This is a genomic window from Pseudomonas sp. PDM25, from assembly GCF_019219045.1.
Lineage (GTDB): Bacteria > Pseudomonadota > Gammaproteobacteria > Pseudomonadales > Pseudomonadaceae > Aquipseudomonas.
Window position 1 is genome coordinate 1 of sequence record NZ_JAHUWL010000024.1, and the last position, 57,671, is coordinate 57,671.

Consider the following 57,671-nt stretch of genomic DNA (forward strand, 5'->3'; position numbering starts at 1 on the left):
CGGCAGACAGCTTGCCTATGTGATCAAACGCATACAGCTCCAGCTTTCGCAGCCAGCCGTTACGCCATTTTTCCGACCACGTCGCGCCGTGAGCATCACGGTATTCCGTTGCGAGTGTTTCAAACTTCAGTTGTTTGGCCTCTCTAGCTCGTTGAGCCTCGTTCTGGGCGTCACGTTCAGCATCGCGTGCTGCTAGTGGATCGATCCCATCGGTTAAGTACCGGCGTTTGGCGCTAGCCTCAATACGTGCATTTTTGAGGCTGACATCTGGATACGAGCCTAAGCCCATCTCTCTACGACGGCCTGCGAGTTGGAAGCGGAGTAACCAGGATTTGCGCCCCGTTGGTTTTACGACCAATCGCAGTCCATCACCATCTTCATAGGTGCCGGGTTCGGTCAGGTTTTCGACTTGTTTCGGATTCAGCTTACCCATTGGATTTCCCCTTTGATCCTGCTGTCCCCCCATTTATCCCCCCACATCATCGTCGGATGAAGTCAGGCAGCGTTGAACGCTATTGGACAGGTGAATGAGTTAAGGCCAGAAATAGCTAGGTTATCAGAACTTTTTGTGGATTTTATTGGATTGTTTAGGATAATAAAATGTATGGTCAGCCCATCTCCTGCAACCTCATGGGCTGTTTTCGGTAAAGCTGGCTTGCGCTAATGTATTCGGGCTCGTCGTGAGTGTTGCGTCAACAACGCTCGGCCCTCGATGAGTAGCCGCTCCCGACTGTCCTGAAAAAACCCTCAGCCTCTAAAGCTGATTTTATTGCCAGGTTCTCAGTCGGGCCGTTTGCCGTTTACTGTCATCAGTCAGTGACGTCGCAAAAGCCGGTGGTAAAGCTGTACGTTCAAACGTTCGGATGTGGGTCGTACTGGCCGCCTTTGGCCAGTACCGCCCACACGATTCGCGCCAGTTTGTTCGCCAGCGCGCACGCGACGACATTGGAGTGTCGACGCGTCAGAAGCTCCCGAACCCAAGGCCCAATGGCGTCTTCCCGCTTATCGATATGCTGCATGATGGATCGCGCGCCCTGCACCAGCAGTTGGCGGATGTGCTTGTCGCCGCGCTTGCTGATCCCCAGAAGCACTGTTTTTCCGCCCGTCGAATATTGCCTCGGCACCAGCCCTAGCGAAGCGGCAAAATCGCGTCCACTTCGATAGTTCGACGCATCGCCTACATCGGCCAATACCGCACTGGCGGTGATGGGGCCGATGCCAGGAATACTCTGCAAACGACTTCCGGCATCGTCTTCTTTCAACTGTTGCTTTAGATCGGACTCGATGTCCTTGATTTCATCATTCAGCAGTTGAATTTGATGATGGAGGCGCATCACCACGCCCTTCAGACGCAATGGAACCGGGTGTTGTGGGTCGTCCAGCAGCGCCGGCACGCGGTGCAATGCAGTTGCGCCAATGGGCAGGCTGATGCCGAATTCCAGTAAAAAGCCATGAATCTGGTTGGTCGCGACGGTGCGATGGCCAATCAAGGAATCTCGGACACGATGCAGGGCTGAAAGCGTTTGCTGCTCTGCGGTTTTGATCGAGCAGAAGCGCATCGCGGGGCGGCTCGCCGCCTCGCAAATCGCTTCGGCATCAATGAAGTCGTTTTTGTTGCCTTTGACGAACGGTTTGACGTACTGCGGGGCGATCAGCTTCACCTCGTGGCCCAATGCACCGATCTGTCGAGCCAGCCAGTGGGCGCCGCCGCACGACTCCATCACCACCGTGCAGGACGGTAACTGGGCCAATGTGCTGAGCAATTGGCCGCGGTTGGTTTTCTTGCGCAACACCTGATGACCTTTGGCGTCCTGGCCATGCAGGTGGAAACTGTGTTTGCCAATGTCGATACCGAGAAGCGTCATCGTATTCATGAGAGATCCTCCGCCGAAAACGAGAAAAGCCCTGCAAGCGTAAACCTGCAGGACTTCTCGGTCAGGCTGACCATCTCATTAAACCCGGCCATGCGCCGGCTTTTCTATTTTGGCTGCCGCAAAAAAACTCGTCGCAGCAATCTCCGTATAAGGGGGCTAAAATCGCTAAGACACACGAGCGTCACGCCTATTTTTCTGTTGCGAGAACCCTACAATGAGTAAAGACCTGACTGAAGAGGAGATGCGCCAAGCGCTCTTTGGCAGTAGCCAGAACAGTCATCCGTCACAGAGCGAAAAACCGGCGCCGGTTGTCACTCCAACGGCAAAGCCAGTTCAGAAAGCCAAAGCTTCCGCAAAGCCACACTCCCCCAAATTAAGGGTCACACTGCACGTGTCGAGAGAGTTTGAAGGCGAAATTGACGTGTTCGTCCATGACGCGAACACCCTCAGTACCTTCGTTGCTGAGCAAGAGGCCAAGAACGAGGCCAAAAAAAAGAAGTACAAGTATTTTGAAGTGGTGTCGACAAAACCCATCTAGTCGTCTTTCCGCTCACTCGCGCCCCCCTTTGTCAGAGGCACACCCTAGGCGCGTTCGGGCTCACTCTCGACTTTGAAGTTAATACGCCCATGGCACACATAACCAATGATCAAAATTGCACTCTACAAAGACGCAGTACCTGAGGCCTTAGCTGAGCAAATCATCCGTATGGCGGTTCTGTATACGTCAGAATTGGGAACAGATGCCTGCCCACCTGAGCATCCTCTTTATGTGATCTCCCAGATCTATCTGGGATTTGAAGTTCACGCGTACCTTAATGCGATTGGCCATCCAGGTGGTGGACATGGAGAGCTGCTCGTCGCCTTCGATGATGAGCAGCCAGGAGCACCTCTTGGTTTTGTTCTGTACATGCCAATCACAAACTCAGTGGATTCCTGTGGAGTAAATTACGGGGCTGTCCTCGAGGAATTCCGCGGCCGTGGAATTTTCACGGCTCTGATGCGAAAAATGCTTTCTCGATATCCGTTAGCTTCTCTTTCTTGCTTCGTGGAAAGTGTGCCTCTGTATGAGCGACTTGGATTCAGAGTTGAGGTCGCGCGTAGCACCCAGGTACAGATGACAACCGACCCAAACCCTGGCGACCAGACTATGACCGTCATAGACCTGTCGCGACTCCAGGGACATCCGGTAGTTATTCAAGCGCACGAAGATGCTGTTGCTAAGCATGGCCATGCAGCGATTGAGCGGGCAAATAATGAGGCAAGCGAACGCGTTGATTCACTTTTCAAAAAAGCCGAGACCTACGTTAGAGACCGTCTGCTGAACTCACTGACCGCCTAGGGTTCGCGCACCTGCTAGACGCTCCTCAAGCGCCCTGGCTAAGGGCGTACCACATTGCACGAGAATATCTACAACGGCTGCCAGATCCGCACTCTCTAGCGCCTCGGGCGAAACTGGAGGCAAAAGAAAGGCCTTATCAATCCAGTTACATATCCGCCGACCAATCGCATGTCCGATCCAAAACTCGGAATTGGCCCCCTGTTCACGCCACCATGCTCGAACTGATGTTGACAGGTAGGCCATTTGGCTAACCTGAGGCGACACCTCCAAAAATCCTAAAAACGCCTGAGTGACGAAGGTAGAACCGGGCGCTTGCTCCACCAGCTGAGTGAGCAATGGCAAAAGTAAATTCGCTTGCTCCACCTTGGCAGCCGGGACATAACAGATTGGCCCTTTACCTAGTCTGTGGTGCCCCATAAACATCGAGGCAACCACACCGGCAAGTTGCATGGCTATCCCCATTGATCGAGATGAAGCAACGTGATGCCAAGACCTCGTATCAATCAACCTTCGATAAAGGGATTCACGAATTGAGACTGCTGCAAGGTCCGTTACCAAGCCCTTATCCAACCATAAGTGATCCAACGTATGGAGTTGTGATTCGGCTGCATCAAAGAAGCGCTCCTCTGGAAGAGCTTCGAGATATCCATATACAAACTCTTCTACTCCAGCCCCCCCATCAATAACCCCTACGGCAAGCGCGGCAGAGAAAAAGGCATCATTCCACTCGTACACGAGCTCACTCGGTTCTTCGTCCGCGTCGATGTCGACACCATTCGCGTTGGCGGTCCATGGCCAACAATGGCGTACCAACTCTGCGAGCATATCTGGACGAGCTTCATGCCAAAGCTCATTTGCCAGAGAGATCCATGGAGCCGCCTCCGCGGCGTCCAACGCGAATGCAGGTGATAGTTGAATCGAACGAATGCGTTTATGACGTACCTTACCCACACTGATTGAGTGCTTCTCCTTGGGTGGATTTGGGTCAGGTAAAACAGACCAGCTTGGCTCGGGGCCTTCCCCTATCAGCCATCGATGCTCAGCCGTCACAGCACTTTTCAACCTATCTTGTTCAGCCCTTTTACGAGCCGCTGTCATTTCCTGCTCGCGTACACGATAGTCCTCGATACCATCAAAATCGTCGTCATGGTGTCGCACGGCATATACTGAAGACCCAAGACCTAAGCGAATGAACGACTGCGTTAGTTTGGGATCCAGGACCCGTGGCGCCACCGACTCAACAAGCATCAGTGATGCCATCCCCGTCTGTCGTCTAGCTGCCAACTGAAGCAGCCACTGCAAACTGTCACTGACTGGATTTTCTCGGTACACCCCGAGTAAACCCACAGCCGCGATACCAGAAGTGTTGTATTGCAACTGTGGCACGTGCGCTCTTTCTGCGGGTTCAACCATTGCGATGTTTATCAAGATGTTCACCGCCCAATCTCGATGAGCATCCCTCAGTTTTTTATCGCCATCCCTCATCACCAAGGCCGCAACGATGACGCGAGTTCTTTCATCCCACTCTTGGTCATCGCCGTCTAAAATTTCGTTCGGCGGCAGATACTCATATCTCGCCCATTTAACACAGCGCTCAAGAAGCACTTGCGAGCTTTTGGTTCCGAGTAGGGCCTTCATCATTTCGAAACGAATTGTCGCTTCGTCATAACTGATTTGCGCCTTCGATTGGATCTCCGCGGTAAGCCTGGCCTCGTGTTCTGGAGGTATGTACTGGTACTGCCTTTGGCCAGATCCATCCGCTTTACACGCACCCACCTGATAATTCGCCACATCAAGTCGATTAAGTGCACACATCGCAGCAAATCGTGCGTCCGTCATGCTTGCGTTGTCGGAGTCCGGAAGGCCAATTCGAGCTACATCTGTTTGCAAAGAATGACGCATAACTTCTCGAATCTCAGCTGGCCCGTGAACACCATAGTCTTCAAGCACTGAGTCGATTGTCGTACGGCGAGAAGGTCGACGGACCAAATCCTCAAGTCTAGCTCCGCCCTTAGGTTCCGGATGAACCCATGAATCTAAATGCATATCCCCCGCTACGATATCTTGCGCAAAGCGCTCACGATCCATTGCCAGTAATGACGCTGAAGCAGCAAATGGCCAGAGACTCGCTCTGGTTTTTGGCCAATGGGAAAGCATGACATCGACCGCCACCAGTATGACTGCGGTAGGAGAACCGTCAGGTCCCAAAATATCGTCGATGACCAGGTCCACCGATTCATCACGTTCAATCCGAATATGCGACCACGCTTCCAAGGCCATAAGGGCGGATGCGGCAACATAGGTCCCATCAGAACGCGACCACAGATAGGACTGGCACCAAGGAAATACACGCGATCCATTAAGCAGGGGGATCTCAATATGGTTTTCACCTGGATCCCGACCGAACGTTTTCCGATATATCGCGCGAGAAACGACACCGCGAATCAGTCTTAAACCGTGTTCTCTATTTGCTAGCAGCAAACTTAAAAACGGTGCCCGAGCAGGAGACGCTGGAAAATATTCGTTATCCCATCCAGAAAAAGCTCTCTCGCTGAAAGGATGTAGGTCATCAGCGTCCTTGTCCTTTTCGGTCAATATCTTCAGGAACAAATCGGCCAAAGCCTCTGGTGCAGCGATGGCGGCAGTTCCAATGAACGGGATCAAACGGCGGAAAACAACGTGCCGATATGGGTGATCGCTCAACTCACGAAAGTAGGATTCGACATCTTGAGGACAAAGCTTGCACCACATGAGAAAGCTACTCCGAAGATCGTTCTCCTGAGCAGTTGTCATTGATAGTGCGATGGTTCCTTTCGGAGAGGCATCACTGAAGGGATTCGCCCTCGAATGATGCTTTGCTTCGACCAAGACCAACCACTCGTAAAGCCGGTGTACGAGCAACGGCGACAAGTCGTCATATCCTGCTAGCGCAGTACACCAACGACTATAGAGGTCAGTAAATAGGGGAACGGCAGCTGGAGGCAGTCGATCCCCAAGCGCAAGCGACCAAACGATAAGATTTAGCCAGGCCGGCCCGCGAGGAAGAACAAAATCATCTGTTAATTTGCTGACGTCAGCACCGGCCTTAGCAAAAAGAGGCGCTGCAGATTGGGAGTCGATCGTGATAGCCGCCCGCACCAAATCTGAAAGCGCTTCAGCTTTATTTGCAGCCAGTGTAGGTGCGCATCGGTTCAAGACCTCATCAGACAATTCCGAGCGAACAAGCGATAACAAGACAGCACGCCTCCACGAACCGTGACAGCCTGGTGCGCTCACTCGCTCGAGCAAAACCCGCCAGGCGGTATCACCGGATTCGAACTCAGCATGTAGCCGAGCAGCGAACTCCACCCCCCGAACAAGGCGCACAGGAACGGGGAGATTCAGAGGCAGGTTAGAGAATCGATCTGGCTCATCATGTAACAGGCAACCGAGAGCCCAATCACGCAGAACGTCGTGCGTGGGCTCTACGCGAACCGCGCTAACGATGCGAAGGGAGCCACTTGCGACAAGGGTTTCGATTGCCTTAGAAGATGAGGCTCTGGAATCCAGAGGGCCCGAGGTAGCCAATGAATGCTCTGCCAAGTAATACAATAGACGACACCGATCTGTGCGATCTGCGGAGTCCGCAGAGTCTCCAGTGATCCACCATTGCCACGCCATCTTCGCTTCGCTGAAAGCAGTTGTGGATTCCGCCGTTCCCGCTCGAGCCAGCCGATCCAAACGATAGGGATTTCGTACTAATTTCTCAGCTGGGTGGCCATGGCGCAGCAGTGAGGCAAGCGCAGGATCAGCCATCCTTAGAATTTTGACCTCATCGTTGCTCAGCTCATTTACGGTCAATGGACCAGTTTCACCAAGCTCTTCAATCGCCTTCGCTGGCAGCCACTCGCGCGCATCTGAATCAAAATCTGACCGCGCAGTGACCACTACTTTAACGCCTGAAACTTGTGCTGCTGCACGTATCAAATCAACGACGGTCGCTTTTTGTCCTGAATCCTCAAAACGATCTATAGCGTCGATAAACAGCATCCCACCGCCGTCCCCAGCCAAATCGACCAGGAATTCACGTGCAGACACCTCACACCCAAGTGTTGTTGCCATGGCTGGCCAACCACCGCCAGGTACACGGTTCGGTGCGACAACAACAACACGGGACTCAACGCCGATACGCATAGCGAGATCTTTGAGTACGCCTGATTTGCCAACACCACCGGCGCCCCGTATTTCAAGATACCTACCGCGTTCAAGCGCTGACAGCGCTTCCATGACCGATCCAGTACGGTCGATCGCCACACCATGAACATCCGTTCTAATGGTATCTAATGCATTCTCAACGATCTCGTATAGACGCTCACGAGCGACATACAACTGACGAGATCCAGCAAGACGGTACCCTAGGGCGCTTCCAAGACGCGTTCGTAGGGACTGTGATTCCAAATCCCCGCCAGCGGCGTCAACCTCCAGTGCAATTTGCTTAAGGGAGTCCCAAAGGTCGCCAGCTCGATGAATATCTTGAGGTGAAAGCTGCAACGCACATCGTTCACGAGCCAACAATTCACAGATTGAACCCGCCTGCTCCAGGTCAAAGACCAACACCTGAAAGCGTGAAAGAAGAAACCAAACATCCTCATCTTCGTGCGATGCGCCAGCAGTCTCCATATGGCCACGAAACGCATTCACGAAATCCCTCATCGCCTGATGTGCTGCACCAGACTGATTTAATCGGATGAAGAAATCCTTTGAGCTCTGATAGTTGCGAGCCCACTTAAGGACCTCTTGGATATGTTGCTCAATTTTGGTTGAGGTGCGCGCAACCGCCACGGCAAGCTCATAGCGCGTGGATTTGAACTCGGGTTTGATCGCAGACCGACATGCCAGAGCCACCACATCTGCAAAGGTCTTGTCGCCTGCAGTGAAAACGAGGGTGCGTTTAGCCTGCAGCTCGAGAGTTGCTACGTTGCCTTGGCGGTCGCGCCCCGTGATGATGACGTCGTCCATCGGATGGCCTAGTGCGGCACGCTGGAAGGCAACACGGCTAACTACGACGCCCGGCAACCCGCGGGCCTCACCGCCCGAAAGCAGCGGTAGAAGATACTGCGCACCTACATGAGCCTCAAGAACAGCTCCTGAGGGTCCCGCCGCAGCTGGGCTTGCGACCGCACCCTTATCTGCAGCCCGACGTGGCTTACGTGAATTTCCACCTTTTGGTGAACTTGGTGTTTTGGCGGATTGCTTTGTCTGTTTTGACGAAGGACCAGAGGGGGGGCTTTCAGACATTGGTATGTTCGCCTGTCACGGTTCAGTCGCCTAGCGCCTGGTGACAGCTCCATATGGCACGCGACAGGGTAAAGATGGAGATTATCTCGCCTCGGGTGAAAGTGTATACCCGCAACGCTTAGCAGATCCTTCCCCTGTCTCGTTACCACTCCTAGCGACCGCCCAGTTGTATTAGGTGCTTGGTGCGAAGCGGGCCAACACTTTCGGTACCCCAGACCGGAACATCCGGACGAGTCCAATGGAATCGACTGCCAGGCCCTCGTTGCCCTCTTCAAAATCGATACCGATTTCTGAACCTTGAGCAACCCAACTTTTGAGTGGACCGCAGACGGATTGGACAATGAACACGGCCCCTTCCCTTTCACATGCTGCCTGTAGGTAGCAGTCAACGTGCCATCGGCCTCGAACACCGCAAACCATCGCCATATGTACGACGGTACCGTTCACCAGGATATAACCCTGCGATTCGTATCGCGGAAATGCGGCCGTATCAATGCAAAATGACCAGCACGTTCCGTTCATCTGGTCAGGAAATTGCCGCTGTCTGAGTGCACGAAAAATTGAGTTCGCCTTGTTGTCGAAAGGGATGACTTGCCTTCCCCACAACTCAGCAAGTCGACGCCTGAACATGTCTCTCTTAAGAGTCGTATCAGCGTATGAAGCCGCCCAGATCGCGAAGCCAAACACTGAGGCCAGAAGTCCAGCGAGGAATGAGAACCCTACCACCATCTCCAGTAGGTTGGTGCCAGTCCTTAAGCTCCGCAGCAAGGTGAAAGCGACACCAGATCCAACAAGCAGTAGCCCGCCGGGCAGTAGATGATTAGCTAGACGTACAAGGGCGATCTTCATTTACGCCTCCTTTGTTCCGGTAGTTTTGAATCCAACGAGCACCGGCCTGGTAGCCCACTGTTAGGTCCATGCTTCCGGCAGCGAGCCGAAGAAGCTCTGTCGTGGTTTCAGTAGCCTCGGGACCGTCGATAAACTGAGCAACCTTGGTCCATTTGGCAGCTTCTCTTAAATCATCAAGTGCCCTTGAGCTTGAAATAATGGTAACCACAAGGTCTGCAGCTGATTTTGGGACGCCACGCATTGCAGCCGCGGATAGAAAGGAACGAGCACGATCCAAATCCCTTGCCAGCATTCCGTTGCCAAAGAGATACATCCGTCCCACCCTGCTAGCCGCTATGGGATCACCCGAGCAAGCCAGTGCTTTAAGCTCCGCCAATGACACTCCTGCACCGTCTTCATCTCCTTGTGAAAGCGAAGAGGCGATGTGCGCCTCCAGCTCTATCGCAGAAGGTGGGGTTGATTCAGCAGCGGCTACATTGACCACCAGCGCCAGCAAGATAATCACAGACCTCATCGGCATCCCAACTCTATTTAGACTGCATAAATCTAAAGGATCAGGAAAAGGTTCTGTGGCGGATCCGCCCCCAAAAATTGGACAAACTAACCTGGATCAACCCGGCCCGTTTCGCCATCAATTGTTACAGGCGACTGAGGAGACTTCATGAAAGGTTCGAATGTGGTTGAGCTGGATACTGAACCACACATATTGGCGCCGGCCGGTTCGCTCAATCTTCTTATACGGCCCAACACTCCGACCAAGACACTGGGCAAAATCTGCAATAGCAGAGTACTGAGCGATGCAATGCAACAAATCATCGTCACGGCTTCAGTTGCCATATCCAGCCCAATGCATCCCCAGGCAAATATTTTTGCTTGGAGCAACCTGAATATCGGCGCTGCAGGCACCGACGCTGGTACCTCAACCTGAGAAATCAGCCCAAAAGCTGTGAGCACCAGCAGTACGCAGACTCCACCCCTAAGTGCCAATTTTAAGTCGGAAACCGACGGTACCGCGTGCAAGCCGATTACAAGCGCCAAAAGTCCCGTTACGCATCCAGCCCACTCCCCACTTACGAACGCGCCTACCGTGGCACTCCAGGCCGCATTGATACCCAATTCATATGGGGTCGATGCGTTCGTAAATGGCAAATCAATTTCAGAGGATGTCGTAGGTAACAGAAACGAAATTATCGAATAACCCATCACAACGGGAGCGATACCCTGTACCAGCAGCCCAACCATGTGGACCAAAGAATTTGGCTTGTAGGCGAACTGGACGTACCCCAGGAGCCCCGTATGAGGGTCAGGCGAATACAGTTTCACCTTCAGTACTCTCATCCCGAAGACAACACAGGCAATAAAATGGGATAGCTCATGCAAAGGGGTACCGATCAGCCCTGTCACCGCATGCAGATGAAATGACCTCTTTACCAGCACCTTCGTGGAAACTCGCTGAAGGCAAATCACCCCTGCAGGAATCAAGAGGAGCAGCAGGAACTGCACCCCAAGCCAGATCAAAATTTGCTGTTCAGCCAATCCGAGTCACCCATGATGTGAAATTTCCAAGATCCTAGGCTGAGTTTTGGAGGACCATCGCTCTTTCCGTCCCGCAAAGAGGGTCGGTCTACCGCATGTAGCGTTTTTCCTCTTGGTAGATTGGGGTCAATTACCCGAGGGATATCACGTAGCCATGGCATTCAGTTGGACAGACGAGCAAGAGGCAATTTTCGCCTGCAAAGAAATCCGTTTGCGTGTCCGTGCGTTCGCCGGCGCTTCGAAAACGACCTCTTTGGTTGAATACACCAAAAGGCACTCAAGGCGTCGTTTTCTGTACCTATCCTACAATCGAAGCATTGCTGATGAGGCAACAGGAAAATTCCCGAGGAATGTAGACTGTTTTTCAACGCACCAAGTGGCATACAAAGCAGTGGCGGCGAAATACAAACACAAACTTGGTGAGAACTTACGGCCATCCGACGTAAAACGTGTTTTGAATCTTGATGACTGGAACCTAGTCCGCGCTGCAATTGGAACAGTCACCAACTTCCTCAACAGTACTATCGAGGTTATTCATGAAGACCACCTGCCCCAACTGAATGGCCGCCCCGTCTCTCAGATGTCTCCATCTTTTGTCGACGCAGTATTTCAATGCTCACAAGAGCTATGGAATCGAATGTTAGATCCGGATGATTTAGATATACCGATGCTCCACGACGGATATTTAAAGCTCTATTTCCTCAGCAAGCCTGACTTGAGCCTCAAGTACGATGCTGTTCTTGCGGATGAAGCTCAAGATCTCAATGGCATTACTCTTGGATTAGCCAAATCTCAGTCATGCCAGGTAATTCTCGTTGGTGACACGCACCAACAATTGTACTCGTTCAGAGGTAGTGACAATGCCCTCTCGGATCCTGATCTAGACACAGCAGTCGATTTGTATCTGACGAAATCATTTCGCTTTGGCCCTGCCGTTGCAACGATCGCTAACATCCTTCTGAGCTACAAGGGCGAAACCAACAAGGTGGTTGGTGCAGGATATCCGACCAAGGTCAAAGCAGTCCTAGATAGCGATGCTGTGCGTCCAGCCCTTCTGCACCGAACAGTGATGGGCGTCATAATGTCAGCGCTTGAATTAACATCAAAAAACAAAAAGATTTTTTGGGTTGGGAAAATAGACTCCTACAAAATCTCAGACATCGAGGATCTTTATTGGTTAAGCGAAGGTAATACGAGCAAAATCAAGTCCAAGAGGTTATTGAAAGAGTTTAAGAACTGGGACGACTACGTATCGATTGCGGAGGCCAGCAAGGACCGCGATATGGCGCGAGCAATAAAAATTGTCACTTCTTACGATCATCTGGACGAGGCTTTAGCTCAAATTCGGAAGCTCACAGTAAAAGACGAACGATCTGCAGACGTAATACTTTCGACGGCACATAGATCCAAAGGTTTGGAGTTCGACTATGTCAGCCTGGAGGAGGACTTCCCCGACCCCCTTGACCCGGAGATGTCCGAAAGCTCACGCGATGATGAAATCAACTTGCTTTACGTTGCTGCCACTCGCGCGAAGATTTGTTTAGCCGTCAACTCCATAATCATAGGCATGATGCGGGATTATGAGAGACGACGGAAAATCAGTATTCAAATGGCCGGTAACTGACTCAGGTATCGTGGGATTTAAGATTGGCGGGGACAGATCCAAGTCGAGATCGCAGACTGTGCAAGTCACATCCCCTGCCAAGACTTCTAACGGTGCAGAGGACCTCAATTTGAGCGTCAAGCTTCGCTAGGCATAAACCGCGACCGTGTGCGACCAAGCGATAACCATGGATAGAGAGAAGCTCCTGTAAATCCTCCCAGCTGGTCGATTCAGCAATCAGCTCAATAACGCCGGCTTTTGCCTCATCAGTCAACTCTCCTTCGAGTGGAGGGATGACACTCAGATCCTCGCGCGGGTCGATACTCATCAGGTTCTGCGGGAGGATCCTGACTGGCGATCGACATGAAACTGCAGCGACTATTTCGTACAGACCATGGATCGCGAAAAGCGCACAGCACCCCAAAAGTCCATAACCAATCCATTCTGTAGCATTCGCTGCATCACCGGACATGCGCGCTGGGGCGTATCGCACCAGGATCTGAAATGACGCGGCTCCAAGAGCGATAGGGAAAAGTACGCCACCTACAACGCTTGGAGAAGATAAAATCGAAGAGGACGACAAACCAGGTCTCCTGTTACGGATTGAGGTACAGCCCCCTCCACAGGGGCTGTACCAAAGGATTACTTGGAGACAAGATTGGCGCCATTCGCCGGCTGTGAACCTGGTGCAGTGGGGGCGGCGGGGAGTTTGGCATCCACCGTGGGAGCAGCATCAGCACGGGAGCCATATCCAAGAATTTTCTGCGAGACGACATCGCCACCATCAATCGGCTGACCTTGTTCTTTCTGAGCCTGGGCCTGAGCTTCCGCTTTCTCCCCGACCATCATTTTCTTCATGATCGAAATGAACGCGCTGATTGGCTGCGCCCCTGATACGAATTCTTTCTCGCCGGTGAGATTGTCAATGATGACGGTGGCCGGCGTGCCTGTCGCGCCAATTTTCTCGCCCATACGCATGTGCTCGGCGATGCGGTCTTTGTAATTGTCGCTGCTCATGCACTGGGCAAATTTGACTTTGTCGCCGCCAAGCCATTTGACGATGTCGGACATGTCTTTCACACCACCACCATTGCCTGCAGATTTCTCGAAGATCTGGTCGAGGAAAACCCAGAACCCACGGTTACCTTTCTGTTCGGCGAAACATTCAGCTGCTTTAGCATCGTCAGTGGCAGCTGGGTTGTGAAAGCTCAAAGGTAGATGACGCCACTGCCAATTGACTGCACCATTGGAGCGATCAACGATCTCCTTGAGGTTTGGGTGAAGTTTCTTACAGAAAGGACACTCCATGTCGGAAAACTCGGCCAGAGTGAATCGTGCTTTCAACTCACCGTATACGCGCGCGTCATTCGGCACCTCGTCCGCGGCAGCTGAGAACTTCGCGAATTGCGATTTCGAGTACTCCTCGATCTCCGCCTTTTCACGCATGGAGGCCGCGGTTTCCATCTTGCTGGTCATGTATTGCTCCCCCCAGACGTTGAGTGCTGCGTAGCTGACAGCCTGGCTGAGAGCAACTGCGGTTAGAACAGTTGGAATAAACGTTTTGAGGCGAAGAGTCATGGCGATTCCTGAAGTGGTAGCACTGCAGGAAACATTAAGAGGATTGTCTAGCTGGAAGGGGCCAATCAGCCCCTCATTTTGGGCGCAATCACCGACTTGAGATAAGCCGCAAAGCAGGTGCTATTTGGAGGATAGGCGCATGGAATTGGATAGCCTGTCGTGCGTGGTTTGGCTCTGAAATTAACTGGCCATTCATTGCCAATAAACACGCGAGAACCGGCCCTCTTCCACCGTCAAGAGATGCTCCCTCGGCCTTATAGCGGGCGACTAACTCATGCAGTGACGCATTGTTCCACTTGTTGCCGGGGAGTTCCTGATATCGAGCGCTAAGCAGAGTAAGTCGATCATCAAACGTTGTGTAGTGATCCAGTTGTTCCAGCAGCTCATAGAAGGCGGTTCCATAGCTACTGAGGGTCGAAGCCAGAGCCCCCATCCTCACCCGATAGTAGGAAGCTTGGTCCTGGTAGGAGCGGTAAAGGAAGATGTCATTTCGGCTCAGCCCCCTCCCGCCGCCTTTAGCATCAAGGATCCCAAGGTTGCGTTCACATTCACGAAGACGGCTCTCCTCGCGACCAAAACGCGACAGTACGGATCGAGCTTCCTTTCGCTTCAAGAAAAACAAGCTGCGAAGTGATTTATAGGTTTTCAAGGGCTGCATCTCATTTTCCTTTGCGGTGGGTCCAACCTAACACCTGGATGACCTATGGCTCAGTCAATCAGTCCCAGCCATAGGTGCAGTCCGGCCATGCGCAATTGGTTGTCTTAGGCAATTCGCTGTGACTGATGGCGAGCAAGACGCTCCTGGCGCTCTTGTTCCTCTACCGATAAACGAGCTTCCGGTAGGAGTAGCATTCGGGCTAAGCCAATCTCAGCTCCTGAAATCTCACAGAACCCGAACAAGTCGTCCTGGGAAATTCGCCGTGCAGCTTCCTGAAGGGCTTTAATACGCTGGGTGTCGCGCTGAATCTCTACAGCTACACGTTGCCGAAGTTCTTCAAGCGTTGCAGTGTCGGTAGGATCGGAAAACGACTCGACACGCTCGAGCTCTGGCTTCTTCGCCTCAATTCGGGCTCGAATCGCCTCTACCAATTGCCCAACAAGTGACGCAAAGAAAATACGTTGGTCTTTGTTCATGTAACTCGACGCCGGCATCGCCAGCAATTCACTCTTAGTCACGTTTGCCTCCAGCAGTTATTTGAATCTCCATCATCCATGCAGAGTCAGAACTGCAAGTACCCTCCTCACCTGGCCTTTCGGCCTCCCTCTCACTCACTGATAGCGCTCGAAGAAAGTTTCTTTTGAGTCTGTTTCACACCATATGGGAAGAACTGCCCCCCACCTCACCTCAGTGGTCTATCCGTTTCTTTTCTGAGGTCGTAAACCCAAAGCCCTAAATGCATTTCTGAGGGCAAAAAAAAGCCGGCGACTAAGCCGGCTTTTCTGTTGGCCATTTACTGAAGGCTATGCACATCCCTCAGCGTTGATACGATCGCGGCTGTCTGAGGTGCCGTCACAGAGTAATTAGCCTCAATGGCGTCAGCGAACTGATCGAAACTGAAGTGGTGAACGGTTGGTGTGCCGTCCTTTAGCAAATGGCCGTAGCTACGCATGGCCAGGGTCACAAGCTGAGCCTGTTCATTTGTTGCGCGGTATGTGTCCACACCGAGTACTTGGCGGCATGCAATTAGAGGCTTCATGGTTACTCCATAATCAGGAGCGAGACCACACCCAAACGGGAGTAGCCCCGCTCGGGTCATTTAAGGTTTACGAGATTGCTCGGCAAAATCCGAGGTTCAGTTTTTATTGCGATCCAGGCCCTTACCTACTCGAGCAATGCCCCAGAGGATCGCCAGAGCGGCAAGTACGAGGAAGGCCACCAGCGACCAGAAAAACTGCGGATCGTATTGGTATGAGCCACCGAACATGGCGATGATGTAGAGCAAAATTTCCATAAGGACTCCAAGAGTTGGAGACCCATGCCCCAGAAGGGGAATGAGGTCCCCTGGTGGGTTGAAAGATTGCTTGAATTAGCAGAGCTCAGGTCAAGCTGTACCTGCCCCGAAGGGATCAGCCAAAGGCCGAGTGAGAGATGATGGTACACAAAGGCTGGGGCCAATCCAATACCGGCCCCACTCCAGAAATAGCTCTGCAATCAGTAGGCGGCAACTGGCCCGCTTTTCTGATCGGGAAGGTAAAAAGCAGTACCCTCTGGGAGACTTCTCGAAAGAGCCGAGGCTACTTCAGCGGCCGATACATTGCCGTTATCCAAGAACAGGACCTTGTCCATGACTGAGGTCGTTTCACTGTTGATTGGAATGGCAACAATACGAGCCGCGTATCCTCCCCGATCGGCCGGGGCATACCCATCAGAGGCAAGTACCCCGCGGCGCCCCAAGAAAACCTTGGCTGTCTTGACACCAGCTTCGGTCTCTATTGATCCCGTGCGGAACTGACCATTTTGGACATTGATGGTTTTCGTTACGTTGGTGACTGCAGACGCAAACATCGCATTCATTTTCTTCGAACAATTTGAAACGGCGTCCGTAACACTAGCCGTTTGATCTGCATGCTCGAAGCACACAAGAAATCCGAGGTTTACGCGAGGATCATACTTTGGAGAACCGGCTACCAAACTGAGGGCCATGCCAGCGGCCCCCATATTTCCGCCAATGGCATTCAAGCCAATTGCCTCGATGTCCTTACCAGTTCGACCAGCTGGTGTGGCGACCGATGAGATGTATTTTTTCGTTTGTTCGGCCGTCGCCGTGTGGAGCTGATTTGCTGTGTATGACCCAGCTGGTGCAACTTTAAGCGAGGGCATTCCCAACACACTGAACACCTTATCCACCGGAGTAGCATCTGTGCGGAACTGCAAAGGCGTGGCATTTGCGTGCTTGAGTGCTACCACATCAGAGTCACGAAACTCATATTCAACACCAGCCACAGGCGCGGAACCCACACCTTCAGACTGGGCCTTGCTTACACGGTCGTGCATAGCGCAACCCGCCGTTGATGCGATAACCACCGCAAGCGCCATTCCAAGGTAATTCATCAATCCCCTCTCCTCTAGGTTTCAATCCGAATGATGCTCAAATCATTCCATAGTGCGTTCTAACTGCAAGGTTACATCGGCATCCTTTTAGATGGTAATTGGCACCGTTTTGCATCTCGAATAGCGCCCTTAATGTGCATTGATGGAGGCATGCTCAATGGGAAGCACATTCAGTAACATGCAACGCCACAAAGGGAATGGAAATGAAGGTCATTCGAACCGATCGCTTGTCAAAATTGCTCAGCCCAGATCGCCTTGCTTTGTTGGTTTACGGGTTGTACGCCGCTGGCTTTATTGTGGGGATTACTGCCGTCGTAGGTGCTGTCATAGCCCACATGAACCTTCGATGCCAGGATGAGGTTTGGCGAACTCATTTCCGCCGCCAGGTGAAGGTTTGTTGGTGGAGCATTGGCTGGCTTTTGCTGGGAGGTATAACAATCAAATTTGGAGTTGGTTACCTAGTCTTGCTGGCCTGGTTCACGTGGGTCTGCTTCCAGATTGGCACTGGATTGAACAAGCTCAGGAAAAACCTTCCGGCATAAAAAAACCCCGATCACTCGGGGTTTTTTTTTGCGCAATAGAACACGTTTAAATGGTTTGCTCTGTTACGACTCCACGCGTAGCACTCCCACTGCGTTTTGCAGCTGGATGACCAAGCTCAATCCACATGCATTGGTACCCACTGCTGAACCGCTGACATACGGGAACGATTCGCGCTGGAGCGTTGTAAAGCTTTGCGTCCGGATCTTCCACTCGTGAATTGCCGGCGCAGCCGCAAAGTGCAAGAGACAAAAGCAATAAAAACGTTATTTTCATGAGGGGCTCCGAAAGTTAACGGGCTCCTCCCCTTGACGGGGTATGAGCCCGCAAGGGTGTCGAGATGCTGCACCGCAGCTGGTTCGGCCTGCTGGCCATTGAATAACGAGCACATGCTCGCCAAACAAATCAAAAAATTCAGTTCTGAGCCGAATGGCTCACCGCTAATCCCCGAGTCATAGCGCTCGCACGGATCATCAGGCACACCTGAATGATCCACCCTTGGGTATTCCCCTCTGCCTTCAACGTCATAGATCCGTCGGAGAAAACGGCTTTGAAGGAGCCTTCAGCATTGCGGATCTGGCGGTGGGAGATTGAACCCTCGACCATTTCCTGGAGCTCCGCTTTTAGACCTGCCACCGCAGCGGCCGTTTGGACGGTGCCATACACCCCGTAGCCAATAAAGAATCGAAGATCAACCCGGTTCGTATCCGCGCTGTCTGTCTGAATGGTCAGATCGGATCGTCGTACCTCGCATGCCAGGTACCGCGTATTACTCCCCTCACCGACGCTAAAGGATTTCGTACTTTGAGGCTGATGATGCTGATGAGCAGCCTTAAAAAACCGCCGAATTGGATTGAGCAATTCCATTGCCGAATCAGCAAAGTCTGGCCAACTAGTCTCATTAACGTGATTACTACTGAACATTCATTCTCATCCAGGAGGTGGCAAGACCAGTTAGCTCCACTAGGGAAAGATGCTCAGTTTCGCCGCGGTTTTGACTGAGCCATGTTAAAAACTCTGGAATCTGGGTGCCCCCCGATTTAGAAGAGTGCTGGGGCAACATAGGAGCTATGGAAGTCGACCTCAAAAAAGGTTCAACCGCAGCCCTTACAAGCTTGGTGTATAGGTCACTTTTCGGTGCGAGCTCAGGCTGCAATGAAAGGACGTTTCGAATCAATTGGGTTACCTGGTCAAGGTCGGCAGCACCATTAGCCTCATTTGATTCGCCGGCTAGACTTAAATCGATGTTGTGGCTGGTTAGGGCCTCCAGGCTATGTAAAGCAGCGACAATCAGCTCTGCATAGGCAGCTCCGACTACCGTGTTGCGGCATCGCATTATAGGTTCAGTACCTGCAAATAACGCTGGTGCGCCACCACTCAGTTCTCCAACAACCAAGTTCAGGGTAGGCACCATTTTCATCATTTCGCGAAGCGAATTATGACTCTGAATCATGGTGGATCTCCTCGTTCGTACGTCCATTGAACAGGAGAATTCCAAGATGCAAGAAGACATGACATGCCGAGTCACGACGCTTAGTACAGGAGGAGCTAATCTGACATTTGATGAACGTGCACTGGGGAGTGTTTGCTCCCTTTGCTGGTCAACCGCACAACGCTCTCATGGCTGATTGTCCGTCGCCGGCGCACAACCCCTATCCACCACTGGAGACCTCCCATGTCCCTAATCAATGAATACCGCAGCACGGAAAAACACATTAAGGAGTTGCAACATCGCTTGAACGAACTTTCCAGCGATGAGCGTCTGCAAGCGGAGCTCGAATTCGAAAGAAAACTTAGGGACCTGATGGAACAGCACAATAAAAGTCTACGTGACATCATCCTGTTGCTTGACCCACAGGCTTTGAAGCGCTCTGGCGCTAAGCCTGTCGCACAGCGGCGACAGCGTGTCGTGAAGGTCTACAAAAACCCACACACAGGCGAAATGGTACAAACCAAAGGCGGCAATCACAAAACTCTCAAAAGCTGGAAGGAAAAGCACGGCGCTGGCGAAGTCGAAAAGTGGCTTCAAGTCTAGAGCACGGACCTGCATTGAGGCCCACTGCGGGCCTTAATTTTGCCCAAGTGTCAGACTTCACGGGTAGAAAGGGTCACATGTTGCTAATCAGCATTTGGGATGGCATTATTCAGCCTCTTCTTCTGGTGCCTGTTCACCAGTACGGCGTAAGCCTAGCTGCTTGCAGCAATTCTTAATGCTTCACCCTTCCAGAATTTAGTCCAATCTCCAGTTCACCTGCGAGATCAGACGCCACTTGATTTTAGACGTCCAGAAGGCTGCCACTGTCCATAAAGCTGGGGTTCACACTTTTGTGTGAATCCTGTTCAGAAGATTCTTCTTCTGGACGGCGAGGTCAGCAGTCGGTGCCTCGGATGATCCTATCCAAAAAACAACTGCAGTCGCAGATGGTACGAGAGTCGGTTACATGGAAAGCGAAAGCCTACCAAAGGACCGATTCGCCTCCACCCTGCACTGCAGGGTTTTCCAGGAAACTGGCATATCAGGCTAAGACAAATCCTCACTTCGGTGACGGAGAGAAAACCCGACCTCTTGAGGTCGGGTTTTTTTTTGGGTGAAATCCCTTCCGTCCCCACGCCGTGTAAAAGGTTGCCATGCGAATCGCATTTGACACATCCTTCAACCACACAACCGACGTGAAAAAACATCGTGGCAGAAAATCAAAAGACTGGTTCATCTACATGCAGGGCAGAATTTTCTCCTGAAACAAAAATAGCTTTAGCAGCTGATGCTGGGCATACCTGTAGCTACGAACTTTGCCTAGAACCCACAACAATGGCCGTTACCAAGAAAAAAAAAGATGGCACGCCTACTGACCAGCTTAGGCCTGGGGGAATCGGAGTCGCAGCTCACATATATGGTGCCACTCAAACTGGATGCCCTAGACCTTCGAACAAAACACCAGACGAACTAAGCGACATCACAAACGGGATTTGGGTATGCCATTCCCATGGGACGTTAATAGACCAACATGAAAAGGCCTACACTGCTGAGTATTTGATGCTATGCAAAAAAGTACGCACCTTCGCTCATACATTTAGCATGACATCCGCTGACATACGTAGCGTCTTAAAGCTAGTACCTCGACGAACTTACGAAAAAATTGTTTGGAAGTATTCCTCAGATCTAATTAGCTCGACTAAAGAGATCGAGCGCGATGTTATGGCCGAAGCAGGAAGACAACTATCTCTAGACACTCTCACCTCGTATTCCCAGATCCCGTCGCCACCACCAAAATTTAAGCAGACATCACTGAGTATCTTTGCCAGTGAGGACGCTAAAACACCGTCAACTGTGAATGTTGAGACGAGCAAGAAAGCATCTAATTCTACCATAGCAGAGTTAATCAAAAGCTGGACTCGCGACGAAGAGCTCATTACTGATAAAAACATCTCTATAATAATCGAAGATCTTTATGCCGTTATCTCAGCGAAAAATTCTGACACCGGAATTATTGCCGCTGAGCGCGTATCAGTCTCAGGAAGAATGTTTATTACGGTAATTCAAGCTAGCGACCTGACAGGCATGCCACATTACCATGCGTTCGCATGGATGAGAGGCTCCTCTCCAGTTGCATTTAATTGGAATTTAGTATTTGGCGTTAAAGGCGAAAGCACTTCAACAATCAAACGAAACAAAGATTACGCGAAGCTAATTACGTATTCCGACTCGTCAATACGCGATGCAAGACAGGCTGAGGCACTTCTTGCAAAACTTGTTGAGGGGTGGAAGCCAATTGGATTTTTTGGACTTCACAACTTAAACTTCAGACGCGAGACCTTTCAAAATTCTTACTTTGAAATCAATCAAATTCCAAACCTTGACATTCTAAAGAAAATGCATAGGAACGCTGTAAGAACTCTGTATCCATTGACTATACTTGATAAGTTTGGCCACTTATTTGACGTGTCCGATGCATTTTACGACGAGAATTTAACCGATGACATGATCGACACTGCTTTTGAAGAACTAAATATCGCTTCGGAAGGTGACACACTACCATCAAAATTCTGTTCGAAGCCATGCGTCGAAACTGACACCTGGACTTTATGCTTGATTTTCAGAACTTATATAAATGGTTTTTTCTTGGGATTTAAAAGAATACCAAAAAATTCGAGATTTGATTTCTACTGAAGAGATTATGCGCACGAATGAAGCACCACATTAAAAAACCGGCGGACCAAAATCCGCCGTCGTATTAATTATTCTTGACTCTTTACACAAATTAAATCTTTTGAAGCCACAGTAATCAAGCTGCAATAGAACAGCCAACCACAGATGCTCATCAGTAATAGGACGACCCCCAGCCAATTTGACGTGGCATCAAGCATACGGGCTGAGGCCTGCAGACAGACACCACCAAGAACCAGTAAACGCATAGGACCCAAGCAAAATTTTTCGCTTTTAGTCAGCGATGACTGAATTTTGGAGGCCTCATACCACGTTATACGGCGCGAAACCACCGCAGCAATGAGGAAAGGCTCCAAGCGGCCGCCCATGACCACGAAGAGGGGCATCAGCCCTAACTGCTGCTCAACCGCAGTTGTATACAAAATGACAAGCAGCGTGCGCTTCTCCGGATCGAGCAGCTCCATCGGAAAAGCGATTCTGGGCAAGACACCACTCTTCCAAGCTATCGCATCTGCACCAATCATCGCCACGAGCGCGATGAGGTTTAAAACTCCCCCAATAACGAGGGCCAAGGGCGTTGCAATTTTGAAAAATCTTCGCCATGGAGATCTTGGGCCAACGCTGCTTCGGACAACGGCACCTCCTGGTAGGATTCCGGACTTCCAAGCACATAGCGCTATAAGGACAAATACAAGCGGACTAGCCAAACTAAACAGATGGAATGCTGCCTTGCCAACCACCAGTAGCAAAGTGATCGCCATTACTGCAGCAAAAAACGTCAGTGAAAAAAAATAGGGCAGCACCCGAACCGCAACCGGAATTGCTTCGGCGATCCAGCCTGGCCATCTGCCAAAAGTAACTGCTGGTCCAGCCAATTGAGATTGATCAATGATTGCCAAAAATCGGTTTCCTTCACGAAGCCCAGCGACTGCCGGTGCGTTACTCAGCCCCCAGGTCTTGATCCTAGGCATGGCATAACTATCGGAGGCTACAACGGACTCTTTAATTTGCAAGGTGATTTCGACAGCTCTAGCGGACCTTGCATTATTAGATATTGAGGCACCTTAAGGATTCTGATCGTCAGGAATTCAATCATGCAATCGAACAATACGCCTCAACCCTACACCGTACTCGAGCTCACACCACAGACTCTCTTTGACATCTACGGCACCTACTGCCATGCATTCGAGCAGACCGTTCTGACCGCGATGCGACGCCTCCTTCAGGATCAGTACACAGGCGGTGCTTACGAGCTTCGCAAGTATCTAAACGGAGCTGTCGCGCTGGTTCTCCCTGCGCTCGATCAGGTCAGCGCATCCTACGGCATGGCGGAAGAAACAATCACCCTCGAGGGCGCATCGATCGCCGCAAACCTGATTGCCTTAGGTCAGCTAATGGTTGTAGCTGATGAACGCGAGGATGAATCCAACAAACTGATCCAGTACAACCAATTCTATGGCCTAAAGGACGCTTTGAAGGGGCAGGTCAACTTCATCATCGACACCACCCAACCTGATGGCTACCGCAGCCTAACGGAAGGAGAACAAGCCACACTTAAACTTGCTGCCCAGCGCCATCCTGACGAAGAGGCAATCCGTAATTTGATCGACTAACTGGGAACTCGATTGCCCTTCCTTGGTACCAATCAGGGACCCCAGGTAGGTTGCTCGGCGTAGCCTCAAGCAGGTCAAATCGCTTGAGGTCACTATCGTGCTGACAAGGCAAACAATAGCAACCGGCCTGGGGATCGGATCGCTTTTACTCATCGGCTTCAGTGCAGCGGTCAGCAACGGTTTTCTGGCTGCCGCAATTCCTACGGAACTGATCGGTCTATCGGGGCAAAAGAAAGGATGCGCTGCAAATCTGGAATCAATGTCCCAGATGTCGCTCGCAGAGATTCATCCACCTGACAGAACTCTGATCCACGACGCGAACGCCGGCGCGTACTGCAATGAAGTATTACCCAGACATAACACGCTATAAAAAAAGCCCGCCCCTGATAAAGGGACGGGCTTTTTTTCTGTGCACGGGTCGGCTCCTTTAGGAGGCAATCACCAATAATTGAGATTCACCCAGGTGCTCCTTCGAGTGTTGCAGCCTGGTAAGCCGAGTTTCCTCGGACATGAACAGCCACTGAGTACCGACGGCATCAGCCAACGCACCAATCGCGTCAACCAATCCCCAGTAGCTTAATGAAACCGAAGTACCTGCAAAAATAGACGCAAACTCTCGCAACTTAACCATGAAGGCCACCGGATTTTTTGAATCCAGAAATCGAGTTAGAACTGCGTTAGTTCCTGCTTGCAACATCGTGCCGTGCAGATCGACAAACTGGCGACCGGCCTCAACACAGGCGGTCAACAGGTGGTCGACTTCTTCTTGATGCTCACGAACGAATTGCGAGGATTGTTCGGTTTGGTCGGGTAGTTTTCTCATGGGTTCACTCCAAAAAAATGGAGGACCCATCCCCAAAGGGGAAGAGATCCCCCAAGGGTTAAAAAAGGTGCTGCAAGGTGCAGCTTTAAAGCCCAGCGAACAGACGCCAGGACAGAAACACAATTAAATCATTACTTTTCCTCAGGTGGAATAGCCTTGTCCACCGTGGCGTCCGCTGTAGCGCTACACAGAGGTTTTCCATCGTCGTCTGACACTCGCACCAGGCGAGGCGCCTTTTCCCCTTCCATGACGCTCCAGAGACACCCAAGGCGATCCTGCAAGATAGCCCCACGGCCGATTGGCATAGAAATACTCTCTAACCGCTCCAACATCTGCTGCGATTTGATATCGACTTCGCTCGCATTGCTCGCCAATGGCAACCCATACACGGCAAGCAAAAGAAACTTTTGCACTGCGCTACGCAATGCTGCACCAGTGCCAATCATTCTGGGTCTCCCCTTTCATTTTCAGTTGAACAAGCATCGTTTTGGTTGGTGTGACCCACGCCAGCGCGTCTTCCCTAAGGCGTAACTTTGTCGCGCTAGGCTTCCAAAATATTTCGTCGATGCCCAACACAACTTTTGTCGCAACCGATGCAACGAAATCCTGTGGGAAGTGAGTTGGGCTCTGCGAGGCCGCGACGAGCATGAGACCGAACTTTCGCGCCTCTTTTGCGATCGTGTTGATGATGTTGTCTTCGCTTTCATCCGCGAACACATGCGCCTCGTCCAGAATGATTACGTCTCGAATCCGATCCTGTGGCCCGCGTTCGACGGCCGCCAGGAAGATCTCCTCCAAACGAAACAGAACAAATAATTTTCTTTCAGTCATCGAGAGCGCCTGAAGGTGATAGCGCCAGACAGGATTTGATTCGTGGAATGGAGGTTGTACGGATTTGAAAATACCGATGGCATCCAGATTCTGAAGCCGATCGACCACTGACTTCAGTACATCTGTACTGTCGTACTTCATTAGCGATGTCAGCTCTCTGCCGGTGGTGATCGCCTCAACGTAAGTCGTGAATGAATCAATAGCCTTCGCCTTGGCCTTATCCAGGTCGACCTTCGCTGCTTCATCTTCGAAATTGGCTTCACCTTTACGTAACGCTTGAATGGCCTTTTTCCGATAGGCCGCTGCTGATCGGTTCGCAACCTCCAGGTAGCTAACTGCTTCAGCACTTGTTCCCAAAAACGACTGCTGGTGAATATTCTGAGCCATCCGGAGCACGTCTTTGATGCATGGATGTGTCCGCGCCATGAGCTTAGGTGGCCATCTCGTGATAGCGCCTTGGTACTGATCTTGCGCAACGTACCACGAATACAATGGCCCACCGCTCCAGCGAGCCCCGAGGGCCTTTGCCTCATCCTTCTCAGCTTTCGGGACATCAATGAACAACCTATCTTCGTGGCCGTCGGTCATGATGACCGCGGTCTCCTCCTCGACCACCCAGGTCGAAGGATCATCCTGTTTGAATCCGTACTGGGCATATACGTCGAGCAGAAGATTACGAAGACAAGCCTCCTGCTTCGTTCCCATAGCCCTCATGCTTCGCTCTATTGTCGAAATGAAAGCTTGAACGCGCTTGCGAATACCACCGAAGTGAGGATCGGGATTCACTCGTAATGGATTTAACCCCCAGTTCGAACGCTCACTGAAGCGAACCTCTGAGGCGCCTGGTATTTCAAGGTCCCCGTGAATATCAAACACGTGAATACGCGGAACGGATGAGCCAGACGTTTGGAGCATGTGCGAGATCATTTTCCGGAGTAGAAAAGTCTTACCTGCACCACTCATTCCGACCAGTAGCGTATGGCCGTTAACCAGTTTATCCGAGTCCCAAATGACCTGGACTTGATTATGCTTTTTTAGCTCAAGGGCATTGAGGCCGAACCGTATCTGCATCTGATGAGTGCCTTATAAATCCCGCGACCTGGTCAAGCAGGCCTGTATGAGGCAACTCTATTCAGCTCTCGCCATCGTTTGGGGTGTGTCTGCCCCTTGGAACGGGCCCAAATACAATCCTACGCCGCGGAGACCAACTTCAGCCCTTGTTTCTGCCTCGCAATCCGGATCAGCGACTGCTTCAAGGGTTCACCGCTCGAGGACGACAACGAAATTGACTCACGCAGGTCGTTTGAAGATCGCTCCATGGTTGGGGATGGTGTTCTCAGCACCTCTGTCGCGGAGGCTTGAATCAAGTCGCGAAATGCGGCAGTGGTCAACTCATACTGTGGATCAAGCAACACCTGATCGCTCCATTCGACATCAAGACAGAGTTTGATTGCTAAGGCTTGCTGCCAGTCGTCCATGAGTGACATTACTGCGAACGGATGCACCAGCAAGCTTTCGCCGGCGGTAATCCATAAGGCATCGTTACCTAAGCGACTCAAGGCCGCGATGAGACATTCCTCTACCTCGTGTTGCGAGATAGAAATGATTTCCATCGTTATAGAAGTCGCGATTAGTTCGATGTAGGGGCTAACGTTCAGTAGTGGCATTCGTCTCTCCTTTGCACCTCTCAACACTACAACCCATGCCTTAAATGCAACGTTTTGCCGCCACGTTCACCGCGAACTAGCCACCTGAGTCTGCAGCAGCTTTGGCTGCATCGAGAAGAGCTGGTGCGAGTGCCCCAACGTCACGTCGATCAAGCACAACCTCAACGAGCGACTTTCCATCGGATACCTTGAGTGATATCCCGCCATCAATATGAGCTACAGCAACAATACCCTGAGTTTTGCTGACGCTATGCGAAACGATCTGAACCTCGTGAAATGTGTCCTGGGCAGCGCTAACGTTTCGATTTGCGGTGGGGAGCAAAAGAAAGGAACGGGTTTCTGTTGGCAAAGAATCGAATGCAACCTCATAAACACCGAACCGCTCGCGAATTTTCCAACCCAGGTTCTCACCGTGCATGATGATGAATGTGACGTCGTTGCCCATGCCTGGTAGCCCTGTCAAATCTCGCATGGGTAACCAGAGCCCTTCTGAAAGATCGAGTTGGTACTCCATTTTTCGATCAGTCCATCGACGCCCAACTTTGCGACGCGAAGGGATGGCCACACCTTTGTCATCGTATCTTTCCGGCCAGATTGTTTGGGGAGCGATACCTAAGCATGTAGCCACCAACGCTTGAAGCGAAGGTGACCGAGCACTTCCCAGGTTATCCAGAGCTGATCGCGGAACACCAATGTGTGAAGCGAGAGTACCCAAAACAAACCCACGATTTCGAAGCTCAGATTTAACCCAAGCGAGCCTGGAAGGCTCCTCTGCAGGGATCGACGAAATATCGACCGCCATTAAAGATTTTTCTTCCACCATGGTGATGAAGAGCGGCTTCGGCTCCTCTGTCTCGGGCAGCGCAAACAAGCCGGGCATAAGTTCTTCAACTTGCGCCTGCATTTCTTGAGACCAAGACACATCGTATCGCTCAGGGAAAAGAATCTTCTCTGAGACGCCGAGGGCTTTGCCGATTTCCGCTTGAGCTGCGGGATAATGCTTTTTGCCGGCTGAGGCGATCCCCGTAACACCACTTTGCTTGGAAAGCGAGGTCAGCGAATACCCCTGTTTTTTCAGCGCCACCTTAATTGCATGCCACCTGAACGCGAGGGGAATCTCAGGATATTTTTCGGTCGTCATACCAAACACCTTTGGAGTTTGGATTGACGCTCTCATGGTTTCTCGAACATGCAAGGCAGCCACCAACAGACAAGTTACCGTCTCTTTAAGCCTCCTGCTTTAACGGGGAATTCCTAGCCCGGAAAAGATACAGGACGTTCAGAGTCGATGAAAGCAAGTCTAGGACGCTGATTTACCCTCGACTCGTTCTCTTTTTCCGCGCCAAATGCTCATCACCAAAACACCGACAAGGCAAAGAGAAATGAATCCTGCGACCCCTGCGTACATCAATCGTTGATTAAGAAATGCCTGGCCAGCGTCAAAACCAGACACACAAATCAGTATCGCGATAATGCCCATGCTCGGAGAGTACCGACCACGCGTGTTTCGCAAATTCCTGAATCGGGCGCCGGCGCCGTTCAGTTGCGAGCGAGCCGCTCCAACCTGATCTCTTAAGTTCTCCAGGCTTCTGTCGTCCATGCCCGTTACGGACAGCGGAATTAGATACAAGGCATCTGCGATATGGCTTATTTGGCGCTGACGGCCAACCGGCTGCGACCGAATAAAGGCAAGGCCCTCATGAAGGACCTGCAAAGCCTCTTCCCGCAGAAATGCGCGCTCATCATCCACTGAAATCGAATTCAATATGATGCCAGCGCTGAATACTTCAGGGTCTTTTAGGTCGTGGCGTCGAAGTACTTCGACCAATTTCTCTTGGTCGACGCTGCAGTACCGAACAAGGTACCCACCAGATCGGCCAGGCGCCACAAAGCCTCCAAGTACCTCATGACTCGACTGATGGCTGGGATGAGCAGTACCACTTGGATAAATGGCTTTGAGACCTAGAACGCTAAGATCATTGAACAGTGATTCTATGTGCACAGTTTTCGCTCCATGGTTTCCCGCTAGCATCTCAACTCCGAGGCTCACGATGCTGGTGATCTGGCACTGAATATGGAGCAGATCTGGTCAGACTTGCAGTTTTGATTTCCCGATGAAAATCGTGACAAATCAGAGCTTGAGCCAGACCATGAACACACCAGACCACCCGTGGCAGATTGCGTACCACTCAGGAATGACTAGCTTTTCAGACTTTCGAGCAATAGCTCAACTAGGTATGCCAGTAGGCGTGGTAGCGACCCTTTTGACGCTGGCCCAACTACACCTCGCCATTCCAAGACATCTAGACCAGGGGGGAATGGCGTTTGTCGACAGCGGCGCCTTCACAGCCTTCCAGAAGAAGCAGGAATTGGACTGGGGCAAAGTCATTCGCGCCTACGAGACGATTGCGACCAACACCATTCAACCTGCCAATCTGAGCGTCGTAGCGCCAGACGTAATTGGTGACCAGGTGGAGACGAGAAGGCTCTGGGTGCTTTACGCAGACTCAATACGGAAATGGGTTGGTATGGGCGTTCGAGTCATTATTCCGCTTCAGGTTGGCGAAATGAGCGGCGGTGAGCTTTTTGAAGAAGCTTGCGCGATCCTGGGTACGCGAAAACTCGCCTGCGGCATTCCATCCAATGCCGCGGCAATGAGCCATGCAGATTGCGCGACGATACGAAATAGTGATTTTCACATCCTCGGTCGAGTGCGAATGACTGATGAGTTACGACTAAAAGTTTCCGCCATTCTGGCTTCGAATCCGGGAGCCAACCTCACCTCTGATGCGAACTGGCTTAGGGCTAGAACTGCAAAAATCTGCAGGATCCGAGCACATTTACCTGCTTTCAGTGGTGACTTCGAAAGCCGAAGAATGCGTGCAGTTCAAGCTCTCCTAGCGACTGAAGGGTACCCGCAAACAAGGCCTGCCTTACCCCTTAATCAGGCGACCTGCTAATTCCCATCATGGGACCCACACCCATCATCTATTTATATTTCAAAGAGTTGGACTGGCTCCCCTACCAGTCCTTTATATTCCAATGCTCGTGCAATTCCAGCTGGAGTTGGGTATCGCATCCAAATAACAGATTCGCCTGCATGAAGCCTGTGTGTCATACCGGTTGCCTTATAGACCCCGTCCAGGCCTAAAAGACGCTGCTCCGCATCGGTAATTGACATGAGCGGCTTAGACGGCTCGATCCTTACTGAAAGATGCTCGCTCCCCTCTTCAGCGTCCTCCAGTCGCCCAAGCGTTGGAGCCACTTCGAAAAAACCAGAGACGCCTTGAATTGCGCACTGGCTCAATGAGACACAAACACCCACCAATACCGTTAAAAAATTTCTCATAAGCTCCCTGCTAGATCCGCTGAAACGTGAATGTAAAGACCAATCACAGCGCTCCTACACACTCCTTGTGGGTGGGTCTTTTTTGGCTGGCGGATTTATTGCGTTCACGAGCGGCCTGTCTACGCATCTCGACGATAGCCAAGTAACCCGCAGCCGCGCACATAGCTAACCCGGCCCCCAGCAAAACAAATACGATTGATACGCTCACAAATGACCCGCGAGTCGTTTGCAATGACCCGATGCTCAGTGCTGAGCTAAAGCCCAACGTCGTTGCGGCAGCGAGCCAAGACAGATAACAAATCAAAAGGACCAGCTTGATAAAGCTCGGAGACCATCGATAAATTGCGATGCTGGAAATAACAACCAGAACAATCGCTACCGCATCGAGCATAAGAGGCCAATGACCAGCTGGTAGAGAGGCAAATAACAATCCGGCATTCAGCGATGCCCCGGTGATGAGTGTGATGAGCCGCATAGCTTCCTCGAGTCTCGTAGAGAAACTCAATGATCGGCTTGCACAAGCAGGAAGGGAGTTTAATTGGACCCAGAAGTGAGCCCGGACAGGCATGAAACGAACTGACTATGGAGTAAGGTCGTTAATCAATATACAGCCTCCTCCCTTTGCTGGCACCGGTGTGGGCTCCGGTATCGATAACTGGACTATCAGCTTTCGGCTTAGGCGACTCAGCAAGGGGCTGCAGTGGTGCAGGTTGGCGAATCGTCCTGTCAGGGGGATTTATCAAGCGCTGCTGCTCTTCTCGCAACCTCGTCACGGTTGCCTCCTGCATGGTTGACCCATCGATAAGGCGTCTGCGCGATGCGCGCACCTCGAAGACTCCAACGAGAACAACGCCAAGACAAACAAATATCAAACCCGCCACCCCGATATTTAAGATAATCGAGGCACTTGCTACACCGGCTTTGTCTTCTTCAGTGGGGCGCGCCACCGCAATGCTTTTGATACCGGACCGGCGAACCGTATGCCCATCAAAGCGTGCGCCAAAGAGTATTTCTAAAGTTCCACCCTTTTCTCGCATTTCCAGGATTCGTGCATCCTTTCCTGCAAGCAATTGAATAGCTTTTTCAGCTGGATAGGCTTCACCGGTAACCATTCCACCCAAGAACGAGTTGAGACCTTCGGTATCAGGCACCCGACACCAACTGGTACCCCGGTACCGACCAGGGCAAATTTCAATTTGTGTCTTGCCATCCACAATTACCTTTCGCCACTGATCGCGGCTAAGCAAAATTGATTCTTTAATCCCTAGTGACCCATTGAATCCACTGCTACTCGCTCCGTCATTGATAAGTGCGCCATCATTTTCGTCGCCGGAAGGTAGAGCGAACACATGCCCTCCCACACCAAGGACAAGTAGCAGTACAAGAGAAAATCGGCTTGTGAACTTCATGACGCCCCCTCGCCCTTTTGGATCGATTGAGTGAAACGCCCCATCCTGTAAATTTTCTCTTTTTCGAACTTTATTGCCTCCTCCCGGCAATCGAAGGGGCCGAATGTCGTGTTATCAATGCGCACATTCCATTGACACGACCATCGTCTGGTCCAGCCGGCAACCATAGAGGTGTCAGAGAAAAATCTTCTCAGCACCGTAAATACCATCTGTAGGAGCAACGCTCTCGGAACAACGTGTGACACACGCTCCTTGCGGAACGTGTCGACCTGCAGGCCGACAAGGCATACCTCGTCAGCAAATCCGACAATAACGCCGTCACGGATTACGATCCTGCGCTTATGGGGGAGAGATTTATTCAAGAGGTGATCTCTGTTGAAAGAACCTAGCAGCCGATCTGGAGGGTGCCGCAGCCAGGCAGCGGAGTGACCCCGAACTGCCAGACCGCCGCCAAGTGGACGTCAGTAAGTCACTGTCTGGGTTTGCGACTCTGACGTCACAAAGTCGTACTCCGGCTTTTTCTCTACCTCATTCACCTCACTGCCCTCCGGCCGAATACGCTTTTCAAGATCTTCACACGCACGACCTTGAAACCCCTGAAAATCAGCACTCACATTTCCGCCTTTGACGTTCACGACAACACGCTTCACCACACCACCTCCTCGGCCACAACCTCAAGAGATCCATCGGTCTGAGCCACGATTGACACCTTGTAATTTTCCGCTTCCAGTTGCTTGGCGTAGTGATAGGCCAAGTAACGGTCCACAATTTGCGAACTCACGGAGTTGGTCCAGGCACCGGACGAACCGTAGTTCTCGACAAACTGATTGAAAACACCATTTTCAAGATTGAACCCCAGGCGATGCTGGGAGTTTGCTGGATCAACCAGTACCAATTGGTATCGTTCGGAAGTGAGCCCTACGCCAATTCGGTAGAGTTGCTCGTTTTGGTAGAGGTTACCCAGGCCTGATAAGGCCTTCATAAGAACATCGATGTCGGTGTAGGACACAGCGACTTTAGCTCTGACAATATGACTCACTGCAATCTCCTAATATCAATCGACGGTCAGTTGGCGTCCGTTGTGTAGCGGCTCGCTTTGATCCTGGGTGTTGGCTCTGTAGAAGCCCTGATCGCCCAATTTACGAATCGCGTCGATATCTGCCTTTCTCGTCTCGCTGGCAGGACTGATGTCTCCCAAAGCATCAAGGAGGTTTCCTTGGTTTAGCTGAGCATCCATCGACAACGCGAGGTATTGAGCATCGACCACCGCCTGCTCAATTTCAGCACCGGTGTAGCCAGTGCTTGCAGTCAACAATTCGTCCATCTTGAAGTTGGAAACGGTGACACCTGCTTTCTTCAAATGAATCTGGAAGATTGCTACGCGTTCATCCTTGCTGGGTAGATCGATAAAAAAGCTGCGATCCCAGCGTCCAGCACGCATTAGCTCAGGCGGTAAGGCACTGATCCTGTTGGCGGAAGCGACAATGAAGACTTTGCTCTTTCGCTCTTGAAGCCAATAAAGGAAAGCACCTAGCAAACGACGCGATACCTCGTTGTCTCCTTCGCCTTGTGCAAACGCTTTGTCGATTTCATCCATGAGAACGGTAACGGGCGCAATCTGGTCGATTGTCTGAAGCGCACGCATGAATTTGGCCTCAGTCTCGCCCTGGTACTTCGAGTAGAAGCGGTTCATGTCTAGACGAACAAGAGTTGTTCCGAACACACCTGCAGCTGCCTTGGCCATCAGCGTTTTACCACCACCAGGAACACCCGCCAGTAGCACCCCCTTTAATGGCAAGTCCTTATCCCAACCTGCCTTACGGATGTTGAGGAATGACTTCAGTGGCTCGAGCCCACCAACAGTTTGAATGTCGATCGGTTCCAAAACATCCAGACCCACATCACGCAGAATATGGCCCTTCTCACGCCGAACCTCTGAAAGATAGTCAAGCGCTTTGTGTTTGCGATAAGCCGAAAGGATGAACACGTTACGCATTTGAGTGTGGCTCAAGCCCATGGCGTGGTTCGCAATAACAACCCGCTCACGCTCATCAAAAATAGTAGGCACTTGGGCAGATTTACCAATCGATCGCTCAACGTCTCGCTCGGCGCTCATCAGAACTTCAATAATTTCGGCCTGATCCATGGCTGGTAGATCGATGTGATAAACGAACTCTTCGGCCAAGGAGTCGCGGCCGGCAATAACGTAGGTAATGCCGTGTTGCTCAAGAGCGGCAAGTGAAGCTTTCAAACTGGGTAGGGTTTCTGCATTTAGACGCTGACGGTCAAAAAAATACTGGTCAAAAATAACGGCACCACGGCTGTCTTTGGGTGCTTCGCCAGCGACCTTGGCGATATAACCTGGGTCCGGGACCTGTTTAAAAGGCATTGCTAAGAAATGCTTTTTCAGGTCAGTTGCTGCTGCAGAGATGACTTGAGCGGCCCTGGCCAACTCAAAGGTTTCGATTGCAACGACCGGAAATGCCAGCTTCAGTGGCGTATTTATACGGTCGTTTAAAGCTTCATTCTTGGACATGGCAATCCCTTACGATTTCGGCAAATTCATGGAATTAGTGTTTCACGAAGGAGCGCGCTGACCCTGCCCTATTGGGACCACGAACTGGGGCAAATAGGCTCAGCAAGCACCGCATTCGAGTGGAGACATGGCCGGTATCTGGAGCCGGCCAGGAGGAGCTCCCACGATCTATCTTCCGGAGTTTTGCGGAGATGCAAGGTCTTGATCAGAAAAATGATCCGTCAATCAAGATGTAGTTTTCGGCTGCCAGTTTCCCCACTTTCTGAACCAGGCACCGATGCCGGCTGTTCCACAGTCGTGGGGGCAAGGACAGAACGGTGATCTTCTGTACCTGCTTTTGGAGCCTGCAGCACAGGCGGCGTTACGAGTGGGGCTCTCGGTGCCACTTCGTTGATCGGTCTAGACGAAGTTCCAGTGTTCATCGCTCTCACGATTTGAAGAATTACCATGAGGATCATTAACCCGAAGGTGTAAGGCATTATCTTGAACACCAGATCCATCATGTCATCGAGGTTATCAGCAGCGCTGTTAAAGTTGCCGGCCGCATGAGAGCACTGAGGCAGGATGAGCAAGCTAAGGCAGCTAAGCGTCAGCAGCGTTTGAAGGGATACATTGCGCATTTGATTCATTGATCTTCTCCTGGTGGGGATGATGCAATTCTCCCCAGACCAGGAGCAATTCAGCTCCGGATCCGCCCCCCAAAACGGGGCCAATCTCTGGTAAAGCGCCACAAAAAAGCCGCCCCAAGGACGGCTTCAATAACCAGTAGTTTAACTAAGTGGATGCTGCTACTTCAGCTGCTACTAGACCTCGCCTGTATTCCTTCAGAATGGGTTTGAGCAACGCCGCAGCTTCGATCGCGTCGTTCGCAACACGCTCATTTCGAGCCACCCAATACCCAAACACAGATGCCTTGCCCAGCGGATTTGTTGGTGTTTCTCGTCCTCGAATGAGCGCCTCGAGATCCCAGCCAAGTGTGTAAGTGCCATAGGTGTGCTTATCAACGTCGACCCAAAAGCTTGCAGAGTCGATTTTGAACATCATCGTCAGCACCTGAAGTGTGAGCGCCGCGAGCGGGTCACTTTCGGATTCTGAGGCCATTCGCTTCATCACCGGGCCCAATTTACGCAACTGCGCGATACGAACCCTTTTGCCCCAAGATATGAGATTTGGCGAACGGGAAACCAGTTTGGGGAGATCGACCTTATAGAAACCGGGCTCAGATTGTTCAAACCACACTCGAATCACACCAGCGCATTCTGGGCAGAGCGAGTTCGCAGCGTATCGATTTTCCTCGGCCTGCCCTTTGCGACCCGTATAGTGAAAAACGTGCATACCCACATGCCCACAGATTCGCTGAGCAGGGGAATGGTGATGGTTCTTTGCCATTGAATCGTCCTCGACAATTAATGACCTCATCATCCGCACGATCTTGAAAGTGCAAGCCCTGAAAGAATCTTTTTACCCCTGAGCCCACCCTGTCAGTAGGACCAGTCGGATAACTCTCTGTTATGCGGGCGCGTAAATCGCGCCTCCCTCTACCTACTGCCGCTGCCCTGCGTAGGCTGGGCTTGGGTGTACCTGGGCGTTTTCCGTTCTATTTTGGAGAGGCGCTTAGACGCCATTGTCAGGCCTTAACTTGAAGGGGATCTGGTCGAACGAAATCTCTACTACCAGACCTGACGCACGGAGACTTTGTACTTGCTCATGAGGTAGATCAGCCCGGCACTTGTATGCGCTTTGCCAACCCGAGGTCCAGCCGTAGCCTTCGAGCGAATCTGGGTCTGCTTTGCAGGCTGACACTAGCTGTCCGTCGCGGTATGCAGCCCAGCCGTCGCTGTGATTTTGTTCAAACGCCCGTACCGTTGGCCCAGCCTCTTTCTGGAGCTTGCGGATAGCACCCGCGTACGTTTCGTATATTTCCCGGATGCCAACCGGGTCATACCAGCCGTAGGTAGAGGTGGCATCACAACGAACACGATTTAGTTCCAGCCAGTCCCATTGCTCGATCTGGACTCCCCGTGCATCGCTCCAGCCGACAAAGGTGCGTTTGAAGCCCCGTTCCTTTAGCTGTTCCTGAATAGTGGAGGACAGGTCGACGGAGGGATGTTTGATGCCGCAGCACTCTGTTGAGAATGAGAAGGGTGCGTACATCGGATCGAGCGGCCTAAGCCGTTTTTGGAACGCTTGATACTCGCGGTGAGTTTCGACCAATACTGGCGCTTTTCGAATCAGGTTGAGCATGGAATTAATGCCGAGCCCCTCGTAAACATTAATGATCGCCTCCCGTACCGACGGAGCTAGGCGAATGGTTTCTTCTGCGATTAGGGCATTGAGACCGTCAGCATAGACTTGGTTGTCGAGCCAAGACTCAGCCAGCCATTGCTCTTTGTGTGCTTGAGCTTCAGCATAAGAAACATACTTCACAGTAACCTTACGCACAGAGCCAAGCAGCTCGAAAGCACCAGGATCTTCCTTACGCCACTGGTTTTCACCCTCTACAGTTGGTCGATCCCAACGCATCGTACGCACGCCATCCTGAACGATGCAGACCATGTAGCTGTCCGGTGTTCTCAGCTTTTTGGCAATTTTCAAGGCATCCGCAACATCAGAGGCAGGTACAGTTTTGTCCTCGCCCTCATTGGTGCGAACGGTTACTTCAATTTTATGCACATCTGGTGTCATCCCGTAGGCTCCTCATCACTTAGATCGCTGTCCTTCGGTGCTGCGTAGTGGGCTACCTTGCAGGCCATTGCGCTTTAAATAGTCCAGGGCTTCGACGGGAGGTCGCTATCCGGCGCAGCTTTGCCGAGTCGGTGGGCTAGTTGCCGGACTAGATCGGATAAGTCGTCCACCACGCGGTTCAGTTCATCCTGGTCGCTCACAGTTACCTTTCCTACTCGCCTTCAAGGTCGCTCAGGGGGACACCCTCGGAACGCAATTTGGCTTCCGTCAAATCGTTGCGGCGTTCCATCTGCTCGACAATTTGAGAACCTACATAAGCTATTGCGATGGCAACTACGATCAGACCGCCCATGATCTGGAAGCCCGCACCAATTGTCGTAATGTCTGTCATGTTTCGTGCTCGATCCCGATGTCCAAAAGTGGCCAGTTTCTACGTCTTCGGCCCAGCGGTTTGACGGCTGGGCTTTGGTGTACCTGGGCGACTTTTCCCGGAACTATTCAGCTTGCGGCCGGAGTAAGTAAACAGCGTGGCACTCGCGGCAATCCACACCGAAAGCTGTGATTGGTGAAATCTTGAAAAAACCATCGACATTTACCAAAGGCCAGCCATCTGCCTTGTGTTCGTTTCTCTCGCCACACCATGGGCATGGGGTCGTAATGCTTGTAGTGCGCGGTGAAACTACAGGGGCAATCTCTGCTGGAAGTGAGGACGTTTCCTCAACTTCAAAACGATGCTGACAAGTACGGCATTCATACAGATGAACATTGTCAGGCAACTTCTCTGCGCCCTGGGGCTGCTCTGACACAGCGAAACCGAATGCGCCGCTTCGGCATGCTGGATTAGTGCAGAACGCCTGAAGGTGCGCGCCGTAGTTATCTCTATTACCCGTGATGCGATCCAGTTTCATGTGTTGTTTCCTGCTCGATCCCGAGGGCTGAAAGTGCCCTGTTCCTACTGACAAGGCCCGCACGGAGGCGGGCTTGTGGGTACGGCGACCTTTCCTACGATTCGTCGCGACGGTTGCGACCATCATTCAACACAACGATGACCATGCCTGGAATTGCGAACATCCCCCCCCACAACAACGCTGTCGAAAGCTCGGCCTTAGTTAGATGATGGCCAGGATAAAGACGCTGGGCTTGATCCCAACTCGACGGAGGTATTTTCCCCCATTGCCGCATTACGCAAGCCCAGAATGGACACCGCTTCGGGGACGAATAGCTAGGCGAGGGCCAACTCATAAGCTCGCCGGATCGTTGCTTGGTCTACTGACAGATAGGGCTTGCTGTGGTCCAGCTTCGATGGCCCAGGATGGTCTGCACCGTCTCTACGTCGCTGGTTGCAGCAAGCACCCTAGCAGCCAGCGAGCGACTCCCGCTATGCGAGCTGCCGAGCTTGATGCCTGCCTGTCGGTAGAGCCTGCTGATCGTCTGCTGGAGCGCATCACAAGCTCGATACACCTCGGGGACGCTCTCAAGCTCGCGCCGCTTGAACGCTAGCTCGAAGGCCTGTCCCTTGTGGGTCATCACCAGCCTCGAATCGAGACGCAGGCCTCGATACTCTGCCTCGGAACTGATTCCCCAACCGACATGAAGTGACGTACAGACAGCTGTAACCTCTCAAGCCCGCTAATACAGTCGTTTTTGTTGCAACAATTTCCATGATCTCGGATTTATTTCAAATCCGAGACCCGCCCCTATTTCTACTGCCTTGTCGGTGTCCAGAGCCCCAATAGCTTGAGAAGCGCTCGCACGGCGCCGTCAGCCTTCTGGTCACTTGAACTAGGAGAGGTAACATCACGGTATGTGGAACAAAGCGACGAATCCCGCCGAAGCAACCTGAGCACTGTCTGATTAGCATCAGGTGTTTCTTGCTTGAGGTCGTATCCATGCCGCTCGGAAATGTACCTCGCCAATGCAGCGCTGCGAGAACGACCTGCCTGACAGTTCACGACGATATCGAGCCCGGTCGAGGCTAATCGATCCACCAATGACCTTACTGAGTCAGCCTGAGGCGGCAAAAGGTAGTCCTGAAATGAAACAGGAAACTTTGCGCCAAACATGAGCATCCGCGTCTCGTCGTACTCTCCATCAATGAAATACTCGAAAGCTACGCTAGCCCACCGCGATTGGACGATTTGGGCCTGATCGTCCTCACCGTCTGAAATCGAAACCAGATGCGTCGGCGCCATTGGACAATGCGTTTCTACATCTCTTCGCCCCATGAATCGAACTGTAGGCATTTTGGCTCTCCCCCTAGGTTGGTACGAGAATCATGTGGGCTAGCACCATTTGGATGTTCGCAATCCGGCCCACTTTTCGGGCGAGTTGACGAGACTTGCATATTCAGGTCTTCGTGCAGGATTCGTTTGCATCCATTACGAAAGGTTCGAGAACATGAGTTTGCAAATCTCCTCCCCACTTCCGGCCAAAGCAGCGGCCGACATCAACAAAGAGCAGTGGCATCAGGCATACCAAAGTGCGCGTATTGAGATACGCCGCAACCCCGAACCTGACGCCACAAACCGCGGTATCAAATGGACGGCCTTGCTCATCATCAGTAATGGGCGGGCTCAATCCATTGATCCGCTGACCGCTCCCATTTCGCAACGACTTGCGGCATCACGAGTGGCTAACCAGTGTGCCGTCTCAAGCCTCAGCAGGGTATCCAATGGACGTTGCGCCGGCGGCGACCAGGCGGACAATGTTGAAACCATCCTCCAGGGTTAGGGGATATCAATTCGCGTCATGTTCTGCCAGATGAAAGGCACTTCCTGAACGGCACAGAACTCACTCCACTTATCAATGAGTATCAACTCCATGCCCGTACGACACGCGATAGTTCACCTGATCGAAAAGAAACCAGACGGCTCCCCGGCAATCCTGCACTCATCAAGCACTGAGTTGACCGAATCAAGTGCTCTTGACCATTTGATGTCTGACCTGAACGAAAACTACAACTCCAAACAGGGGAAGGCTTGGGGATTTTTCCATCCAGAGTCTGGAGCACATCCGCTGAGTGGCTGGCTCAAAGAATACCTCGGTGAGGGCAGGACCTTCACTGAGCTCAGCCTGATCGCTGTGGAGCATTTGCAGCAGCTGATGGAAGAAAGCAACCTCACGTCCGGTGGATATGTTGTATTCGCACACTATCAACAGGGGATGACTGAGTATCTGACGATCGCGCTTGTTCACCACAGTGAAGGCGTTGCGGTCAGTGAAAGCCTCGAAGTCATCCCGTCTCGGCACCTCGATCTTAGCCAGCTACACCTGGCAGCGCGGATCAACCTTTCTGAATGGCAGAACAACAAGAACTCGAAACAGTACATTTCGTTCATAAAAGGGAAGAACGGAAAGAAACTGTCTGACTACTTCCGCGATTTTATTGGGTGCCAGGAGGGCGTCGACGGGCCAGGTGAAACCCGGACTCTTCTCAAAGCTTTCAGCGACTTCGTAGAGAGCGAGGACCTGCCGGAGGAAACCTCTAGATCGATGACAAATACCCTGGTCGACTACGCGGCGAGCCAGTCTAAAATGGGAGAACCCATTGGCTTGGAAGAATTGTCCGAGTTGATTGATTTAGATCGTCCAAAGGCTTTTTACGATCACATACGAAACAAGGACTACGGCCTGTCGCCAGAAATTCCTGCCGACAAAAAAACGCTCAACCAATTCCGGCGTTTCACAGGTCGCGCCGAGGGTCTGTCCATCAGCTTTGAAGCTCATTTGCTGGGTAACAAAGTGGTTTATGACGAGGCCAGCGGTAAGCTGACGATTACTGGGCTGCCTACCCAACTCAAGGACCAAATCAAACGCCAGTCGATGTAATCCGAGACACTCCCCCATATGCGGTCTTTACGACCGCATTTCGAAATGCCCGCCTATCAGTGGCCTTATCAACCCTAAAAGATTTTCATGCGCTCACAGCTGCGTCAGTTCCCTGCCCCAAGGCTCATTTACGCTTCCTTGCGTGAAAGCAGCCACAGAAATCGGAGCCCATTTCAAGGGGCGAATTGCCCCCACGATCCCTGTGGCACTTGGTAATTTCGGATTTAATCAAATTACTCTGTATTGCACCGGGGCAATAAATGGATAGATATCACGAGCTTGTCAGGACATTATTCGGATCCCGATCCTATCGATCATTGTTGAATGCAGCTCAACTGATGGCTCTGGGGTGGATCACGCTCCTTACCTTATCTTCGCCCATCGCATTAGCTGATAGCGGCGGCAACATGACCTACACCTATCGTCAGTCGCTCCCATGCCCTGCGGGCCAGGTAGGTCAGAATAACTGGATCTGTAAACAAGGTGGTCCTTACCCTGGGGAGGCCTGTAACAGCAAATATGGCCTTCGATCGCCCACCGACCCTGTCTGGGGAAAGTACTGGTCCATCGAATCCAGCACCTGTGTGGCAGCGGCATATCCAGTATCCACACAAACAGAAACACAATGGTTGACGTGCCCAGCGACTACTCCCGCCGGCAGTATTAACCAAACTCGAACCTACGAAGTATGGTCCGATGGTAGCCTGCGTAACTACTCGGGATGGACAGTCAACAACGCCTGCTACGCCGTCTATCAATCGACCCAGACCGAAACTCAGTGGCTCACCTGCCCAGCGAATACACCTAGCGGCAGCATCAACCAAACTCGGACTTACCAGGTTTGGTCGGATGGCAGTCTCCGTAATTATTCGGGCTTCACGGTAAATAATAGTTGCTACAACGCAACACCTACAGTCAGCAACGTCGCGTTCAGTACTGATGAAGACGTCACGGGTAACTTTTCGCTAAGCGTCTCTGATGATGGACCCGGCGGATACACCTTCCAGATCGTTTCAGCGCCAGCGAATGGCACTGCAACCATCAGTGGAAACACGCTCAAATTCGTACCGAACCCCGATTGGAACGGTACCACCACGCTCACCTACCGTGTCATGGACGGTGCAGGCGCGTGGTCAGGGATCGCAACAGTGACTATCACCGTCCGCCCGGTCAACGATGCACCTGTAGCATATGCAAAGACTATGGTCACTGACGAAGACACAACTGGGACCGTGACGCTCTCGGCAACAGACATTGACTCCCCTGTTCCAACGGTCTTTCAGATCGTCACAACATCTCCCTATGGGACTGCGTCCATTTCTGGTTCTTCACTTAGTTTTGCTCCTAATCTGAACTGGAATGGGATCACCACAGTGACATATCGCGCCCAAGACACTGCTGGTGCATGGTCAGCTCCGGTCACAATAACGATCACCGTGAACCCCGTTAACGACGTGCCCACGCTGACAGGCACTACGTTGACCATTAAAACCAAGGAGTCGACCCCTATAACCGTTCGAACGGCAGTTTCTCACTGAGGACGAGCGTTACAAATTTCGCTGATAGAAGAACCTTTTAAATGACCTCCTGCCCACACGGCGTTGCCTCCTGTGGGCAGGTACCATTCCAGACCTTGCATATCGACAATTCATGAAACGATCTTCCCAAACTTGCATTGGGAATGAGACATGTCTGAGAACTCCTCCTCCCCGGCCACTGCAATGGCCGCGGTTGAACCCACCATTGAACGCATCGAACGATTCCAGTCGCTACAAGCCGGCCAATACTGGCGAGCGAAAGAGGCCATCCATGAAATGGCTATCGAGGAGCGAGATGTTCACCTTCTTCAATCGATTCGCTGGGTCGATAACTCTCCCCACACAATCATCATTCGGGCTCACCCATCCAAATACGACACCCAGGTTCGAGTTGAAATACCCAACGCTGAAGGAAACATCACCAGTCGCTACATCACCTGCAAAGAGCATCCATTCCTGCTCGCAGACTTCCTCGCAAAATTCGAATTCGAGCCCGACCACCAGCAAGTCAGAGCTGATGAGATCAAGCGCATTCAGGGTCGAGTGACAGAGCTCCAAAACGACCTAATGGAAGCTCAAGCTGATCCACAGATCCTTAATGATATCGTCGAAGAGCGCATGGCAGCAGATCGCGACAAAGAGACCTCGAGCGAGTCCGCCAGCGAACAGACCATGCTGATTTCGGCCAGCGAGGAGCGGTCGCTGGCCGGTGTAGCTACCGGTAGCGTCGCTGCCGCGATCGGCAGTGGAATTACTCCTGAAAAAATCCAAGCGTTAAAATCGGTGGCCGCTCGTGAGCACAAGGTAGCGACCATTAAATCAGATTGGATTCAGGCCAAGACCACCGCGATTGCAGCCACCGTTAAGGCGATGACGCCCTACTTTCAAGAAACTGCGGCCGCGGCTCTTGCTCAAACAGAAGATGTGCGCACCTACGTGGCCAGCCTAATAGAAGGGATCGAGTCATTGGATCTCTACACAGGAAAAGATGTTTCTGTGCAGACGATTAGTACTGGTAGGTCCGCTGACAGTCATATCCCCCTCAGCATCGTGCAGCGCAAGTTGATGATGGACGAGGAGCTGGCCATCTATGTCGATCTGGACGAATGGTTTGACTTCAGCAACGAAGATCTCTTCTTTAAGGCGCTGACCGAACACGAAGAGCTGGTGAAGCAGGTTTTTCCCACCGAACGCTGCATTCTGGTCATGGCCACCAGTCGGCGAGCCATCGATTATGGCAACGCGGCGACGAACCTTAGTCGCAACCTGGAAAACCGGAAGGTGTTCCTCCTGGTGCGGGATGGCGAGAACCTCCATAGGGTCTGGTCACCCATTGAGTCCCATCTGGGCGCCAGCCGGCTCTTCCCATCCAAGGACGACCAGAACAACATTTTCAAGGGTGTTGACGGGTCCGATATCAAATTCCAAGACGTGGCATACACATCGCACCTCAAGGCTCATGAAAACTTCGCCCTGCACTACAAACGTTTCCTGCTAATGATCTGTGGCCTGGATCATCGTCTAGGGCTGTTTGGTAAGTTCTATGACGGAGAGCAGTCTCTAGAGTTCATGACACAGCCCTTTCAAGACCGGTGGCTCAAGTTCATCCACGACGACGATGGCGCGGGTATGCTTCCAACGCAGAAACGTAAGCCCTTGCATACATGGATCAGCGAGAAAAACGCTTATCTCAAGTCAGGCTCCCGCGTGTTATGCAACTGGAAGACAGTGATGAATCCCCATACTGCACCGGGCGCATGCAGGAAAGAGGATCACCGCCATAGTGGTTTCTCTTTCAGGTTCCAGCCAACCGAGCGGATAGGCCTACGCGTTGCCGCTCGAGGGGGAGACTCTCTGCACGTGTTTGTAAACGTGCAGGGATATGGTCGAAGAAAGGAGCGTGAATTCAGCACCAAGGTCACGCTCAGCGCATTCCGACCTGGCTACTGGAGTCATGCAGAGCTGCCCTTCCTCGTACTGGATGCCGTTACACCCGAGGAGCTTCATTGGTACATCCATGATCGAGATACCCGCGAAGATCATGTCGAATATGTCCGATTCTTCAAGCATGCACTGAAGCACCTAGAAGTCGAGAGAGTACGGGAGGCAGCTACCCGACACAAAATGCGCATGGCGTTGCTGGAAGGAGGATTGGCGACCGCAGTTGAGGCTTCAATCATCGTTGACCAAGCTGTGGTGGCATGGAGATCCGTGAATCGAGGTAAGGAACTGCCAACCTTCGAGGGAGCCAAAATGGGCCCTGTTTGGAAAACCCTACTCGATCAGATGTACCTTCTCGCCGGCGCCGGAAAGGAAATGGCCAGCACTGTTCGAAGTCACTACGAGGCACTCGAATATGAGGTTCTACGAATTACTGTCACTGGCACCAGCAAATGCCATGTTTACCTGAGTCCGAAACCGGAGGAGCAGGACAATCGCTTGGAGCGGCACGCGTGGGTCCATCGTATCGTGTTGGAGCAGGATCACGAAAAACTCATTGAGAGGGATCGCAGCTGGGAAGCTTTACGCTCCCAGGACGCCTCGGAGACCGAGCTCTACCAGTCTGACAGCGTTAAAAATTGGCTGGCAAAATCTGTATTCGAATCATTTGAGGCGAAGCAACGACTGATGACCGTCTGCGAGGATTACTCAAGCGTTCTGGCGATGCTGCAAGGTAAACAAGCAATCAGTGCTGATCAGCACTGGGACCTCTTCGAGCAATGGATTGATGTCAGGGAGAAACTCTCGACTAGCCAGGTCGTAGATCCAAGCATTTCGGTCCCCTTTGGCCTGAAGTATCAGCGTGACCAAAATGTGAGCTTCTTCTGTGTGACCACGTCGGCTGCTTACGCCCTCCTTCACCGCCTCGCCCCCAACGAGCACGTGAAAGATAGGATGAAAGCCAAATTCCTCAGCACGTACAAACACGCTCATCAGGCGCTGTCATGCTATCGCGATGCCATAAACGAGGATGCATCGTGGTACCTCGGCTACCGGGATGTAACGCCAAAGCGAAACGAATCAATCTTGACTGGCCGTCTATACAAAGGAGACTTTTCACCTTCAATATCCGTTAACAATTTGCTCACCTATCACTTCAGTTCCTGGGCCGAAGGCGATGGCAAAGAGTCAAAATACTGGATTGCGGGCAACGCAGTATTTCCTGGTGCTCGTGAGTCTCTTGATGATTGTCTTGGATTGTCACTTCCAGAAAATTTTGATCCGGTGAACCTTGTCGAGGTCACGGCAGAGGATAACGGCAAGCCAGTGAAGAACGGCCATTGGTTCGACGTTGCCCCGGTCAAAATCTCAGTGCAAATGCGTGATGCCAGCCCGATTAAGGCATCACAATTTTCGTATCTGCGTATGCAGTTCGCCTCACCAGCGGAAGCCCACGAACACATTCGCGCTAGAGCCCGCACTCTTGGCCGAAAGGCCATTCCTGAGGCCGAGGTCAAAGACGTTCTACTGTCACCAGATGGGGTCGAACGGTGGTTCACAGTCGAAGCGAAAAACTAGACCTACTTTTGGGGTGTTGTCGAAACGCTCTAGAAGTACGATCCGGTCAGTCAAACCACTGTGATATAGGAGACCGCTGCATGAACGTTGAGAACGCCGATACAAACGAACAAACGAACAAACGAACAAACGATGAGGGAGCGCTCAGTGACATTACTAGGCAAAATTGTCCAGGAGATCGCCAGTTCAGAAATTCAAGATGAGAGGCATGCCAAGCTGCAGCAGGCGAAAGGTATGGCCAGGGCATATCGTGAACTTCAAGTCGTGCCCGCAAAGCTGACCTTTTCGTTCGAAGGCCACGTCGAAAGGGTTTACCGCCGCCTGGATGCACCGCAGCACGTGCCAGCATCTGAGCTCGAATGGTAACAGTGCTCGGGGGCCGACAGCCCCTTGCGCTTTTGGTATCACCGGTATCGTGATCGGTGATTACCAAACGCAAGAGCTTCCAATGGAAAACCTGAACGAACTGAAAATACTCGATTTCCGCACTGCCCGAACCGGGACCTTGGTTCGGCGCAGTGCGCACTTTCTTCAAGACCGTTGCGGGCGAGCAAAGACCCAACTCGGGGTTATAACTGGATTCACAGTCTTCGAGGATAAAAAGAAAGCTCCCATCGTCTGGCCCGTTGTCTTCTGGGAGGGGAATGCATCTGAAAGCACCACGCATCCCGCGCTCATCTCACCGTTCCGCGCTCACACTCTGCCCACTATCAGCATGTTCGAATAATCTGCTACCTCATTGCCTATACGCTGAACACTCCCCCTCCTGTAGGTCGCGCACCTCAACTTCGTGCAGTACGACAGGCAAATCTATGCCCTCCAGTGGGCCCAATGTGGTGCCTAGGATTCTTTTTGGAAAGCATCATTGGACCATCTACTAAACATTGAGGTCTGCGATGTCTACCAAAGAAACGGAACACCAGGTGCTTGGCGAATTGGTTGCCGACCTGATCAAAGAGCGAAGAGCAACCCGCCGTATGCGCTACATCAAATACGGACTTTTTGCCGTCATCGCTGTTGCCCTGGATATCGCAGTGTTCTCCTCAGCCACCGGACAATTCGGCGGCGATGATTCAAAAGACAAAGAAATCACTGCCGCAGTTAACGTTTACGGTGAAATTTCTGAAGGAGGGCAAGCAAGCGCCGAGGTGATCAAGAAAGGCCTACGCCAGGCGCTTGAGGATAAACGCACGAAGGCGGTTGTCCTGCGAATCAACTCGCCAGGTGGCAGCCCAGTGCAGGCCGGGGAGGTTTACGACGAAATCAAACGTCAACGCGAGCTACACAAGGACACCAAGATCTACGCTGTCATCAGCGATCTGGGGGCCTCTGGCGCCTATTACATCGCAAGCGCTGCAGATGAGATCTACGCTAACAAATCCAGTTTGGTCGGCTCGATTGGTGTGACTGCGGCTTCGTTCGGCTACGTTGATCTGATGCGTACACTGGGGGTGGAGCGCCGTGCTTACACGTCTGGCGAACATAAGGCCTTCCTCGATCCGTTCCAACCTCAAAATCAAGAAGAGGCCGCATTCTGGTCGAACGTGCTGAAGACCACGCATGCACAATTCATCAAGGCGGTGGTGGACGGCCGCGGACCGAAGCTCAAAGTCAGCGAACACCCTGAGCTCTTCTCTGGTCTCATCTGGTCGGGCGAACAAGCTCTGCAGCTTGGTCTTGTCGATCGCTTAGCTGACGTGGACTACGTTGCTCGTGAAGTGGTTGGAGCAAGCCATGTTGTCGATTTCACTGCCAAAGAAAATCCGTTCGATCGTTTCGCAAAAAAAATCGGCGCTTCAGTAGCTGAGCACGTTTCGATGACCATGGGATTCAGCGGTCCCAACCTTCGGTAAATACTCCTGGTCGAACAAGAGCCGGCGCTTACGCCGGCTTTTTCGTTTACGCCCCTACCCCATAGTCACCCTGCTGAAAAAGTTCTGCTTTTCCCTCCAAAGCTCTCGCCGATGAACAAGCGACGGGTTGCGCTTTTGTGAATCTCCGGATGATCGGCGGTATGTCCATTCGCCTTCCCTCATCAGATCACCGGTAGAGACCATGAGCGCTTTCAACAAAACCTTTCCCACCATTGATTACAAGACCCAGTACCAGCTTGGCCTTAATGAGTCGGATTACTGGCTGATCGTAGATCTCTTCTGCGGTGGAGGCGGCGGTTCTACCGGTCTGGAAATGGGGTTGGGGCGCCGGGTAGATATCTGCGTCAACCATGACGAGGCGGCCATCTCGCTCCACACTGCCAACCATCCATACGCAACTCACTACCAAACCGATGTATGGGGTGTTGACCCAGTAATGGCCTGCGGAGGAAGGACTGTTGGCTGGCTCCACGCTTCGCCTGACTGTACTCATTTCTCTCAAGCTGCAGGTGGCCAACCTAGATCCAAGGAGATACGCGATTTGCCATGGGTAGTCGTGAAGTGGGCAGGCAAAGTGAGGCCGTTGGTCGTCAGCGCAGAAAACGTGAAACAGATTTTGGGTTGGACCAATCTAGTTGCCAAGCGCTGCGCTGAAACAGGCCGTGTTGTTAAACTTGATGGTTCAATTGCAGCACCGGGAGAAGTGGTTCCTCGGAAAGAGCAGTACCTGATTCCCGATAGTGGTAAACCCACTGGTAACGCCCTACATCGGCGTAAGCAACGCCGCAAATATCGCCGTCACGGGTCCCCAGTTAATCGCACCTGGAATAACTTTGTGCGAAGCCTGAAAGCACTGGGTTACAACGTTGATTGGCGGGTTTCCCGTGCCTGTGATGATGGGGCCCCTACCATTCGCGAGCGCATGTTCCTAATCGCACGATGTGATGGTCATCCAATTGAATGGCCCGAGGCATCTCACGCAAAGCATCCGAAAAAAGGACAGTTGCCCTATCGCACCGCCGCAGAATGCATCGATTGGAGCAATCTAGGCCTAAGCATCTGGGGGCGTAAGCGCCCTCTGGTGAAGTCCACCAATGTCCGGATCGCCACCGGCATCGAACGCTTCGTTGTAAATGGACGGCCTTTCATTCTCCCTGCTACCCATCAGGGAAGCGTGCGACTTCACGATATTGACGAACCTATGCGGACTGTCACTGGCGCAAACCGCGGGGAGTTGATGGTTGGTACTCCGATTATTGCCCCATTCATCACAGAGCATGCCAACGCATCTCAGCAAAGAAGCATGTCCGCAGAGGAACCCCTTCGGACAATCTGTGCCCAGGTCAAAGGGGGGCACTTCTCTGTCGTGGCCCCTATCCTGGTACAGGCAAATGGCGGCAAAAACACCACGCCTGCTCACCCCGTTGTCGCGCCATTCAGCACCATTACCGGCTCCGGCAGCCAACAGCAGTTGGTAACGGCAAAGCTGGACAGCCACGACCTCCAAAACCAACAGTTCAACAATGATCAGATCAACACTGCGCTGCGCGTCGCTGACTTCATGCTTGAGCATGGTACGCGGAGACCTGAATCAACAGCTCTTACCGTTGAAGAGAGGCTCGAGTTGGTTACGGTTTTCGTCGACGGCGTCCGGTACCTGATCGTAGATGTATGCCTACGAATGCTCGATGCTCGCGAGCTATACCGCGCGCAGGGCTTCCCTGAAAACTACATCATCGACCGCGGCCATGATGGTCGGAAGCTGAACAAAACTCAGATGTGTAAGATGGTCGGCAATAGCGTGTCACCATTGCAGTTGGCAAGGATCGCAAGATGTAACGATCCATGGAAAGCACGTCAGCATGCGATGCTTGCTGCTTAAACAGGAGATTCACATGAACGAGGTTCTAGAGCTAAGCAGAGAGGAACTCCTAGCCCTTTCAGTGCGGTTTCGAGAGGCCGTCGAAAAGATTCTGGGAGAGCTATCTCGAGTCCCCAGCAATCTTGATCGCTTTCCAAGAGGCTGCTGCGGTCAAATTTCATGGATGCTTGGACAAATCCTCAATGACAGGTTTGATGACCGAGTACTTTACGTAAGCGCAAATCATTGTGAAGGAAACGGAAGTCACGGCTGGCTACGATGTGGAAACATCGCGATCGACGTGACCGGTGATCAGTTCACCGGCCGGCCAGCTGTCTTTGTTGATGCCCCAGACGCTTGGTTCGACCAGTGGGAAATCGATGAGCCTTTAGTTGGTCCAGCGTCATACGAAATGGGCCACGACCTGGATTCCGACAGGGTTTACGAAAGTGTCTGTGCCCTCCTAAATAATTAGAAACTTGCATTTACTGCTTCAAGTTCACCATCGGTAAATCAGACCTGCACTGCATAAGCCGGTCGCTGTGCCCACCCGTGAGGCGGGGTGTCTGTTAGTAGGCCGCAGGCACCCTTTTTAATCGTGGCGAAGCCTGAGCCATCTCCCCAGCCGGTTCCTAGGCTGTTCTTAATCGTCCACCCGTTGGGTGTGTATCCAACCACGCATACCGAATGTAGCTTCGGTTCACCAAGCGACATGTCCGGGGAGTACGTCGACCCTCGATTAGTGGTGAAGTCGAAGAAGTCATCCCACACGTACATGTCCGTTACGATCGGACCTTTCGTAATCGTGGATCGGGCGTCTGATGTCGTTATCAACGCGAAATCACGTAGGGTCGAGTGAATGTCGATCGTCGAACAGGACTGAGGTGGGAACGGCGCTGCATCAGATAGTGAGATCGCATAGCCAAACTCCTGCAGGAGCTTCAGCAACCGCCGAGGTTCGATTCCGTTATCGCAGATCTCGTCGCCATTATCTGTGTCGCGATTAACCACGCAGGTGTGCATATGTTGCGCAGAGACATTCGGTGCTTTTCCTCCAATAGCGAGTACTGTCGCGATTTCTATCGCCGCGGCCGCGGCGAAGCTCGTGCAGCAGTTGCATGTTCCTTGATACTTGGCAGGAGGTACCTCCACGTGATCGCGCCAATCGAACTCTAATGGAAGCCTCTCAAGGTCGAAGAGATCAAAGATTCTCCTAAAGTAATGCCACTTCGAAGGCCTGTATGGCTCTGACGGCGGCCTGGGGAATGACGCATATGCCGAACGAAGCAGCGGTGCTTGCTCTCGGAGCTCTTCTTCCTGCTTCTGGCTGGGGTAGGTGAGTGTCCTCATGGAAGCGCGGCCGTCTGAGCTTTCACCTGAGCGACTGTAGCGTTTAGCAGTGCCGTCTGTGCGTTGATCAACGAGGTCTGCGCCCCGAGTGTACTAGTCTGATCCACAACCTGTGAGTTGGCTTGGGCAATCGCGAGTACAGCTTGCGCCTGCAGTACAGATGCCTGGGCCGTGGTACTGCCCGCTTGCTGCTGAAGACCCTGGATAGAGGCGTTCTGCTGCGCAGCCGAATTTGCGATCTGCGCATTGATCAGACCCGTTCGGGCCGTAAGGGTACCGGTCTCTCCCTGCAATCCTGAGGTCTGTTGCGCCGTCTTCAGCGCAATCTCAGCATTTAACTGATCGATGTCCGCTTTTGTCTTTGCAAGCTCTGCGACTCGCAGAGATGCAGGAAGCGCTGCCAGTTGCGTTGCCGCCTCCTTTGTCGCCCCAGTAAGAGCCGATGCGGCAGCCACTTTCTGGGTGGTTTGAAGCACGGTCGGGACGCCATTGGGATCGAGGGTGACACTGGCGCTTTCGGATCGGAACAGACCACCAGCGATCGGAAGCGCATACATAGGTCCAACTTGAAGAACTGCAAAATCAGTTGCGGTTTGGTTCTTAGCCAATACCTGACCCGCAATGAACCTTTCAGGGCATGGCGCTCCTGTGCAAGTCACAAGCTTGGCGGCACGGGACAACCGGATCGGCAGGCCTAGCTCCAGATCGGCAGCAGGTACTGCAGACGGTATGATCCAACCATCAACTTCAGGTTGGGTGTACAGAGCAAGGTATACGTTTAACCGCAGTGCGGCATTCTCTCCATCGACGCCCGAAATGATCCAAGAATCAAGTACGCCCTGATCGATGCTAAATTTGTCAGAACGGAATTCGGTGGACCTATGCGGCCAGGTTACTGTTTGAATGTTCGTAGAGACCTTCAAGGCGCCATCGAAAGTATCTTGTTTCTGCGACAGGTCCTGTTTCGCCATTTGTTGATCAGAAAGCGCCTGGATAAGCTTGGCCTTAAGGTTCTTGTCGTTCTTATCCGTACCCACTTGAGCGGTCAGGAGAGCGACATCGGCGGTCTTTTGCGCCAAAGCCGCGGTAGCTTCGTCTACCACCCTCTTGAGTGTGGGTTGTCCGGCCGGATAGAGCGTATCAACGGCCGTCCGAAGCTTAGTGGTGCAAATCTGCGCCCTAACTGGTGATTTGCCGCCACTTGCGCCCGCCGCGGCGAATCCAATGGCCACCTGCGCTGCAGTTCCAATTACATTCCCGATGATCGCTGGTGCAGCGCCAGCCGTCTCTGCGTTCAGTGCGGTATTAAAGCCCTGTGTAGAGACAGTGGATTTGATGTCGCTGGTCGAGAACCAACCATTCGAAGTTAGCAGGTAGCGCTGGTCTTCATCCGGCGCATTAGTGGCAGACGCTAGCGTCTCAACCTTGCTTTCGATTTCGGGACCGCATTTGGTTATGTGCCGGGTAATCGTAACGGTAAAGCGCGTCATTACCAGATTCCAGGGGGTACCCTGCATCTGATTGTTGGAATCGAGGGGAGGCGCTTTGGAGACCGTGATTCCCGCGCACCCGGCGCAGAGTAAAGCAGCACACGCTGTGCCAAGAAACGCCTGAACTTGATTCGCCATATCCTGCTCTCCCTAATGACGACGGTTTAAGCTGCGTCGTGTGGACCTGGATAATTTTCGCGAGCGAGTCCCATTGCAGCTCACCCTTCAGGTGCTAATCAGAGAAAGGTTTGGACTCGCGTTGCTCGCGTCGCAAAGTACGAGTAATTCCGCAAAACAAAAAGTTGTACGTACTCAAAGGAGATCTGAAACAGAACCGCTTTACGCCGAGAGGAAGCTGCTTTAGACAATCCAGCGCACAAAAGAACCGGGCTTCCTGTACTCCGAAAATATGGCGCACGGCCATCACAAGCAAAGCCAACATTTCTGTTCTCGTCAAATGGGTATGGGAATGTTCGGTAGGGGGGGGTTCTGTCAGTAAAGCTGCCCCCTCATTGGGGCAGAACTGAAACGTAGAGTGAAGGACAAGGAATACTTCGAGCTATTCGAGCTACGTAAGGAGGGGCTTAAACACATATTCTCTGGTGGCATGCGGGGCACGCCACACCATAGGTGACAATGTCTGAATGAACACACCATCGGCATTGATGGCTGGCCATCATGAAGCCTGGTGACCAGCCACAGCTATGTGCCCGCTCCTATTTTAAGTGCGCTGAGCCGGTCAACTGAACCGAGTCCCGAAAACTAGCAAGCTCTTTGCGCTGTGCATCCAATCGTGCTTTCACTTCATGAATCTGAAACAGCGTGATAGGGCTCATCAGTAAAGCCACCCCCGGCAGAGTGCTTGGAAACGGAGAAGCTACAGCGGCCTTAAAGCGAGCTCGTTCCGGCGCATACCAGGAGGCATAAATATCGCCTTCGTCCCAACCCTTGCCCGTTTTGCTATAGATGGACTTCGAACTCCCCACCGGAACGTCCAGCATCTTGCGGCACTCCAGTGACTGGTATACGTAGCAGCCAAGTCGTGCATCGCCTGTCAGAAGGCCTTGTCGAAAGGCAGCGACTTCAGATGTCGCCAACACAGCGCAGCATGCAAAAAAAACGCATAGACCGCCCAAAACGATGTTTCGATTAACCACCTGCAAGAGCGCGAACGCGAGAAGGAGACCACCGAACAGCGTCCCGTGATACTGCAAGCCGAGGCGCTGCGACAGAAAAGAAACATCCAGCATCTCAGCATCGGATACAGGTACTTGCACTGCGAGACTGATCGCGGAAATGACGCAAATGATGAGATAGAGAATAACCAGCATTAGCAGACCGGCAATAGCCATACCGGCCTTCGATTCGGCCTGTGGTGGTTTTGAAGTCACATTAGTGGGCGACTGGACAGTAGCGCTCATTCGCAGTTCCTAGTGGTGGAAAGGAGCATTCATTTTCTACCCATGAGCTTCAAAGTAATGTTGAGTTTGCCCCGCGTTTCGGTACGGATATTTAACCGCTTCGGGTTGTCCGTCGGGCGCGACGTGCAGCTTTACGAGCGCCCTTCGTTTTTGATTTGCCGCCACGCTTTCCAGGCAGTCTCATACTGAGAATCTGACCTACAAGACTGCCAGCAGCGGCAGTGGATCGAATCAAAGAGTCGGCAATCTTTCCATTGATGCTCATGCGACCTGAGCCTCTTCGTTCCCTGCCGCATTTTCACGAGCATTTTGAGCGGCCTTCTCTTCCGCTTTCTTAGCCTTCTCCTCAGCTGCTTTTTCTTTTTTCTCGATCTCGTCGAGCAGGCCCTGCAGTAGCGCCCGATTTTCCTCACTCAATTGCTCGAACGCCGGATCCTTCGAAATATTCTTTGCAGCCTCGTATAAGGGTTTTGATTGGCTCTTGACGACCTTGTCCAGTCGACCACCTGGTATGTCGGCCTTGGTCACCTTTTTCTTGCCCTTCTTGACTGAGGTCGCCAAGCCTTCCTGCAAAATCTTCACAGCATCACCGCGATGTTTGCGCATTACTTCTAGCGCCAAGCCAACAGAGACTTCGCCCTTCTGAAGCATTTCAATAATGGAAAGAGGCGCGGCAACCACTTCGAGTAGTTGCTCGACGTAGACAGGACCAAAATGAAGCCGCTCACCGATTCGCTCTGGCGACCACCCATAACTGAGCAGACGCTTTGCAACCAAGGCAGTTTCGAAGGTGCTAAGGCGACGACCTTCGTTGTTGGCCACCAGACCAGCAACAATGTCCTCGAGGCCGATCCCCTTTGTGGGAAGGGTTACAACAGGAAAGTTCGTAATCGGCGCCCCTTCGCTCAATGCGAGCTTAAGAGCCTCGATACGGCAGTGACCATCGCTGACGTAAGCAACGGAGCCTCCCTCTTCCTCAACGATGAAGACCTCAATCGGCTTACTCGACTTGAAGCCGATTTGCTTCATGTTGTCGGCGAGCTCCCGAATGTGCTGGTCGAGACCAGCATCTCTGACTCGAACGTTGAGTCCCTCCATTACACGAAGCTTGCTGAGCTCAGATACCGCCGGCATCCACAAATCACGCGACTTGGCGCCCATGCCCTTCTCCATCGCGCCCTTGATAGAGCCGAAGAGGAAGTCGACACGCAGTTCGCTAGGAGGGATATCGGCCTGGGTGAGCTCGAAAGATTGCTGGGGCATTTGAGTCTGAGTCATGGCTGGTCTCTCATTCCTAAGATTTTGGATGTGGGCGTCATCGCCTCTCATGTGATCCATAGTAAGGAAGCTCTTGATAATGCAACCCTGCATTGAGCCGCAGTTTGGGCTCAATCCACACAGTTTCAGTGCAGACAGCGCTGTTGATACTTGTGGACTGAAGGCATCAGACGCATCACAAGACAATTACTGGCAGGTCGCCGAAGGTGCTTCGTTTCAAGAGCTGACTAAGAGGTATGCCCCCCCTTGGAGCTGAATAAAAGATTCTTTTGAGTGAGGAGATCGCCCCTTTTGCAGGTACGGACCAACTATTTGCATGGCGCGCTTTTTGAGAGAATCAGTTCCTCATTTTTTCGCCACAGAGCGCCCCTTCCCATGCTCTACATGCTTTCCTGCTTGGTAATTACCTTGTCCTGCCTTATCGGACTGTTCAGCCATATGAACAGGTTGATTGAGCACGTCCAAAGTAATGAGACCTCTCGTCCATCCCCCCTAACGACGCTTATCCTAGGCCTGATGCTTTTCGCAACGAGCGCACCGATAGCACTGACAATCCTCTCCGACCAAACGATGACTTTGGATGCAAGTTACGGACGGCTATCTGTGCAGCTTTTGGCAATGGGCGGCGCCGCGGCAGTCGGCTGGGGGGTGTGGAAACTCTATTTTGCCTACAAAGTTCAGAGTGCAGGCTTCTGGAATGCCGGGCACATCATTTTGCTGATGACTGCTGGCGGCGTTTGCATGATATCGGCGGCTGAACATTTATCGTTCTATCGCAGTAGCTCAGATGGTTGGGCAAACCTTGAGCTCATCAAGGAGATTTCTCCGATTTCAGACATGAAAAACTGCAACGCCTCGATCGTCCTGGTACGAAACAGCGATAGCGGAGCAATAGAATATCGGTGCCCAACGATCATGATTGTTAACCGTCATTCCTCACAACCATTTGTCCCCTGGCCGGACTACACCGAAGGGAGCAGCCAGCAACTCGGTGATGCAATTCGAGACATCAAATCCCAAGCGACTGTGCCAGACCAATAGAACTCCACCCGAAGCTGCAATGACCTTAAAATCACAGCCCGCCTCTGGGATTTTCAATGGTCCGACCCAGTCATCTACTGCTGCTAGAGCTACCTTTAATTGTCCGGATCGGACATCAGCGGGTCACCTAAAGATTTTTGGATGGAGGCCGATAACAAAAATGGTTTTATCTAACCAACCATAAAATTAGGGCATTTATTTAAAAAAACCCGGCTTGAGCGGGGTTGCATATAGCAAGACTGGATTTAAATTAGTTTCAAAAGCAGCGCCTAACAAGCTGCGAAGCTAAGAACGACCATAAAGGAGCTACATGGATGAAAAACAAAGTAACGATCGCCTTGGCACTTTTCCTTAGTGTTGCAGCATGCGGTGCTTCCGCAGGAACTGGAGGCAATGGCAGCGGTAACCCAAAAAATGACGCAGGGCACCCAACCAAGGAACCTGTCGCCCATTATATTTGGAAAGAAGGGAAGCTCGTACCAAACCCTGAGCGGTCAGGAGACGCGGTTAAGCCAGTCGAACAACAATCGGCCAGCATTGATGTTCAGAAACCTTAAAATTCTTCAATGTGATGAAAGCAGCTTCGGCTGCTTTTTTCATTACCTGAATAAAGATTCTTGAGCGTTAGACGACAGTGTTTTGATGGTTTGTGATTGGGCTGTGCGAGATGTTGAAGGAGTAAGCGATGCAGAATAAGCGCCACCCTCTGTTGATTCACGGGCAGATATACTCCCCAGAAGATCAATGGCAAGAAGCGTTCGCACCTCACTTGGAAGCGCTGAGCGTTGCCGAGGGGATTGTTGAAGCGCTTTGCCTATGCCTTGGAGACCACCACCAGGCGCCGAGCATAATGATCAAGCAACGGTCAGATCGCTCCGGCTATGCGTACATTCGTGCTCCAGGCACTGGCAATCAACATGCCCCAAGTTGCGTCTTTCATTCTCCGCATCAAAATCTCAACGGCCTTATTAGCTATAACTCAAGCGCAATGAAAGAAACGCTTGAGGGAACTATTTGCATCAATCTCAGAAAAAAACTTAAACAATCTACTGATACGACTCATCAGTTGATTGATGATGCCGAACAAACAAAATTAAGGACTTTCGGTTTAAAGGGTGTCCTCCACCTTTTATGGTCAGAGTCACGGCTCAATTTATGGTTCGACCATGTTAAATGCCAACGTCGTCTTGGCATGGTAAATTTAGCGATTAGGCAGGTTACGGGTCGGATTTTCAGCCAAGACACCCCACTTGATAGGAATTTACTTTTACACGCTCCAATAGGCAGCCAGCAAGAACAACTCAACAACGACGTAATCAACTCGTCACTTGCAATCAACAGCAAGACTTTACTGCTTGCGCCACTAAGGCCATACACCCCTAACAAATACGAATCTAAAGTCTCAAAACTTCCAGTAGTTGGAAACTTCGGTTTCTCAGCGATTTTTATTGGTACGCACCACTGGGAGCACTTCGTTAAAGAGTATCCAAACGAAATCAAGCTTTGGAAAGAAGGACACACCGTGATTGCGCTTGCGCGCCTTGCAACGAAAAACAACGGGACTTTCAATATCGCGCAGGTTCGAGATCTAGCATTGATGGCTGTAAGCGAAGCCTGGATACCGATCACCTCACGTTCCGATCTGGCAAGGGAGTCAGCTCTCAGAGCTGAGCGCGTGAGTTTTATAAAACCATTACGGTACGACGCTCCTCTCGACCTAGAAATACCGGATTTCCTTATCGCTG

The 57,671-nt window shown here is 52.0% G+C and carries 55 protein-coding genes (1 of these 55 running past the window's edge); 21 read left to right on the top strand and 34 right to left on the bottom strand.

The window, feature by feature from the left end; genetic code table 11:
* Both KW848_RS29555 and KW848_RS29560 read right to left on the bottom strand, forming a co-directional pair.
* On the bottom strand, positions 1-433 hold a 433-nt coding region (locus KW848_RS29555), incomplete at its 3' end, for an integrase arm-type DNA-binding domain-containing protein (RefSeq protein ID WP_218538931.1).
* A gap of 418 nt (positions 434-851) precedes the next feature.
* Complete coding sequence (locus KW848_RS29560) at positions 852-1,874, bottom strand: IS110 family transposase (protein WP_218538932.1); 1,023 nt, start codon at positions 1,872-1,874, stop codon at positions 852-854.
* 214 nt (positions 1,875-2,088) lie between these two features.
* Between KW848_RS29560 and KW848_RS29565 the strand changes: the two genes are divergently transcribed.
* Together KW848_RS29565 and KW848_RS29570 are read left to right on the top strand one after the other, a co-directional pair.
* Positions 2,089-2,412 (top strand): hypothetical protein, encoded by a 324-nt coding sequence (locus KW848_RS29565; protein ID WP_185710043.1) that lies wholly within the window; start codon positions 2,089-2,091, stop codon positions 2,410-2,412.
* A gap of 105 nt (positions 2,413-2,517) precedes the next feature.
* Positions 2,518-3,213, top strand: coding sequence for a GNAT family N-acetyltransferase (locus KW848_RS29570; protein ID WP_218538933.1), 696 nt, complete (start codon positions 2,518-2,520; stop codon positions 3,211-3,213).
* On the opposite strand, the gene KW848_RS29575 is transcribed toward KW848_RS29570, so the two are convergent.
* The 3 genes from KW848_RS29575 to KW848_RS29585 form a co-directional block, all read right to left on the bottom strand.
* The gene (locus tag KW848_RS29575; RefSeq protein ID WP_256365321.1) at positions 3,199-8,490 is read right to left on the bottom strand and encodes a hypothetical protein; all 5,292 of its coding nucleotides are present in this window, start codon (positions 8,488-8,490) and stop codon (positions 3,199-3,201) included. The genes KW848_RS29570 and KW848_RS29575 overlap by 15 nt on opposite strands.
* A 171-nt stretch (positions 8,491-8,661) precedes the next feature.
* Entirely contained in the window at positions 8,662-9,339 is a 678-nt protein-coding gene (locus KW848_RS29580; RefSeq protein WP_218538934.1) for a hypothetical protein, read from the bottom strand.
* Complete coding sequence (locus KW848_RS29585; RefSeq protein WP_218538935.1) at positions 9,311-9,844, bottom strand: hypothetical protein; 534 nt, start codon at positions 9,842-9,844, stop codon at positions 9,311-9,313. The genes KW848_RS29580 and KW848_RS29585 overlap by 29 nt, the downstream gene beginning before the upstream one ends.
* A gap of 156 nt (positions 9,845-10,000) precedes the next feature.
* Between KW848_RS29585 and KW848_RS29590 the strand changes: the two genes are divergently transcribed.
* Entirely contained in the window at positions 10,001-10,267 is a 267-nt protein-coding gene (locus tag KW848_RS29590; protein WP_218538936.1) for a hypothetical protein, read from the top strand.
* Positions 10,268-11,029: 762 nt separating this feature from the next.
* Entirely contained in the window at positions 11,030-12,499 is a 1,470-nt protein-coding gene (locus KW848_RS29595; RefSeq protein ID WP_185710038.1) for a 3'-5' exonuclease, read from the top strand.
* A gap of 621 nt (positions 12,500-13,120) precedes the next feature.
* Here the strand turns inward: KW848_RS29595 and KW848_RS29600 are convergent.
* The 6 genes from KW848_RS29600 to KW848_RS32020 all read right to left on the bottom strand — a co-directional run bounded on the left by KW848_RS29600 (position 13,121) and on the right by KW848_RS32020 (position 17,108).
* Positions 13,121-14,056: a DsbA family protein gene (locus KW848_RS29600; protein ID WP_218538937.1), complete on the bottom strand. Its 936-nt coding sequence runs from the start codon at positions 14,054-14,056 to the stop codon at positions 13,121-13,123.
* An 88-nt stretch (positions 14,057-14,144) separates the two neighbouring features.
* Positions 14,145-14,714, bottom strand: a complete 570-nt coding sequence (locus KW848_RS29605; protein ID WP_010466512.1) for a hypothetical protein — start codon at positions 14,712-14,714, stop codon at positions 14,145-14,147.
* 104 nt (positions 14,715-14,818) lie between these two features.
* A complete protein-coding gene (locus KW848_RS29610) occupies positions 14,819-15,232 on the bottom strand; it encodes a TraR/DksA C4-type zinc finger protein (RefSeq protein WP_010466510.1) in 414 nt (137 codons plus the stop codon).
* A 275-nt stretch (positions 15,233-15,507) separates the two neighbouring features.
* Positions 15,508-15,753 (bottom strand): hypothetical protein, encoded by a 246-nt coding sequence (locus KW848_RS29615; protein ID WP_218538938.1) that lies wholly within the window; start codon positions 15,751-15,753, stop codon positions 15,508-15,510.
* Between the two features lie 96 nt (positions 15,754-15,849).
* A complete protein-coding gene (locus tag KW848_RS29620) occupies positions 15,850-16,008 on the bottom strand; it encodes a hypothetical protein (RefSeq protein ID WP_218538939.1) in 159 nt (52 codons plus the stop codon).
* A 200-nt stretch (positions 16,009-16,208) separates the two neighbouring features.
* Complete coding sequence (locus tag KW848_RS32020; protein ID WP_256365322.1) at positions 16,209-17,108, bottom strand: hypothetical protein; 900 nt, start codon at positions 17,106-17,108, stop codon at positions 16,209-16,211.
* Positions 17,109-17,311: 203 nt separating this feature from the next.
* On the opposite strand from KW848_RS32020, the gene KW848_RS29630 reads away from it, so the two are divergent.
* The gene (locus KW848_RS29630; RefSeq protein ID WP_218538941.1) at positions 17,312-17,650 is read left to right on the top strand and encodes a hypothetical protein; all 339 of its coding nucleotides are present in this window, start codon (positions 17,312-17,314) and stop codon (positions 17,648-17,650) included.
* Between the two features lie 412 nt (positions 17,651-18,062).
* On the opposite strand, the gene KW848_RS29635 is transcribed toward KW848_RS29630, so the two are convergent.
* Both KW848_RS29635 and KW848_RS29640 read right to left on the bottom strand, forming a co-directional pair.
* Complete coding sequence (locus KW848_RS29635) at positions 18,063-18,515, bottom strand: hypothetical protein (RefSeq protein ID WP_218538942.1); 453 nt, start codon at positions 18,513-18,515, stop codon at positions 18,063-18,065.
* Positions 18,516-18,561: 46 nt separating this feature from the next.
* Positions 18,562-19,101: a hypothetical protein gene (locus KW848_RS29640; protein WP_218538943.1), complete on the bottom strand. Its 540-nt coding sequence runs from the start codon at positions 19,099-19,101 to the stop codon at positions 18,562-18,564.
* Positions 19,102-19,323: 222 nt separating this feature from the next.
* On the opposite strand from KW848_RS29640, the gene KW848_RS29645 reads away from it, so the two are divergent.
* A complete protein-coding gene (locus KW848_RS29645) occupies positions 19,324-19,683 on the top strand; it encodes a histone-like nucleoid-structuring protein, MvaT/MvaU family (protein WP_218538944.1) in 360 nt (119 codons plus the stop codon).
* 648 nt (positions 19,684-20,331) lie between these two features.
* Positions 20,332-21,816: a hypothetical protein gene (locus KW848_RS29650; protein ID WP_218538945.1), complete on the top strand. Its 1,485-nt coding sequence runs from the start codon at positions 20,332-20,334 to the stop codon at positions 21,814-21,816.
* A 68-nt stretch (positions 21,817-21,884) separates the two neighbouring features.
* On the opposite strand, the gene KW848_RS29655 is transcribed toward KW848_RS29650, so the two are convergent.
* A complete protein-coding gene (locus KW848_RS29655) occupies positions 21,885-22,712 on the bottom strand; it encodes a hypothetical protein (RefSeq protein ID WP_218538946.1) in 828 nt (275 codons plus the stop codon).
* A gap of 195 nt (positions 22,713-22,907) precedes the next feature.
* On the opposite strand from KW848_RS29655, the gene KW848_RS29660 reads away from it, so the two are divergent.
* On the top strand, positions 22,908-23,426 hold the full coding sequence (locus KW848_RS29660) for a hypothetical protein (protein WP_218538947.1): 519 nt from the start codon (positions 22,908-22,910) through the stop codon (positions 23,424-23,426).
* 427 nt (positions 23,427-23,853) lie between these two features.
* Here KW848_RS29660 and KW848_RS29665 read toward each other — a convergent pair whose 3' ends face one another.
* The 6 genes from KW848_RS29665 to KW848_RS29690 form a co-directional block, all read right to left on the bottom strand.
* Positions 23,854-24,249: a hypothetical protein gene (locus KW848_RS29665; RefSeq protein ID WP_218538948.1), complete on the bottom strand. Its 396-nt coding sequence runs from the start codon at positions 24,247-24,249 to the stop codon at positions 23,854-23,856.
* Positions 24,250-24,380: 131 nt separating this feature from the next.
* Positions 24,381-24,695, bottom strand: coding sequence for a hypothetical protein (locus KW848_RS29670; RefSeq protein ID WP_010466489.1), 315 nt, complete (start codon positions 24,693-24,695; stop codon positions 24,381-24,383).
* A complete protein-coding gene (locus KW848_RS29675; protein WP_218538949.1) occupies positions 24,667-26,151 on the bottom strand; it encodes a DUF5710 domain-containing protein in 1,485 nt (494 codons plus the stop codon). The genes KW848_RS29670 and KW848_RS29675 overlap by 29 nt, the downstream gene beginning before the upstream one ends.
* A 119-nt stretch (positions 26,152-26,270) precedes the next feature.
* On the bottom strand, positions 26,271-26,747 hold the full coding sequence (locus KW848_RS29680; RefSeq protein ID WP_218538950.1) for a hypothetical protein: 477 nt from the start codon (positions 26,745-26,747) through the stop codon (positions 26,271-26,273).
* Positions 26,748-26,823: 76 nt separating this feature from the next.
* On the bottom strand, positions 26,824-27,888 hold the full coding sequence (locus tag KW848_RS29685) for a helix-turn-helix domain-containing protein (protein ID WP_218538951.1): 1,065 nt from the start codon (positions 27,886-27,888) through the stop codon (positions 26,824-26,826).
* Positions 27,889-28,047: 159 nt separating this feature from the next.
* The gene (locus KW848_RS29690) at positions 28,048-28,749 is read right to left on the bottom strand and encodes a hypothetical protein (RefSeq protein WP_218538952.1); all 702 of its coding nucleotides are present in this window, start codon (positions 28,747-28,749) and stop codon (positions 28,048-28,050) included.
* A 148-nt stretch (positions 28,750-28,897) separates the two neighbouring features.
* Between KW848_RS29690 and KW848_RS29695 the strand changes: the two genes are divergently transcribed.
* A complete protein-coding gene (locus tag KW848_RS29695) occupies positions 28,898-29,707 on the top strand; it encodes a hypothetical protein (RefSeq protein ID WP_218538953.1) in 810 nt (269 codons plus the stop codon).
* 432 nt (positions 29,708-30,139) lie between these two features.
* Here the strand turns inward: KW848_RS29695 and KW848_RS29700 are convergent, their stop codons facing one another.
* From KW848_RS29700 to KW848_RS29745, 10 genes are all read right to left on the bottom strand, one after another.
* A complete protein-coding gene (locus tag KW848_RS29700; RefSeq protein WP_218538954.1) occupies positions 30,140-30,571 on the bottom strand; it encodes a hypothetical protein in 432 nt (143 codons plus the stop codon).
* 121 nt (positions 30,572-30,692) lie between these two features.
* Positions 30,693-31,505: a hypothetical protein gene (locus KW848_RS29705; RefSeq protein ID WP_218538955.1), complete on the bottom strand. Its 813-nt coding sequence runs from the start codon at positions 31,503-31,505 to the stop codon at positions 30,693-30,695.
* Positions 31,506-31,966: 461 nt separating this feature from the next.
* Entirely contained in the window at positions 31,967-32,155 is a 189-nt protein-coding gene (locus tag KW848_RS29710) for a hypothetical protein (protein ID WP_218538956.1), read from the bottom strand.
* A complete protein-coding gene (locus tag KW848_RS29715) occupies positions 32,152-32,544 on the bottom strand; it encodes a hypothetical protein (RefSeq protein WP_185709523.1) in 393 nt (130 codons plus the stop codon). Before KW848_RS29715 ends, KW848_RS29710 begins: the two co-directional genes overlap by 4 nt.
* A 15-nt stretch (positions 32,545-32,559) precedes the next feature.
* A complete protein-coding gene (locus KW848_RS29720) occupies positions 32,560-34,041 on the bottom strand; it encodes an ATP-binding protein (protein ID WP_218538957.1) in 1,482 nt (493 codons plus the stop codon).
* A gap of 221 nt (positions 34,042-34,262) precedes the next feature.
* Positions 34,263-34,670, bottom strand: a complete 408-nt coding sequence (locus tag KW848_RS29725) for a hypothetical protein (RefSeq protein WP_218538958.1) — start codon at positions 34,668-34,670, stop codon at positions 34,263-34,265.
* 145 nt (positions 34,671-34,815) lie between these two features.
* Positions 34,816-35,430: a hypothetical protein gene (locus KW848_RS29730; RefSeq protein WP_218538959.1), complete on the bottom strand. Its 615-nt coding sequence runs from the start codon at positions 35,428-35,430 to the stop codon at positions 34,816-34,818.
* Between the two features lie 225 nt (positions 35,431-35,655).
* Positions 35,656-36,726, bottom strand: a complete 1,071-nt coding sequence (locus KW848_RS29735; protein WP_218538960.1) for a hypothetical protein — start codon at positions 36,724-36,726, stop codon at positions 35,656-35,658.
* 211 nt (positions 36,727-36,937) lie between these two features.
* Positions 36,938-37,117: a hypothetical protein gene (locus KW848_RS29740; protein WP_218538961.1), complete on the bottom strand. Its 180-nt coding sequence runs from the start codon at positions 37,115-37,117 to the stop codon at positions 36,938-36,940.
* A 103-nt stretch (positions 37,118-37,220) separates the two neighbouring features.
* Positions 37,221-37,634, bottom strand: coding sequence for a hypothetical protein (locus KW848_RS29745; RefSeq protein ID WP_218538962.1), 414 nt, complete (start codon positions 37,632-37,634; stop codon positions 37,221-37,223).
* 1,489 nt (positions 37,635-39,123) lie between these two features.
* Here KW848_RS29745 and KW848_RS29755 point away from each other — a divergent pair.
* From KW848_RS29755 to KW848_RS29795, 9 genes are all read left to right on the top strand, one after another.
* Positions 39,124-39,456 carry a hypothetical protein gene (locus tag KW848_RS29755; RefSeq protein ID WP_218538964.1) on the top strand — a complete coding sequence of 111 codons (333 nt, stop codon included), beginning with the start codon at positions 39,124-39,126 and terminating at the stop codon, positions 39,454-39,456.
* Positions 39,457-39,546: 90 nt separating this feature from the next.
* Positions 39,547-40,554 (top strand): nucleoid-associated protein YejK, encoded by a 1,008-nt coding sequence (yejK, locus tag KW848_RS29760; protein ID WP_218538965.1) that lies wholly within the window; start codon positions 39,547-39,549, stop codon positions 40,552-40,554.
* A 320-nt stretch (positions 40,555-40,874) separates the two neighbouring features.
* Complete coding sequence (locus tag KW848_RS29765; RefSeq protein ID WP_218538966.1) at positions 40,875-42,092, top strand: tandem-95 repeat protein; 1,218 nt, start codon at positions 40,875-40,877, stop codon at positions 42,090-42,092.
* A 150-nt stretch (positions 42,093-42,242) separates the two neighbouring features.
* On the top strand, positions 42,243-45,611 hold the full coding sequence (locus KW848_RS29770) for a hypothetical protein (protein WP_218538967.1): 3,369 nt from the start codon (positions 42,243-42,245) through the stop codon (positions 45,609-45,611).
* A 147-nt stretch (positions 45,612-45,758) separates the two neighbouring features.
* The gene (locus KW848_RS29775) at positions 45,759-45,977 is read left to right on the top strand and encodes a hypothetical protein (RefSeq protein WP_218538968.1); all 219 of its coding nucleotides are present in this window, start codon (positions 45,759-45,761) and stop codon (positions 45,975-45,977) included.
* An 82-nt stretch (positions 45,978-46,059) separates the two neighbouring features.
* Positions 46,060-46,338 carry a hypothetical protein gene (locus tag KW848_RS29780; protein ID WP_218538969.1) on the top strand — a complete coding sequence of 93 codons (279 nt, stop codon included), beginning with the start codon at positions 46,060-46,062 and terminating at the stop codon, positions 46,336-46,338.
* A gap of 169 nt (positions 46,339-46,507) precedes the next feature.
* Positions 46,508-47,464, top strand: coding sequence for a signal peptide peptidase SppA (gene sppA / locus KW848_RS29785; RefSeq protein WP_218538970.1), 957 nt, complete (start codon positions 46,508-46,510; stop codon positions 47,462-47,464).
* A gap of 202 nt (positions 47,465-47,666) precedes the next feature.
* Positions 47,667-49,367, top strand: coding sequence for a DNA cytosine methyltransferase (locus KW848_RS29790; protein ID WP_218538971.1), 1,701 nt, complete (start codon positions 47,667-47,669; stop codon positions 49,365-49,367).
* 13 nt (positions 49,368-49,380) lie between these two features.
* Positions 49,381-49,821 (top strand): hypothetical protein, encoded by a 441-nt coding sequence (locus KW848_RS29795; RefSeq protein ID WP_218538972.1) that lies wholly within the window; start codon positions 49,381-49,383, stop codon positions 49,819-49,821.
* A 38-nt stretch (positions 49,822-49,859) separates the two neighbouring features.
* On the opposite strand, the gene KW848_RS29800 is transcribed toward KW848_RS29795, so the two are convergent.
* The 4 genes from KW848_RS29800 to KW848_RS29815 all read right to left on the bottom strand — a co-directional run bounded on the left by KW848_RS29800 (position 49,860) and on the right by KW848_RS29815 (position 54,885).
* Entirely contained in the window at positions 49,860-50,696 is an 837-nt protein-coding gene (locus KW848_RS29800; protein ID WP_218538973.1) for a C1 family peptidase, read from the bottom strand.
* On the bottom strand, positions 50,693-52,186 hold the full coding sequence (locus KW848_RS29805; protein WP_218538974.1) for a hypothetical protein: 1,494 nt from the start codon (positions 52,184-52,186) through the stop codon (positions 50,693-50,695). The genes KW848_RS29800 and KW848_RS29805 overlap by 4 nt, the downstream gene beginning before the upstream one ends.
* Before the next feature lie 716 nt (positions 52,187-52,902).
* Positions 52,903-53,607 (bottom strand): hypothetical protein, encoded by a 705-nt coding sequence (locus KW848_RS29810; protein WP_218538975.1) that lies wholly within the window; start codon positions 53,605-53,607, stop codon positions 52,903-52,905.
* A gap of 261 nt (positions 53,608-53,868) precedes the next feature.
* Entirely contained in the window at positions 53,869-54,885 is a 1,017-nt protein-coding gene (locus tag KW848_RS29815; protein WP_218538976.1) for a hypothetical protein, read from the bottom strand.
* Positions 54,886-55,260: 375 nt separating this feature from the next.
* Between KW848_RS29815 and KW848_RS29820 the strand changes: the two genes are divergently transcribed.
* The 3 genes from KW848_RS29820 to KW848_RS29830 all read left to right on the top strand — a co-directional run.
* Positions 55,261-55,926 (top strand): hypothetical protein, encoded by a 666-nt coding sequence (locus KW848_RS29820; protein ID WP_218538977.1) that lies wholly within the window; start codon positions 55,261-55,263, stop codon positions 55,924-55,926.
* A gap of 314 nt (positions 55,927-56,240) precedes the next feature.
* On the top strand, positions 56,241-56,483 hold the full coding sequence (locus KW848_RS29825; protein WP_218538978.1) for a hypothetical protein: 243 nt from the start codon (positions 56,241-56,243) through the stop codon (positions 56,481-56,483).
* 128 nt (positions 56,484-56,611) lie between these two features.
* A protein-coding gene (locus tag KW848_RS29830; protein ID WP_218538979.1) for a DUF1173 family protein crosses the window boundary here: on the top strand, positions 56,612-57,671 show its 5' portion. Its footprint extends 38 nt past the window's final position; the window shows 1,060 of its 1,098 coding nt (coding positions 1-1,060); it begins with the start codon at positions 56,612-56,614; the stop codon falls past the right edge of the window.

Excerpts from the sequence above, each read along its gene's own strand:
- KW848_RS29560 (WP_218538932.1), bottom strand. The coding sequence starts at position 1,874 with ATGAATACGATGACGCTTCTCGGTATCGACATTGGCAAACACAGTTTC.
- KW848_RS29565 (WP_185710043.1), top strand. The coding sequence starts at position 2,089 with ATGAGTAAAGACCTGACTGAAGAGGAGATGCGCCAAGCGCTCTTTGGC.
- KW848_RS29570 (WP_218538933.1), top strand. The coding sequence starts at position 2,518 with ATGATCAAAATTGCACTCTACAAAGACGCAGTACCTGAGGCCTTAGCT.
- KW848_RS29575 (WP_256365321.1), bottom strand. The coding sequence starts at position 8,490 with ATGTCTGAAAGCCCCCCCTCTGGTCCTTCGTCAAAACAGACAAAGCAA.
- KW848_RS29580 (WP_218538934.1), bottom strand. The coding sequence starts at position 9,339 with ATGAAGATCGCCCTTGTACGTCTAGCTAATCATCTACTGCCCGGCGGG.
- KW848_RS29590 (WP_218538936.1), top strand. The coding sequence starts at position 10,001 with ATGAAAGGTTCGAATGTGGTTGAGCTGGATACTGAACCACACATATTG.
- KW848_RS29595 (WP_185710038.1), top strand. The coding sequence starts at position 11,030 with ATGGCATTCAGTTGGACAGACGAGCAAGAGGCAATTTTCGCCTGCAAA.
- KW848_RS29600 (WP_218538937.1), bottom strand. The coding sequence starts at position 14,056 with ATGACTCTTCGCCTCAAAACGTTTATTCCAACTGTTCTAACCGCAGTT.
- KW848_RS29605 (WP_010466512.1), bottom strand. The coding sequence starts at position 14,714 with ATGCAGCCCTTGAAAACCTATAAATCACTTCGCAGCTTGTTTTTCTTG.
- KW848_RS29615 (WP_218538938.1), bottom strand. The coding sequence starts at position 15,753 with ATGAAGCCTCTAATTGCATGCCGCCAAGTACTCGGTGTGGACACATAC.
- KW848_RS29620 (WP_218538939.1), bottom strand. The coding sequence starts at position 16,008 with ATGGAAATTTTGCTCTACATCATCGCCATGTTCGGTGGCTCATACCAA.
- KW848_RS32020 (WP_256365322.1), bottom strand. The coding sequence starts at position 17,108 with ATGAATTACCTTGGAATGGCGCTTGCGGTGGTTATCGCATCAACGGCG.
- KW848_RS29630 (WP_218538941.1), top strand. The coding sequence starts at position 17,312 with ATGAAGGTCATTCGAACCGATCGCTTGTCAAAATTGCTCAGCCCAGAT.
- KW848_RS29635 (WP_218538942.1), bottom strand. The coding sequence starts at position 18,515 with ATGGAATTGCTCAATCCAATTCGGCGGTTTTTTAAGGCTGCTCATCAG.
- KW848_RS29640 (WP_218538943.1), bottom strand. The coding sequence starts at position 19,101 with ATGATTCAGAGTCATAATTCGCTTCGCGAAATGATGAAAATGGTGCCT.
- KW848_RS29645 (WP_218538944.1), top strand. The coding sequence starts at position 19,324 with ATGTCCCTAATCAATGAATACCGCAGCACGGAAAAACACATTAAGGAG.
- KW848_RS29660 (WP_218538947.1), top strand. The coding sequence starts at position 22,908 with ATGCAATCGAACAATACGCCTCAACCCTACACCGTACTCGAGCTCACA.
- KW848_RS29665 (WP_218538948.1), bottom strand. The coding sequence starts at position 24,249 with ATGAGAAAACTACCCGACCAAACCGAACAATCCTCGCAATTCGTTCGT.
- KW848_RS29670 (WP_010466489.1), bottom strand. The coding sequence starts at position 24,695 with ATGATTGGCACTGGTGCAGCATTGCGTAGCGCAGTGCAAAAGTTTCTT.
- KW848_RS29675 (WP_218538949.1), bottom strand. The coding sequence starts at position 26,151 with ATGCAGATACGGTTCGGCCTCAATGCCCTTGAGCTAAAAAAGCATAAT.
- KW848_RS29680 (WP_218538950.1), bottom strand. The coding sequence starts at position 26,747 with ATGCCACTACTGAACGTTAGCCCCTACATCGAACTAATCGCGACTTCT.
- KW848_RS29685 (WP_218538951.1), bottom strand. The coding sequence starts at position 27,888 with ATGACGACCGAAAAATATCCTGAGATTCCCCTCGCGTTCAGGTGGCAT.
- KW848_RS29695 (WP_218538953.1), top strand. The coding sequence starts at position 28,898 with ATGAACACACCAGACCACCCGTGGCAGATTGCGTACCACTCAGGAATG.
- KW848_RS29700 (WP_218538954.1), bottom strand. The coding sequence starts at position 30,571 with ATGCGGCTCATCACACTCATCACCGGGGCATCGCTGAATGCCGGATTG.
- KW848_RS29705 (WP_218538955.1), bottom strand. The coding sequence starts at position 31,505 with ATGAAGTTCACAAGCCGATTTTCTCTTGTACTGCTACTTGTCCTTGGT.
- KW848_RS29720 (WP_218538957.1), bottom strand. The coding sequence starts at position 34,041 with ATGTCCAAGAATGAAGCTTTAAACGACCGTATAAATACGCCACTGAAG.
- KW848_RS29725 (WP_218538958.1), bottom strand. The coding sequence starts at position 34,670 with ATGAATCAAATGCGCAATGTATCCCTTCAAACGCTGCTGACGCTTAGC.
- KW848_RS29730 (WP_218538959.1), bottom strand. The coding sequence starts at position 35,430 with ATGGCAAAGAACCATCACCATTCCCCTGCTCAGCGAATCTGTGGGCAT.
- KW848_RS29735 (WP_218538960.1), bottom strand. The coding sequence starts at position 36,726 with ATGACACCAGATGTGCATAAAATTGAAGTAACCGTTCGCACCAATGAG.
- KW848_RS29740 (WP_218538961.1), bottom strand. The coding sequence starts at position 37,117 with ATGACAGACATTACGACAATTGGTGCGGGCTTCCAGATCATGGGCGGT.
- KW848_RS29745 (WP_218538962.1), bottom strand. The coding sequence starts at position 37,634 with ATGAAACTGGATCGCATCACGGGTAATAGAGATAACTACGGCGCGCAC.
- KW848_RS29755 (WP_218538964.1), top strand. The coding sequence starts at position 39,124 with ATGAGTTTGCAAATCTCCTCCCCACTTCCGGCCAAAGCAGCGGCCGAC.
- yejK (WP_218538965.1), top strand. The coding sequence starts at position 39,547 with ATGCCCGTACGACACGCGATAGTTCACCTGATCGAAAAGAAACCAGAC.
- KW848_RS29770 (WP_218538967.1), top strand. The coding sequence starts at position 42,243 with ATGTCTGAGAACTCCTCCTCCCCGGCCACTGCAATGGCCGCGGTTGAA.
- KW848_RS29780 (WP_218538969.1), top strand. The coding sequence starts at position 46,060 with ATGGAAAACCTGAACGAACTGAAAATACTCGATTTCCGCACTGCCCGA.
- sppA (WP_218538970.1), top strand. The coding sequence starts at position 46,508 with ATGTCTACCAAAGAAACGGAACACCAGGTGCTTGGCGAATTGGTTGCC.
- KW848_RS29790 (WP_218538971.1), top strand. The coding sequence starts at position 47,667 with ATGAGCGCTTTCAACAAAACCTTTCCCACCATTGATTACAAGACCCAG.
- KW848_RS29795 (WP_218538972.1), top strand. The coding sequence starts at position 49,381 with ATGAACGAGGTTCTAGAGCTAAGCAGAGAGGAACTCCTAGCCCTTTCA.
- KW848_RS29800 (WP_218538973.1), bottom strand. The coding sequence starts at position 50,696 with ATGAGGACACTCACCTACCCCAGCCAGAAGCAGGAAGAAGAGCTCCGA.
- KW848_RS29805 (WP_218538974.1), bottom strand. The coding sequence starts at position 52,186 with ATGACGCGCTTTACCGTTACGATTACCCGGCACATAACCAAATGCGGT.
- KW848_RS29810 (WP_218538975.1), bottom strand. The coding sequence starts at position 53,607 with ATGAGCGCTACTGTCCAGTCGCCCACTAATGTGACTTCAAAACCACCA.
- KW848_RS29815 (WP_218538976.1), bottom strand. The coding sequence starts at position 54,885 with ATGACTCAGACTCAAATGCCCCAGCAATCTTTCGAGCTCACCCAGGCC.
- KW848_RS29820 (WP_218538977.1), top strand. The coding sequence starts at position 55,261 with ATGCTCTACATGCTTTCCTGCTTGGTAATTACCTTGTCCTGCCTTATC.
- KW848_RS29825 (WP_218538978.1), top strand. The coding sequence starts at position 56,241 with ATGAAAAACAAAGTAACGATCGCCTTGGCACTTTTCCTTAGTGTTGCA.